General features: G+C 56.8%; 58 protein-coding genes and 1 tRNA gene (1 of these 59 only partly in view). 23 read left to right on the top strand and 36 right to left on the bottom strand.

Annotation, left to right across the window (positions count from 1 at the left end; genetic code table 11):
• From VFA76_08385 to mutM, 5 genes are all read right to left on the bottom strand, one after another.
• A protein-coding gene (locus VFA76_08385; protein ID HZR31856.1) for an outer-membrane lipoprotein carrier protein LolA crosses the window boundary here: on the bottom strand, positions 1 to 254 show its 5' end (the start). The gene continues 457 nt to the left of window position 1, outside the view; only the first 254 of its 711 coding nucleotides appear in the window; its start codon is at positions 252 to 254; the stop codon falls past the left edge of the window.
• A gap of 8 nt (positions 255 to 262) precedes the next feature.
• Positions 263 to 739, bottom strand: a complete 477-nt coding sequence (locus tag VFA76_08380) for a hypothetical protein (protein HZR31855.1) — start codon at positions 737 to 739, stop codon at positions 263 to 265.
• 43 nt (positions 740 to 782) lie between these two features.
• Entirely contained in the window at positions 783 to 1,184 is a 402-nt protein-coding gene (gene msrB, locus VFA76_08375) for a peptide-methionine (R)-S-oxide reductase MsrB (protein ID HZR31854.1), read from the bottom strand.
• Between the two features lie 6 nt (positions 1,185 to 1,190).
• Complete coding sequence (locus tag VFA76_08370) at positions 1,191 to 1,613, bottom strand: OsmC family protein (GenBank protein ID HZR31853.1); 423 nt, start codon at positions 1,611 to 1,613, stop codon at positions 1,191 to 1,193.
• Positions 1,614 to 1,684: 71 nt separating this feature from the next.
• Positions 1,685 to 2,521, bottom strand: coding sequence for a bifunctional DNA-formamidopyrimidine glycosylase/DNA-(apurinic or apyrimidinic site) lyase (gene mutM, locus VFA76_08365; protein HZR31852.1), 837 nt, complete (start codon positions 2,519 to 2,521; stop codon positions 1,685 to 1,687).
• 129 nt (positions 2,522 to 2,650) lie between these two features.
• On the opposite strand from mutM, the gene VFA76_08360 reads away from it, so the two are divergent.
• The 3 genes from VFA76_08360 (at position 2,651) to VFA76_08350 (ending at position 4,736) form a co-directional block, all read left to right on the top strand.
• A complete protein-coding gene (locus VFA76_08360; protein ID HZR31851.1) occupies positions 2,651 to 2,914 on the top strand; it encodes a hypothetical protein in 264 nt (87 codons plus the stop codon).
• A gap of 166 nt (positions 2,915 to 3,080) precedes the next feature.
• On the top strand, positions 3,081 to 4,436 hold the full coding sequence (locus VFA76_08355) for an adenylosuccinate synthase (protein ID HZR31850.1): 1,356 nt from the start codon (positions 3,081 to 3,083) through the stop codon (positions 4,434 to 4,436).
• The gene (locus VFA76_08350) at positions 4,437 to 4,736 is read left to right on the top strand and encodes a putative quinol monooxygenase (protein HZR31849.1); all 300 of its coding nucleotides are present in this window, start codon (positions 4,437 to 4,439) and stop codon (positions 4,734 to 4,736) included.
• A gap of 8 nt (positions 4,737 to 4,744) precedes the next feature.
• Here VFA76_08350 and ndk read toward each other — a convergent pair whose 3' ends face one another.
• Genes ndk through sucC form a run of 3 tightly spaced genes read right to left on the bottom strand, consistent with a single transcriptional unit; the run spans position 4,745 to position 7,299 of the window.
• The gene (ndk, locus tag VFA76_08345) at positions 4,745 to 5,170 is read right to left on the bottom strand and encodes a nucleoside-diphosphate kinase (GenBank protein HZR31848.1); all 426 of its coding nucleotides are present in this window, start codon (positions 5,168 to 5,170) and stop codon (positions 4,745 to 4,747) included.
• Between the two features lie 41 nt (positions 5,171 to 5,211).
• Entirely contained in the window at positions 5,212 to 6,099 is an 888-nt protein-coding gene (gene sucD / locus VFA76_08340) for a succinate--CoA ligase subunit alpha (GenBank protein ID HZR31847.1), read from the bottom strand.
• A gap of 27 nt (positions 6,100 to 6,126) precedes the next feature.
• Positions 6,127 to 7,299 (bottom strand): ADP-forming succinate--CoA ligase subunit beta, encoded by a 1,173-nt coding sequence (gene sucC, locus VFA76_08335; GenBank protein HZR31846.1) that lies wholly within the window; start codon positions 7,297 to 7,299, stop codon positions 6,127 to 6,129.
• 100 nt (positions 7,300 to 7,399) lie between these two features.
• On the opposite strand from sucC, the gene trpD reads away from it, so the two are divergent.
• Positions 7,400 to 8,518, top strand: a complete 1,119-nt coding sequence (trpD, locus tag VFA76_08330) for an anthranilate phosphoribosyltransferase (GenBank protein HZR31845.1) — start codon at positions 7,400 to 7,402, stop codon at positions 8,516 to 8,518.
• Positions 8,519 to 8,590: 72 nt separating this feature from the next.
• Here the strand turns inward: trpD and VFA76_08325 are convergent, their stop codons facing one another.
• The 4 genes from VFA76_08325 to rlmB are packed head-to-tail and all read right to left on the bottom strand — an operon-like array spanning position 8,591 to position 13,176.
• On the bottom strand, positions 8,591 to 9,067 hold the full coding sequence (locus tag VFA76_08325; GenBank protein HZR31844.1) for a DinB family protein: 477 nt from the start codon (positions 9,065 to 9,067) through the stop codon (positions 8,591 to 8,593).
• A gap of 41 nt (positions 9,068 to 9,108) precedes the next feature.
• Positions 9,109 to 10,533, bottom strand: coding sequence for an MBL fold metallo-hydrolase (locus VFA76_08320; protein HZR31843.1), 1,425 nt, complete (start codon positions 10,531 to 10,533; stop codon positions 9,109 to 9,111).
• A gap of 49 nt (positions 10,534 to 10,582) precedes the next feature.
• Complete coding sequence (locus VFA76_08315; protein HZR31842.1) at positions 10,583 to 12,394, bottom strand: hypothetical protein; 1,812 nt, start codon at positions 12,392 to 12,394, stop codon at positions 10,583 to 10,585.
• Entirely contained in the window at positions 12,391 to 13,176 is a 786-nt protein-coding gene (rlmB, locus tag VFA76_08310; GenBank protein ID HZR31841.1) for a 23S rRNA (guanosine(2251)-2'-O)-methyltransferase RlmB, read from the bottom strand. Before rlmB ends, VFA76_08315 begins: the two co-directional genes overlap by 4 nt.
• 118 nt (positions 13,177 to 13,294) lie before the next feature.
• Between rlmB and VFA76_08305 the strand changes: the two genes are divergently transcribed.
• From VFA76_08305 to VFA76_08275, 7 genes are all read left to right on the top strand, one after another.
• Positions 13,295 to 13,999, top strand: coding sequence for a phosphatase PAP2 family protein (locus tag VFA76_08305; protein ID HZR31840.1), 705 nt, complete (start codon positions 13,295 to 13,297; stop codon positions 13,997 to 13,999).
• Between the two features lie 447 nt (positions 14,000 to 14,446).
• The gene (locus VFA76_08300) at positions 14,447 to 14,944 is read left to right on the top strand and encodes a hypothetical protein (protein HZR31839.1); all 498 of its coding nucleotides are present in this window, start codon (positions 14,447 to 14,449) and stop codon (positions 14,942 to 14,944) included.
• Between the two features lie 330 nt (positions 14,945 to 15,274).
• A complete protein-coding gene (locus VFA76_08295; GenBank protein HZR31838.1) occupies positions 15,275 to 16,291 on the top strand; it encodes an HD domain-containing phosphohydrolase in 1,017 nt (338 codons plus the stop codon).
• A gap of 14 nt (positions 16,292 to 16,305) precedes the next feature.
• The gene (locus VFA76_08290) at positions 16,306 to 19,188 is read left to right on the top strand and encodes a response regulator (protein ID HZR31837.1); all 2,883 of its coding nucleotides are present in this window, start codon (positions 16,306 to 16,308) and stop codon (positions 19,186 to 19,188) included.
• On the top strand, positions 19,185 to 19,547 hold the full coding sequence (locus tag VFA76_08285; protein ID HZR31836.1) for a response regulator: 363 nt from the start codon (positions 19,185 to 19,187) through the stop codon (positions 19,545 to 19,547). Before VFA76_08290 ends, VFA76_08285 begins: the two co-directional genes overlap by 4 nt.
• 12 nt (positions 19,548 to 19,559) lie before the next feature.
• Positions 19,560 to 20,237 (top strand): response regulator, encoded by a 678-nt coding sequence (locus VFA76_08280; protein ID HZR31835.1) that lies wholly within the window; start codon positions 19,560 to 19,562, stop codon positions 20,235 to 20,237.
• Positions 20,238 to 20,430: 193 nt separating this feature from the next.
• Positions 20,431 to 20,754 (top strand): hypothetical protein, encoded by a 324-nt coding sequence (locus VFA76_08275; protein ID HZR31834.1) that lies wholly within the window; start codon positions 20,431 to 20,433, stop codon positions 20,752 to 20,754.
• A gap of 19 nt (positions 20,755 to 20,773) precedes the next feature.
• On the opposite strand, the gene VFA76_08270 is transcribed toward VFA76_08275, so the two are convergent.
• Entirely contained in the window at positions 20,774 to 21,037 is a 264-nt protein-coding gene (locus VFA76_08270) for an SWIB/MDM2 domain-containing protein (protein ID HZR31833.1), read from the bottom strand.
• A gap of 224 nt (positions 21,038 to 21,261) precedes the next feature.
• On the opposite strand from VFA76_08270, the gene VFA76_08265 reads away from it, so the two are divergent.
• The 6 genes from VFA76_08265 (at position 21,262) to VFA76_08240 (ending at position 25,060) form a co-directional block, all read left to right on the top strand.
• Positions 21,262 to 22,122 carry a type II CAAX endopeptidase family protein gene (locus VFA76_08265; GenBank protein ID HZR31832.1) on the top strand — a complete coding sequence of 287 codons (861 nt, stop codon included), beginning with the start codon at positions 21,262 to 21,264 and terminating at the stop codon, positions 22,120 to 22,122.
• 48 nt (positions 22,123 to 22,170) lie between these two features.
• Positions 22,171 to 22,764 (top strand): orotate phosphoribosyltransferase, encoded by a 594-nt coding sequence (gene pyrE, locus VFA76_08260; GenBank protein ID HZR31831.1) that lies wholly within the window; start codon positions 22,171 to 22,173, stop codon positions 22,762 to 22,764.
• A gap of 24 nt (positions 22,765 to 22,788) precedes the next feature.
• Positions 22,789 to 23,838 (top strand): S-methyl-5-thioribose-1-phosphate isomerase, encoded by a 1,050-nt coding sequence (gene mtnA, locus VFA76_08255; GenBank protein ID HZR31830.1) that lies wholly within the window; start codon positions 22,789 to 22,791, stop codon positions 23,836 to 23,838.
• A 46-nt stretch (positions 23,839 to 23,884) separates the two neighbouring features.
• Positions 23,885 to 24,097: a hypothetical protein gene (locus tag VFA76_08250; GenBank protein HZR31829.1), complete on the top strand. Its 213-nt coding sequence runs from the start codon at positions 23,885 to 23,887 to the stop codon at positions 24,095 to 24,097.
• Between the two features lie 130 nt (positions 24,098 to 24,227).
• Positions 24,228 to 24,662: a hypothetical protein gene (locus tag VFA76_08245; protein ID HZR31828.1), complete on the top strand. Its 435-nt coding sequence runs from the start codon at positions 24,228 to 24,230 to the stop codon at positions 24,660 to 24,662.
• Between the two features lie 140 nt (positions 24,663 to 24,802).
• Entirely contained in the window at positions 24,803 to 25,060 is a 258-nt protein-coding gene (locus tag VFA76_08240; protein ID HZR31827.1) for a hypothetical protein, read from the top strand.
• A gap of 11 nt (positions 25,061 to 25,071) precedes the next feature.
• Here VFA76_08240 and VFA76_08235 read toward each other — a convergent pair whose 3' ends face one another.
• From VFA76_08235 to trpC, 11 genes are all read right to left on the bottom strand, one after another.
• A complete protein-coding gene (locus tag VFA76_08235; protein HZR31826.1) occupies positions 25,072 to 25,755 on the bottom strand; it encodes a CoA transferase subunit B in 684 nt (227 codons plus the stop codon).
• 136 nt (positions 25,756 to 25,891) lie between these two features.
• Positions 25,892 to 26,173 (bottom strand): hypothetical protein, encoded by a 282-nt coding sequence (locus VFA76_08230; protein ID HZR31825.1) that lies wholly within the window; start codon positions 26,171 to 26,173, stop codon positions 25,892 to 25,894.
• A gap of 120 nt (positions 26,174 to 26,293) precedes the next feature.
• Complete coding sequence (locus VFA76_08225; protein HZR31824.1) at positions 26,294 to 26,989, bottom strand: CoA transferase subunit A; 696 nt, start codon at positions 26,987 to 26,989, stop codon at positions 26,294 to 26,296.
• 143 nt (positions 26,990 to 27,132) lie between these two features.
• Positions 27,133 to 27,567, bottom strand: a complete 435-nt coding sequence (locus VFA76_08220) for a DCC1-like thiol-disulfide oxidoreductase family protein (protein HZR31823.1) — start codon at positions 27,565 to 27,567, stop codon at positions 27,133 to 27,135.
• Positions 27,568 to 27,631: 64 nt separating this feature from the next.
• Positions 27,632 to 28,516 (bottom strand): prephenate dehydrogenase/arogenate dehydrogenase family protein, encoded by an 885-nt coding sequence (locus VFA76_08215; protein ID HZR31822.1) that lies wholly within the window; start codon positions 28,514 to 28,516, stop codon positions 27,632 to 27,634.
• Between the two features lie 87 nt (positions 28,517 to 28,603).
• Positions 28,604 to 29,611, bottom strand: a complete 1,008-nt coding sequence (gene aroF, locus VFA76_08210; protein HZR31821.1) for a 3-deoxy-7-phosphoheptulonate synthase — start codon at positions 29,609 to 29,611, stop codon at positions 28,604 to 28,606.
• A gap of 8 nt (positions 29,612 to 29,619) precedes the next feature.
• Positions 29,620 to 29,940 (bottom strand): chorismate mutase, encoded by a 321-nt coding sequence (locus VFA76_08205; GenBank protein HZR31820.1) that lies wholly within the window; start codon positions 29,938 to 29,940, stop codon positions 29,620 to 29,622.
• A 70-nt stretch (positions 29,941 to 30,010) separates the two neighbouring features.
• Positions 30,011 to 30,808 carry a tryptophan synthase subunit alpha gene (gene trpA / locus VFA76_08200; GenBank protein ID HZR31819.1) on the bottom strand — a complete coding sequence of 266 codons (798 nt, stop codon included), beginning with the start codon at positions 30,806 to 30,808 and terminating at the stop codon, positions 30,011 to 30,013.
• An 84-nt stretch (positions 30,809 to 30,892) separates the two neighbouring features.
• On the bottom strand, positions 30,893 to 32,149 hold the full coding sequence (gene trpB, locus VFA76_08195) for a tryptophan synthase subunit beta (protein HZR31818.1): 1,257 nt from the start codon (positions 32,147 to 32,149) through the stop codon (positions 30,893 to 30,895).
• Between the two features lie 33 nt (positions 32,150 to 32,182).
• On the bottom strand, positions 32,183 to 32,851 hold the full coding sequence (locus tag VFA76_08190) for a phosphoribosylanthranilate isomerase (GenBank protein ID HZR31817.1): 669 nt from the start codon (positions 32,849 to 32,851) through the stop codon (positions 32,183 to 32,185).
• 6 nt (positions 32,852 to 32,857) lie between these two features.
• A complete protein-coding gene (gene trpC, locus VFA76_08185) occupies positions 32,858 to 33,667 on the bottom strand; it encodes an indole-3-glycerol phosphate synthase TrpC (protein ID HZR31816.1) in 810 nt (269 codons plus the stop codon).
• 169 nt (positions 33,668 to 33,836) lie between these two features.
• Between trpC and VFA76_08180 the strand changes: the two genes are divergently transcribed.
• Positions 33,837 to 34,709 carry a hypothetical protein gene (locus VFA76_08180; GenBank protein HZR31815.1) on the top strand — a complete coding sequence of 291 codons (873 nt, stop codon included), beginning with the start codon at positions 33,837 to 33,839 and terminating at the stop codon, positions 34,707 to 34,709.
• Between the two features lie 140 nt (positions 34,710 to 34,849).
• A complete protein-coding gene (locus tag VFA76_08175) occupies positions 34,850 to 36,055 on the top strand; it encodes a cystathionine beta-lyase (GenBank protein HZR31814.1) in 1,206 nt (401 codons plus the stop codon).
• A 40-nt stretch (positions 36,056 to 36,095) separates the two neighbouring features.
• Here VFA76_08175 and VFA76_08170 read toward each other — a convergent pair whose 3' ends face one another.
• Together VFA76_08170 and VFA76_08165 are read right to left on the bottom strand one after the other, a co-directional pair.
• Positions 36,096 to 37,517: an alkaline phosphatase family protein gene (locus VFA76_08170; protein ID HZR31813.1), complete on the bottom strand. Its 1,422-nt coding sequence runs from the start codon at positions 37,515 to 37,517 to the stop codon at positions 36,096 to 36,098.
• Positions 37,518 to 37,604: 87 nt separating this feature from the next.
• Positions 37,605 to 38,039, bottom strand: a complete 435-nt coding sequence (locus VFA76_08165; protein ID HZR31812.1) for a hypothetical protein — start codon at positions 38,037 to 38,039, stop codon at positions 37,605 to 37,607.
• Positions 38,040 to 38,390: 351 nt separating this feature from the next.
• Here VFA76_08165 and ppk1 point away from each other — a divergent pair, with 351 nt between their 5' ends.
• Complete coding sequence (gene ppk1, locus VFA76_08160; GenBank protein HZR31811.1) at positions 38,391 to 40,529, top strand: polyphosphate kinase 1; 2,139 nt, start codon at positions 38,391 to 38,393, stop codon at positions 40,527 to 40,529.
• Positions 40,530 to 40,535: 6 nt separating this feature from the next.
• A complete protein-coding gene (sixA, locus tag VFA76_08155) occupies positions 40,536 to 41,063 on the top strand; it encodes a phosphohistidine phosphatase SixA (protein ID HZR31810.1) in 528 nt (175 codons plus the stop codon).
• On the opposite strand, the gene VFA76_08150 is transcribed toward sixA, so the two are convergent.
• From VFA76_08150 to VFA76_08140, 3 genes are all read right to left on the bottom strand, one after another.
• Positions 41,015 to 42,553, bottom strand: a complete 1,539-nt coding sequence (locus VFA76_08150; GenBank protein ID HZR31809.1) for a Ppx/GppA phosphatase family protein — start codon at positions 42,551 to 42,553, stop codon at positions 41,015 to 41,017. The genes sixA and VFA76_08150 overlap by 49 nt on opposite strands.
• Before the next feature lie 23 nt (positions 42,554 to 42,576).
• Entirely contained in the window at positions 42,577 to 43,443 is an 867-nt protein-coding gene (locus VFA76_08145; protein HZR31808.1) for a CHAD domain-containing protein, read from the bottom strand.
• 176 nt (positions 43,444 to 43,619) lie between these two features.
• On the bottom strand, positions 43,620 to 44,093 hold the full coding sequence (locus VFA76_08140) for a DUF1203 domain-containing protein (GenBank protein ID HZR31807.1): 474 nt from the start codon (positions 44,091 to 44,093) through the stop codon (positions 43,620 to 43,622).
• Positions 44,094 to 44,389: 296 nt separating this feature from the next.
• Here VFA76_08140 and VFA76_08135 point away from each other — a divergent pair, with 296 nt between their 5' ends.
• Entirely contained in the window at positions 44,390 to 46,210 is a 1,821-nt protein-coding gene (locus tag VFA76_08135; GenBank protein ID HZR31806.1) for a sulfatase-like hydrolase/transferase, read from the top strand.
• A gap of 30 nt (positions 46,211 to 46,240) precedes the next feature.
• On the opposite strand, the gene VFA76_08130 is transcribed toward VFA76_08135, so the two are convergent.
• The 6 genes from VFA76_08130 to VFA76_08105 all read right to left on the bottom strand — a co-directional run bounded on the left by VFA76_08130 (position 46,241) and on the right by VFA76_08105 (position 54,863).
• Complete coding sequence (locus VFA76_08130) at positions 46,241 to 47,236, bottom strand: substrate-binding domain-containing protein (protein HZR31805.1); 996 nt, start codon at positions 47,234 to 47,236, stop codon at positions 46,241 to 46,243.
• Between the two features lie 22 nt (positions 47,237 to 47,258).
• Positions 47,259 to 49,670 carry a protein kinase gene (locus tag VFA76_08125; GenBank protein HZR31804.1) on the bottom strand — a complete coding sequence of 804 codons (2,412 nt, stop codon included), beginning with the start codon at positions 49,668 to 49,670 and terminating at the stop codon, positions 47,259 to 47,261.
• A gap of 334 nt (positions 49,671 to 50,004) precedes the next feature.
• A complete protein-coding gene (locus VFA76_08120) occupies positions 50,005 to 53,580 on the bottom strand; it encodes a 2-oxoacid:acceptor oxidoreductase family protein (GenBank protein HZR31803.1) in 3,576 nt (1,191 codons plus the stop codon).
• A gap of 155 nt (positions 53,581 to 53,735) precedes the next feature.
• The gene (locus VFA76_08115; GenBank protein HZR31802.1) at positions 53,736 to 53,918 is read right to left on the bottom strand and encodes a hypothetical protein; all 183 of its coding nucleotides are present in this window, start codon (positions 53,916 to 53,918) and stop codon (positions 53,736 to 53,738) included.
• 58 nt (positions 53,919 to 53,976) lie between these two features.
• Positions 53,977 to 54,501, bottom strand: coding sequence for an ImmA/IrrE family metallo-endopeptidase (locus VFA76_08110; GenBank protein ID HZR31801.1), 525 nt, complete (start codon positions 54,499 to 54,501; stop codon positions 53,977 to 53,979).
• A 14-nt stretch (positions 54,502 to 54,515) separates the two neighbouring features.
• Positions 54,516 to 54,863, bottom strand: coding sequence for a helix-turn-helix transcriptional regulator (locus VFA76_08105; GenBank protein HZR31800.1), 348 nt, complete (start codon positions 54,861 to 54,863; stop codon positions 54,516 to 54,518).
• A gap of 254 nt (positions 54,864 to 55,117) precedes the next feature.
• Between VFA76_08105 and VFA76_08100 the strand changes: the two genes are divergently transcribed.
• Positions 55,118 to 56,011 carry an SEC-C metal-binding domain-containing protein gene (locus tag VFA76_08100; GenBank protein ID HZR31799.1) on the top strand — a complete coding sequence of 298 codons (894 nt, stop codon included), beginning with the start codon at positions 55,118 to 55,120 and terminating at the stop codon, positions 56,009 to 56,011.
• Between the two features lie 152 nt (positions 56,012 to 56,163).
• Here the strand turns inward: VFA76_08100 and VFA76_08095 are convergent.
• Positions 56,164 to 56,250 (bottom strand) — tRNA-Leu (locus VFA76_08095).
• Between the last annotated feature and the right edge of the window lie 54 nt (positions 56,251 to 56,304).

Below are 56,304 nucleotides of genomic sequence, written 5' to 3'. Positions count from 1 at the left end.
GCCATCTCGATGCCCTTGGACTGCTGGCGAAAGTAAATGGTGCCCTTTTGATTGTCATGGTCGTCTACGACCTTTTCATACTGGTCCCACACAAAGTCCGCTTGCGAGGAGCGGAACTTGGCAGCGGTCTGATCCATACGGTTCAAAACCGCCTCCAGCTGCTTGCTGTCGGGCGCGGTTTGCGAGTGTCCGAGGAGGCAGGCGCCCGCCACAAGAACCAGAGACGCAAGCGCAATTGTGATCTTCCGGATCATGTTGGACGTTATCTTATTACCCACACGTTATAGGCTGTGATGCGTCCCGCGGCACTCCGCACTGGTTCGTACCTGGTAATTGTCACTTCTCCGGCAATCGGTTCGATGACGCGCAACAGTTGGCCTCTGATCGTCAGATCATCCTTACCAGAAACGGCACTGGCCTGAATCTGGTATATAAAACCGCTCTGCCCGTCGGGAAGGATGACTACTCCGGTTGGATGCGGAGTACGTTCTGTGGGTTTGTCATTAAAGTTGACGAAGAAAGGAGTTACAAAGATGAACAGAAGTATCAGTGTAACCATGATGTCGTACTGAATGCTGCCGCGGTCATAACTCCACAGAACGAAGCTCCCGAGGGTAGCGCCGATTCCCTTGCGCTGAGCGGCGGGCGCGCTCTCAACCACCGGGCTCATTTCGACAGGGGACAATTCAGGTGTAACCCTTTCCGCATGCGGCGTCAAAGTTCGGGCACCATGATTCACACTGACCTGCAACATTCTAAGCTTTAGCGCGATTCAAAAGGAACTAATCATCGTCTCGAACCAGCTTAAGGGCGGCCGAGTTCATGCAATAACGGAGGCCGGTGGGCGGCGGTCCATCTTTGAAAACGTGTCCCAAATGCGCGCCACAGGCCGAGCAGAGTGCTTCAGTGCGTTCCATGCCGTGGGTGCGGTCAGTTTCCGTGGCGACACTTTCCTGACCTACCGGTTGCCAGAAACTCGGCCAGCCCGTGCCGGATTCGTATTTGGCGTTGGACTTGAAAAGCGGTTGTCCGCAACAAACGCAGGTGTATGTTCCTGGCTCTTTGCTGTTGCAGTAGCGACCACTGAAAGGAGGTTCGGTTCCCTTTTGCCGGGTGACGTAGTATTCCTCGGGGGTCAGTTGCGCGCGCCATTCTTGTTCGGTTTTTTTGACCTTCTCTGCCATGGATTTCTATTCCAGCTTGGCGTTCATCGTGATCTTCGCGTTCAACACCTTGGAGACCGGACAACCGCTTTTTGCGGCATCCGCAGCTTTCTGAAATGCAGCCGCATCGGCTTTGGGCACGCGCGCGCGAACGTCCAGTTGGATGGTGGTAATGGCCCAGCCGGTCTCAAGTTTGTCCATGGTGAGGGTGGCAGTGGTGTCAATGCTCTCTGGCGTCAGGCCTGCCTGGCCGAGTTGCGCGGAAAGCGCCATAGAGAAGCATCCCGCATGAGCGGCGGCAATCAATTCCTCCGGATTTGTGCCGGGCGAGTTTTCAAAACGCGTGCTGAACGAGTAAGGCGTATCTTTCAGTACGCCGCTTGTGGTGGAGACTGTCCCCTTGCCATCTTTCAGGCCGCCCTTCCATACCGCGCTTGCCTTTCTCTGCATTGCGCTCTCCTGGTGTTTTCAGATGCGGGTGTGTAACTCACTATTGTAGCTGTTGCACGCCGGACCATGCACTACCTCTGGCACTGGGGACAATAGTGGCTGCTTCGGCCGGCAATGACGATGCGCTTGACCGGAGTGCGGCAAGTGAGACAGGGTTCGCCTTCACGTCCGTAAACTCGATGCTGCATCTGAAACATTCCCGGTTCACCGCGGGCGTCAACGTAATCGTTGATGGAGGAGCCGCCGGCCAGAATTGCTTCATTCAGCACCTGCTGGACGGATTCATAGAGTCTCCGAAGTTCGTCGCGGGTCAGGGTGGCGGCGCGGCGGCGCGGCCGAATACCGGCGCGAAAAAGGGATTCATCGGCGTAAATGTTACCCACTCCGCTCAGCAATTTCTGGTTCAATAGCGCGCTCTTGATTGGCGTCTTACGTTTGCGAAAGAGGCCCACGAAGAGTTCAAAGCCGACGTCGAGGGGCTCGAGTCCGCTGGCGGCGAAGCCGTTGCTGCTGCGCACTATGCTCAGTCGCCCGAAGCGACGCGGGTCAACAAAGCGCAGCTCCCGGCCGGAGCCCAGCCGCACGATGGCATGAGTATGCTTTTCCACTTCGGCATCCGGCGGGCAAACCACCAGGCTACCGGTCATGCCAAGGTGGACGATCCACTGAGACTTTTGAGCAGACGAGCGCTTCCGCGATGAACCGCTGTTCTCCAGGTCAACCACGATGTGCTTACCCACTCGTCGTATGTCGGCTATGCGGGCGTGCTCGAGGGTGCGAGCAATCTCGCGAGCGGGCGATTTCAACGGTTCAGGTTTGGAGCCCAGCCAGACGGATTCGATTGATTCACCCGTGACTTGCTGGGCGAGCCCGCGGGCAATGGTCTCGACCTCGGGAAGCTCTGGCATTTGATCAGTTTATCCATTCAGCTCCCGTCGTGACAGGCTTGGGCGGCCTGCGAACTCCAGGTGGGCAAGGCTGGCCGAAGCAAGAGGACTTTCTGGGACTATGATAGGAATAATCGCAGGAGCCGTGCCATGAAATATCGAATTGCGATGTGGGCGGGTGTGGGTTTTCTGGTTGCGTGCGTCTGGGCACTGTATGCTGCCGCAACGGCGCCAATGACTATAACTTCCGCTCCGCTGGTGTGGGACCTGGTCCGTTTTACCTGTCCTGTCTCGATAGCTGGCTTACATATCCCGATTAGTCTCTACTGGGCCTTGGTGGCCAATGCAGCTACCTATGCCTTGTTTGGCCTGCTCGTTGAAAGCCTGCTGCCATGGCTGAATCACGCAAAGTAACCTAAAACGGCTTACTACCTGATTGCGGGTGAGCGGGTCAACACGGTATCATTGTTCGTACACACCCTGTAGTTGAATCCCTGAATTTTTGAAATGCGCTCTTAACAGAGGGCCAAGGAGTGTGTGCGGACCCGGCGGGCCAGCCGCCACACCAAAGAGGCCGTGCTTGAATAGAGGCAGAACAGCGGTTATTGTCGGCGCACAGTGGGGAGATGAGGGTAAGGGCAAGATTGTAGACGTCCTCTCGGAGAATTTCTCCCTTGTGGCGCGTTATGCCGGCGGACACAATGCCGGGCACACCGTCATTATCAACGGGGAAAAATTTGTGCTGCAGCTGGTTCCCTGCGGCGTGCTGCGGCCCGGCTGCCGCGGCGTCATTGGCAACGGCGTGGTCCTGGATCCCATGGCCTTCTTGAAGGAAGTCGCGTCTCTGCGGGAGGCGGGGGTCAAGGTGGACGGGAACTTATTTATCAGCAATCGCGCCCACGTGATCCTGCCCTACCACCGCATGATCGAGCTGGCCGCAGAGAATGCTCCCGGCCGGGTGAAGATTGGGACCACCTCGCGCGGCATTGGTCCGGCGTATGAAGACAAAATGGGCCGCCGCGGGCTGCGCGTGGCCGACCTGCTCGATCTTAAACTGTTGCGCACCCACATCGAAAATGCCTGCCGCGAGAAGAACATGATTGCGCACGCACTGTTCAACTCCGAGCCGCTCGATCCCGACAAAATGTACGAAGAATACGCAGCTGCCGCCGAGAAGATTGCGCCTTTCGTTTGCGACACGGCGGCGCTACTCAACAAAGCACTGGCCAGCGGTGAGTCGGTGATGTTTGAAGGTGCGCAGGGCACAATGCTCGACATTGACCATGGCACGTATCCCTTTGTGACATCATCGAGCGCGACTTCTGGCGGAGCTGTGATCGGCACGGGTGTGGCGCCCACTGCGATCGATACCGTCATCGGCGTCAGCAAGGCATACTGCACGCGAGTGGGAGAGGGACCGTTCCCGACCGAGATCAACGATCCAATTGCCGATCAGCTACGCCTTCGTGGCAAAGAGTATGGAGCGGTCACCGGACGTCCGCGGCGCTGCGGCTGGATTGACCTGCCTCTGCTGCGTTATGCGGTGATGATCAACGGCATCTCCTGGCTGGTGGTGACCAAGCTGGATGTTCTCGATGAGCTAGAGGAAATTCCAGTGTGCGTGGGTTATAAGATCAACGGCAAGAAGACTTCAGAAGCTCCCGCTCACGCCAGTGGCTACGACAAGATCCAAGGTGTTTACGAAACCTTGCCGGGCTGGCGCAAGTCCACGGAAGGAATCTCGACATTTGAGAAGCTGCCGGCCAAAGCCCGCGATTATCTGAGATTTCTGGAAAAGGAAACAGGCGCACGGATTGGAATGATCTCCACCGGGCCGGACCGGAACCAGACGATCTTCGTGGATGAGTTCGTGGGGTGTTTGAAGGAAGTATCGGGCGCGAGCGAACGCAAGAAGCGCGTCCAGGCGAGAGCGTAGATGGTTGCCCTAATTGTTACATTTACGGTAAAGGCTGGCCAAGAAGAGAAGGCCCGGGAATTGATGCGCAAGATGGAGGAGCACACGCGGCGTGAGCCGGGCTGCCGCATGTATGTGGGCCATCAGGGTACGGACAATCCACTCCGGTTCGCCTTTTATGAGCAATACGACGATCGCGCAGCGCTCGATGCCCATCGGGCAGCGCCGTATTTTAAGGAATACGTCACCAACGGCCTGGGGCCGCTGATGGAAAATGTGAGCCGCGAGCTGTTTCGGCCGGTGGAAGAGGCTGAGCGCTGATCACTGGCTCACCGCGCCAGTTCGTATCCCGCAAAAAAGTAGCTCAGCTCGAAGCGGGCGGTCTCCTCGGCGTCGGAGCCGTGGACGGCGTTGCGTTCAATGCTGGCGGCCCACTTTTTGCGAACGGTGCCTTCTTTGGCGTTTGCCGGATTGGTGGCGCCCATCATCTCACGCCACTCGGCAACGGCGTCTTCGCGCTCCAGCGCCATCACCACAATGGGGCCCTCTGACATAAAGGTGGTCAGCGACTCAAAAAATGGTTTTCCGGCGTGCACCGCGTAAAAACCTTCAGCCTGCTCTTTATTGATCTGAAGCATCTTCAGGCCGATGATGCGGAAGCCGCGGCTTTCAATGAGGTGAACGATGTCGCCGATGGCCCGTTTGGCCACGGCGTCCGGCTTAATGATGGCTAGGGTACGTTGGATGGTCTTCATTCGCTTTCAGTTCTCAGTTGCCAGTTTCCAGTTGCCACTTCCTAAGCTTTGCCCACAACGGCGCCCAGGGCAGCTACAACGGTGTCGCCGATCGCGGCCGGCGAATTCGCGACACGAATACCAGCCGCCTGAAGCGACTTGATTTTTTCGGCCGCCGTGCCGTGGCCGCCGGAGATGATGGCGCCGGCGTGCCCCATGCGTCTTCCTGGAGGCGCAGTCTGGCCGGCGATGAAAGCCACCACCGGTTTACGCATGTGCTGACGGACATACTCAGCAGCAGTTTCTTCGGCGTTGCCGCCAATTTCGCCGATGAGGACGATGACTTCGGTCTGCGGATCGCGCTCAAACAATTCCAGGGCATCAACAAAATTCGTGCCGATTATGGGATCTCCACCGATGCCGATGGCGGTGGACTGTCCGACGCCACGCTGCGTCAGCTGGTACACCGCTTCGTAGGTCAGCGTGCCTGAACGCGAGACGATGCCCACATTGCCCTCGCGATGAATCCGGCCCGGCATGATGCCGATTTTGCATTTTCCGGGCGAAATGATTCCCGGGCAATTCGGTCCGATGAGCCGCGAGCGTCGGTCTTGCAGGAACTCCCAGGCGCGCACCATGTCGAGTGTGGGAACCCCTTCGGTGATGCAAACGATCAACTCGATTTCGGCGTCGGCCGCTTCCATGATCGCGTCAGCGGCGAACGGCGGCGGGACGAAGATGACCGAAGCATCGGCGCCGGTCGCGTCCACGGCTTGCTGGACCGTGTTGAACACCGGCCAGCCTTCGTGGGTGGTGCCACCTTTGCCGGGCGTGACTCCCCCGACAATCTTGGTGCCATATTCGGCGCAGGCTTTGGCGTGGAAGGTCCCTTCTTTGCCGGTAAGGCCTTGCACGATGACGCGCGTCGATTTGTTGACCAGGATGCTCATTTTTCTTCCGCCGCCGAGACGGCGGTGCTACTTGCCGGCTGCGGCAACAACTTTTTCTGCCGCCTCTTTCATGTTTTCCGCGACAATGAAATTTATTCCCGATTGTTGCAGAATCTCACGTCCCTGCTCAACGTTGGTCCCTTCCAGACGCAAAACAATCGGAAGCTGAATATTAGTGCTGCGCGCCGCCTGCACTAAACCGTTGGCAAGCGTATCTACGCGCAGGATGCCGCCAAAAATGTTGATCAACACGGCGCGGACGTGCGGATCTTTCAACAGGATTTCGAAAGCGTGCGTCACCTGTTCGGCGCTGGCGCCGCCACCAACATCGAGAAAGTTCGCGGGCATCCCGCCGGCGTATTTGATGATGTCCATGGTGGCCATCGCAAGCCCGGCGCCGTTCACCATGCAGCCCACGTTGCCTTCGAGCTTGATGTAGTTCAGCCCGTACTTCGAGGCTTCGACCTCGAGCGGGTCTTCTTCGTTGGTGTCGCGTAAATCTTTGATCTCTTTGTGGCGGAAGAGCGCGTTATCGTCGAAATTCATTTTCGCGTCCAACGCGAAAAGGCGGCCGTCTTGGGTGGTGATAAAAGGATTGATCTCCAGAAGTGAGGCATCCGTATCCTCAAAGGCGCGGTAGAGGGCGGTCATGAATTGCGCGGCTTGCGGCACTTGCTTGGCGTTGAGCCCGAGAGCGAAAGCCAGCTTGCGCGCCTGATACGGCAGCAACCCGAGGCCGGGATCAATTACCTCTTTCAGGATGGCGTCGGGATTTTCCGCCGCGACTTGTTCGATCTCCATACCGCCTGCAGCCGAGGCCATGAACACCGGCCGTGCGGAGACGCGATCAAGAACGATCCCCAGGTAAAGCTCTTTAGCGATGGGCAGTGTCTCCTCGATCAATACGCGACGAACTTCTCTGCCCTCCGGTCCGGTCTGGTGGGTGACGAGCTTCATGCCCAGCATGCGAGAGGCGATATCAGCCGCTTCCGCGGCCGATTTGGCAATTTTTACCCCGCCGCCCTTGCCGCGCCCGCCGGCGTGAATTTGGGCCTTCACTACCACGCCGGAAGCGCCGGATCCGAAAAGCTCATGGGCGGCGGCTTGAGCCTCCTCGCGACTGGTGACCACTTTGCCGCGGGGCACCGCGACACCGTATTTTGCGAGTATCTCCTTGGCCTGATATTCGTGGATTTTCATTTGGTTCTGAGAGGCTTCCCTGCAGTTACGGACGGCGGGCAGGAATCTTTGATTTTAATAAACGTTCGCAGGTTCGGCAAACCGGCACCGGTTGCCTGAGGTGACGAAAGGCTCTGCCATATTCATAGTGACCTGCACCGGGAATGTGGCATTCTGTAGCGTGCCCATGATCACGGAAGCCCTGCACAGCATTGCGGACCACCACGAGTCGCTCACTCGCGAACAGGCCCGCGCCGTAATGACGGAGATCCTCACCGGGAAGTGCAGCGACGCACAGATTGCCGCCCTGTTGGTGGCGCTGCACATGAAGGGCGAGACGGTGGAGGAGATAGTCGGTTTTGCAGAGGCCATCCGGGCGGCGGCCACGCCGTTGCGAACGGCACGAGATTCCGCGCTGGACGTCAGCGGCACGGGGCGCGACGCATTGGTTGACACTTGCGGCACCGGCGGCGATGCCAGCGGGACGTTCAATATTTCGACTGCCACCGCGCTGGTGGTGGCGGGCGCCGGAGTGCGCGTGGCCAAGCACGGCAACCGCAGTATTAGCTCCAAATGCGGCTCGGCGGACGTGATGGAGGCGCTGGGGGTGAACATCTCCTTGCAGCCCGCGCAAATTGCAGCGTGCCTGGAGCAGGTGGGGATCGCATTTTTGTTTGCGCCGGCGATGCACTCGGCCATGAAATTCGTGCAGACGGCGCGTCGGGAGCTGCGCTTACGAACCGTATTCAATCTGTTGGGGCCACTTACCAATCCCGCGCGTGCGTCGGCACAAGTAGTGGGAGTGTATTCGGCGGACCTGGTCGAAAAACTCGCCGAGGCGCTCAGCATGTTGGGGCTGCAGCGCGCGCTGGTGGTGCACGGCGAGGACGGATTGGACGAAATCACCATCACTGGGCCGACGCGGGTGGCCGAGGTGCGAAATGGCACAGTACGGAGTTACGAGGTCACACCGGAGGAGTTTGGATTTACGCGTGCCCCCATTGAAACCCTCGGGGGCGGGGACGCAGCGGGAAATGCCGACATTATTCGAGGTATTCTGGATGGCGAACAGTCACCGCGGCGGGATGTGGTCTTATTGAACGCGGCGGGGGCGCTGGTAGCCGCGGCACGCGCCGACCATATCCGCGATGCGGTGCCGATGGCGGCAAAGTCGGTGGATTCGGGAGCAGCGCGGGAGAAGTTAGCAGCGCTGGTGCAATTCACGAACACCGCTACTTAGACTTGCGTGGGCACAGGCGGACTGGCGAGCTACGCTCGCCCGGGCAGCCGAGGGCGGCTCCCCCTACGTGAGTTAGGCGGCTTGCTGCTTCAGGCGTTCGATCTGCGCCAGGTGATTGGGGCCGTGTCCGGCCATCATCTGCACCAGTTCTGCCACGGTGACTTTTCTTTTGTGTTCCGGATGATAGGCGCCTTTATCCAAGTCTGCGGCGTGGAGGCGGCGTAACAAGCGCAAGGTCGAACGCCGCATGAGCGCGTACTGCGCCACCAGTTCCGGCGGTGAAGTCTCTGTGTAACCGAGATTTTTGGCCCAGTCATTCTGATCTATGGGCGCGATGGTCGGCTCTTTGTCGGCCAGCATCTGGCGCAAGCGGTAGGCGTAGAGGATTTCCATGTCCGCCAAGTGCGCCAGTATTTCCTGAATGGACCACTTATCGGGGGCCGGCTTGTACTGCATGACTTTTGCTGGAAGGCCAGCCACAGAGCGCGCGATCTGCTCGGGGCTTTTCTCGGCGGAATCGAGGAGTTGTTTGAGTTCTTGTTCAGTCATGTGGGCCTCCTGCGCGATCGGCAATTGCGGATCGAAAAACGTTACTTGATCGGCACCTGTTCCATCCATTTGGCCACCTCGACGTTCCAGTGCAGCGATTGAACCATGGTCTGGCGCAGAGCGGCGGCTGAGTCGGGATCGCCATGAACAAGGTAAGTCGCCTGCGGCGGTTGCGGAAAAGTTCGCAGCCACTGCAACAGCTCGGGAGTATCAGCATGGTCGCTGAACTGCTCCAGGGCCACGACTTGGGCGCGAATGGGAACAACTTGCCCGAAGATTTTCACTTCCTTAGCTCCGCTCTTGATGGTCGCGCCCCGCGTCCCTTGGGCTTGAAAACCGATGAACAGCACCAGATTGCGGGGATCGGGCAGGCGCAGCATTAAATGATGTTGCACCCGACCGCCGGTCACCATGCCGCTGGAAGAAACGATGATGGTGGGGTAGCGGGAGTCATTAATTTTTTTGGACTGCTCCGGCGTGGTGTCAAAGTGAAAATCCGGCCAGCTCAAAGGCGATCCGCTGCGGGCGATGAGTTCTTTGGTCGCCGGTGTAAATTCCTCCGCGTGCTTCAGGAAGATGTTGATGGCCTGAATTGCCATGGGACTATCAGTGTGCACCGGCACATGCGGTATTTGACCGGAATCCATCAGCTCTTTCAGGATGAACAAGAACTTCTGGGTGCGCTCAACGGCAAATGCGGGCACCACAACGCTGCCGCCGCGCGCAACCGTCTCGCGGATCAGCTTTGCCAGTTCGGGGCGGGGATCGTTAGTGGGGTGCAGGCGGTTGCCGTAGGTGGATTCCATTACCAGCACATCCGTGGCTTCTCCCTTGGCGGGACCCGAATAAACCACCTCTCCTGGCGCAACCGTCGAATCGCGCACGCGCCCGATATCGCCGGTGAAGAGCAGGCGCCGGCTGCTGCCGTTTGAGTTCAGAGTAATCTCCGCCATGGAAGAACCCAGCATGTGTGCCGCCCGAACGAAGCGGAACGACATTTCTGGACTGACCTGCACGACCTCTTCATACTTCACCGGACGAAAATATTGCAGCGATTGCTGGGCCTCAGCAAACGTATACAAAGGTAGAGCGGGGTGATGTTTCGAGGTCTTGTGCTTGTTGTGAAAGGCGGCGTCTTCTTCCTGCAGGTGGCCGGAATCCGGCAGCAGGATGCCACAGAAATCTATGGTGGCCTGGGTAGCATAAATCGGCCCGCGAAAACCTGCCTTCACCAGCCGAGGAATCCAGCCTGAATGATCCAAGTGGGCGTGGGTGAGGATCACCGCATCTATGTTGCGCGGTGGAATGGGCAGGTCTTGCCAGTTGCGCAAGCGCCACTCTTTAAGACCTTGAAATAATCCGCAATCCACCAGCACCTGCATGCCGGGATTTCCATTGGCGGTGTTGATGAGGTGCTTGGAGCCGGTAACCACTCCAGCCGCACCCAGGAATTGGATGTAGCTCACGCAATGTCCTTTCCTAAAGGAGATTGATTGTAGCGCCGGGAGGGCAGGATCATTGGGGACTTTCAATCCTGAAAGCGTTGTTGTTATCTTCTACTTCTGGAATGCTGCCGTCGTTTACGGCTGCTTGCGAAGGAGCCGCGGGCACTTCTACTCTGATTGCGCCGGTACCGTCGGCAGGTACCAATACCCTTTGCTGCGCCTCTCGTCCATCCGGTAGGCGTACGATTACTGGCGCCTCCGCACCAGCATGGCCAGTGTTCTTCACGGTGACCGTCACCAGATAGCCTGCGCGTAGCATCTGCCGCGGATAGGCCGACTGCACCTGCAGGTCAGGTAGTCCGCGGTCGCGGTACACCCAATCGTCAAAAAACCATTCCAGGCTGTGCTTCGCTTGCGCTTCTTTGGAACGCGTGGTCTGAGCTTCGATGAGGCGCTGCATGTAGGAGGGCTCCTTATCATCTTCGGCACGATACGATTGCAAGGCGCGCTGCAACGCTGTATCACCAACCATATCTCGTAACATCCACCACACGTACATGGCCTTGCTGCGGTAGAAAACTTCCCCAGTAGCAGCGATAAGAGACTGGCTTGCCGGCTCGGCCGCTTCCACTGAGTCTGCGTTGGGAGGAGACTGGGTCACAGGTTTCTCGCTTTGAACTTTCTCCGCCTCGCGCAGCGCGGGCAGGTGCTGCTTCATATAATCGAGGGCAGCCTGGCGACCATCTTGTTGCTCCCGTTCCAGGGCTTGGGCAAAATGGGCCAGGCCTTCGTAAATCCAGGGCCGCATGGACAGAATGCTGGCGTGAGCCAATTGATGTACAAGCGTCAGTTCCAACGGCCTTCGTTGCTGCGAGTCATTCAGCACCGCCTTTAAAGGCGTAAACAACATCGGGCCGCTTTCGTACGGCAAAGCGTTAGTGTCCGCGAGCTCGACGATTTTTACTTTTTCGCGGGTGGGCCCGAACCACTGGGTGACGAAAGGGGCTAGCTGCTCGGTGGTATTCACATAGTCTTCGGCGGCCAGCTTGTGCTCGGGCAGGTAGTAGGCGGTGGCTGCCGGCCGGTCAAGGGTGGAGTAGCTGGCAATGGCGAAGGTAGGTACGAGTAGACCGATTTGAGGAAAGCGATAAGGTGCGCATCCAGCAACAGTTCCCTCGGCGGCGCCTGCGCGGCGGCCGATGCCCTCGAGTTGCCCATTTGCCACCACGGTCAACGGCGCTTCTGCCGTCCAGCAGAAATTCACCTTCATGGTGGATTGCGACTGGCGTTGCTTCCACTCGCCCAGCGCGCTGAAAAGTTCGTCGCCTTCGGACAAGCTGGCAGCCTGGATGGCAACCGGGTACCAGGCAACGTATCCCACGCCGCGCACTGCGGTAAATGCGCTGCTGATCTGGTCCCAGTCGCTATGCGCTGCAACCTCCGCCGGAGTGCCCATGCGGGTGAGGCGGACGCTGTTTGCGGGGACCGTTCCGCCGTACGCCACCTCAAGTTCAACCGCACTTTTGGATGGAATCGCCGCTGGCAGGGTGACGATCGCCTCGGAGACATCGCCGGTGTGGTCAACGTCAGAGGCGTAGAGCTGGCTGAGGAACTGCACCGGCTTGCCAGCCACTTTTATTGAGCGCCAGTAGAGGGTAGAAGAGATTTGCAGCGCGGCAATACGTTGCGCACTGGAAGAGTCGTTCCGCAGCTTGACCTTTCCCGTAACAGCTAAGGACTGCTGTGCGGGAGTGATTTGCGCGGCAAGGTCGTATTCAGTAAAGGTGAATGCGTTGCGATCTACTGCCCAGGCATGTGCCGCGCAACTGAGCAGCGCCAGGGTCAGCAGAAACCGTGCAGATAGAAAATACCGCAAACTCATCTGCGCGCTCGCCGGGGCTCGGCCTGGTCGGCCGGCGCGGCTTTGGGTCGATCGGCGCGGCGGCGCTGGCGGGCGATCTCGTAGAGCACCACTCCCGCGGCCACGGACACATTCAGAGACGGCACCTTGCCCAGCATTGGAATTGAGACCAGAAAATCGCACTTCTTGCGCACCAATTCGTGAATCCCTTTTCCTTCAGCGCCGAGCACGAGTGCGGTATCCATCCTGTAATCCACAGCGTCGTAGCTTTGAGAGCCGCGTTCGTCCAGGCCGACGATCCAGAAATTCCGAGATTTCAGTTGCTCAAGCGTTCGGGCGATATTGGTAACCTTCGCGATGGGCAGGTTCTCAACCGCGCCCGCCGAGGCCTTGACTACAACCGGGGTCACGCCGGCGGCACGCCGCTCAGGGACAACGATGCCATCCGCACCGGCAGCTTCGGCGGTGCGTATGATAGCGCCCAGATTGTGCGGGTCCTCCACGCCGTCGAGCACAACGATAAGCCCGTGCTCCCCACGTTTGGTGGCCAGGATATCGTCCATGTCGGTGTACTTCTTTTCGGAAGTGACTGCTACGACGCCCTGGTGGGCAGAGCCGCCGGCCAGCCGATCGAGGTCCTGCCGGGGCATAAAGCGCACCGCAACGCCGAGCCGACGGCACTCGTCAATCACGCGCTGCACTCGGCCGTCATGGCGCTCGCGAGCCACGCCCACGTACTCGAAACTCCGGCCACGCGCCTTCAAAGCCTCGGCGACCGCATTGATGCCGTAAACCAAGTCCATTGTGATCAGTTTACTGCCTGGAGGGAATTGCCGCAGGCTGCGGGTTGCCCCTGCTCTGTTGAGCCTTCTCTTTGTGCGGGGTGCAAATGGCTTGGATATTTTGGGATACAGTCCTTGTATGTCCGCTGCCAATCCAACTGCTTCGCCTCGCACCTTTGGCGCGCTGGTGCTCGCTAGCCTTGCGGTGGCAACAGCTTGCCTGCTTCTGTTTTCCTGGTTGGCGGAGGAGGTTTTCGAAGGGAGCACCAGTAAGTTCGATTTGCAGGTTCGACTTGCAGTCCATCAGTGGGCGTCGCCAACCCTGACACAAGCAATGCGGGCACTCAGTGTGGTGGGATCATTTGTCTTTCTCTCCAGTTTGCTGGTGGCGCTGGTTGTGGTTTTTCTGCTTATTGGTTGGCGAAGGGCCGCGATATGGCTAGCCATCGCCACGGCAGGAGGCGCGATACTCGAATCCACATTGAAACTACTGTTCCAGAGAGCGCGACCGCTGGCATTCTTTGGGCCAGACCCACGCACGTACAGCTTCCCCAGCGGGCACGCGCTGGCTTCCTTCTGCTTTTATGGAGTGCTGGCAGGCCTGCTCACGACCCGCATTCAGAAGCGGTGGTTGCGGGTGGTCATCTGGGCTGCGGCCGCATTGCTGGTGACGGGCATAGGATTCTCCCGCATTTACCTGGGTGTGCATTGGCCTACAGATGTAATCGCCGGCTACGCCGCGGCGGCGGTCTGGGTGGGAGGATTGATCGTGCTGGATCGCCTGTTTCAACATCGGAAGAGAAGGCGGCGTGGCGCAGTCAGTGCTGTTGAAGGTCAGAAATAAGGTGAGAAGGCTGTTCCCAATGATGATCGGGAATGCGGTAGAATCGCCACCTTCCCCAGAGGTGTGGAGTGACCATCTGGACAGATCTCATCAAGATGGTGGTGATTTCGTCTCTACTCTCGCTGGGACTATCCATCCTTGCTGTCCTGATCGTTGGTTCGTTTGATAGGACAGTTCCGCTGGTTGCGCCGACACCCAAATGGCCCTTGTTGCTCCTGTTTGGGGTGCTTTGGTGGATTTCCCTCAAAGCTGGATATTGGTGGGTCTTTCAACGGTGGACATTTTACCCTCCGCAGTAACGCGGAGAAGCCCGGGGGCCTGTTTATGCCACCTTGCACACGTGACTCTGGCCGCTGCGAGGCTGCTTACGCCGCAGCGCCGTGTGCCGATCTTTGAATTGTGATTGGCAGGAAGTGTAGTCTGAGCCTGATTGCAAGGACGCCTAAGATGCAGATCTCTGCCCACCTCCTCGCGGTTGTAATCCTCACGAGTTTAGTGATTCCAGGCTCCGCGCAACATTTCAAGTTATCCCCTAAAATTCTTTCTGCCAAGTGGGTGTACTTTGACGATCGGTCCGGCGTAGCCCTTGTTGGAAAGAAAGCTTCGGATCAGCTGAGGAAGTGGGGCCGACTCAGAATCACTCAAGATAAAGATAAGGCCGACCTAATACTTTTACTCTCGGCGGACCCTTACAAAGGTGGCTACATTATTACCGCAGGAGGGCAGACTGGAACTATCCGAAAGAACGGGAGCCTGGCTACAGATCCGATTCCTAAGTACCACAAAGCGGCACCGGTGCGTTACGCATATCTCACTGTGATCGACCCTGAAACCGGAGACAATCTTTGGAGTGAGTCCCATCAGTGGGGTGGTCTGCTCACCGGCTTCAACAGTGTAGGGGAATATCTGATTAAGCAATTGGAAAAGGCGATGAAGGCTCCGTGAATGGTGCTGCACCGGGCATAGGATCTCCCGCATTTACCTGGGTGTGCATTGGCCTACAGATGTAATCGCGGGCTACGCCGCGGCGGCGGTCTGGGTGGGAGGATTGATCGTGCTGGATCGCTTGTTTCAACATCGGAAGAGAAGGCGGCGTGGCGCAGTCAGTGCTGTTGAAGGTCAGGAATAAGGGGGGACTCCGGCCTGCAGTGTAGTTCCCCCCCCGGGTAACTCCGAGCGCCGTCACAGGAGTCTTAGAGTACGCTGGACTAAATGGCTCAAAACGGATGACTACGGTAACTAACCGCCAAAACCAAACTCTGTGAAAATCGGGGAATGCCTGTCCTTTCTGCTTCGGAAAGAGATGGTACACACGGCACCATTCTTGTCGCCGATGACGACGAATTAAATCGTATATTGTTTGACGAACTCCTTACGTCAGCGGGCTATAAGGTATCGACGGTTCCGGATGGCGCCACCGCGTTACAGGAGTTCAAGCGCGCGCGGCCGGATCTGATGGTGCTCGATGTAATGATGCCGGGCTTGAACGGATTTCAGGTATGTGAGCAGATCAAACAGAATCCGGACACCTGTTTAACCCCGGTAATTCTTGTGACAGGGCTGTCGGCGAAGGAAGACAGGGTCAACGGCATCAAAGCCGGAGCCGATGACTTCCTTACACGCCCGGTGGACCAGGCTGAACTCCTTGCCCGTGTGCGATCGCTGTTACGACTCAAAGCTCACACCGACGAACTGGAGAGAGCAGAATCGGTGCTATTCGCTCTTGCCCGCAGCATCGAAGGCAAGGACCCGTGCACACACGGCCACTGCGAGCGGTTATCCGACTATGTGACCTGTTTAGGCAGGCACCTCGGCCTACCACGTGAGCAGATAACCGCCCTGCATAGGGCCGGCATCGTCCACGACGTCGGTAAAGTAGCCGTACCAGACGCCATCTTGCTCAAGCCCGGCCGCCTCACCGACGAGGAATGGAAAATAATGCGTGAGCATCCCGTCGTGGGCGAGCAGATATGCGCCCCGTTGAAGTCTTTCCGGCTGGTCCTTCCGATTATTCGCCACCACCACGAAAAGTTCGACGGATCAGGTTATCCCGACGGGTTAAAAGGCGACAAAATACCGCTGACCGCGCGGATATTGCAGATCACGGACGTTTACGATGCGCTTACCACAATTAGACCCTACAAACGGGCACTTCTGGTTTCCGAAGCTCTCGCGGTCATGGCTGAAGAAGTAGCAAAAGGCTGGTGGGACGCGGACATTTTTCGCGAATTTAAGGCCATGGTTACCAACCCTCTTACCACCCGTGCCCGGTCAGCTGGGGCGGGAACATAACCGCAGTTTCTGGCATGAAATTCTCAAAGACATTGGCGACCTGTTTAGAGAAGTGGATCTCCAGGGGCCGGGTGCGGCTTTACATCTTGTTCTTGTTTCTGATGGTGCTCCCGATCGCATTTTTCGCATTTTCTGTCACTCGGGTTTTAAGACAGCAAGCTGAAACTCAGGCAGCCGTTGAGAGCAGGCAGATAGCACGATTGTCGGCTACCCTCGTCGAAGAACATTTCCGGCAGAGCACGGCATTTCTTGAGGCTTTTGCGATACGCCGATTATTCCGTCACGCCTGGGCGGAGCGCAATTTAAGCGACCTCACAGCACACCTGGCTCAAGCTAAAGCTTTGCGCCCTGATTTCCTGTTTGTAAGCGTGTATGACCTCGACGGCACAATGCGTGGTATTTACCCGCCCGATACCGCTGTGATCAATCAAAATTTTGCTTTTCGGGATTGGTACAAGGGCGTAAGCCGACAGTGGAAGCCTTATATTTCAGAGGTCTATCAAACGGCGGTCTCAGGGCATCAAATCGTGGTCGCCATTGCAGTGCCGGTAAAGGATGACCAAGGCGAGCCTATTGGCATCCTGATGGCCCCTTACGCGGTAGACGTTATCAGCAAACGATTGGTTGAGACCAAGCTTGAAGGCGCGTGGACGATCTCGCTCATTGACCAGAATCACCATCTCGCCGCACACCCGAGAATGGATGCGTACTCGGCGCCAGCTGATCTGAGCGGGTATGAACCAGTAAAGCGAGTGCACGCGGGTCACGCTGGCAGTGGGACATTCTTTCGGGAGAATGATAGCTACTTCACCCAGTATGCCCCGGTTCCTGAATATGGCTGGGGGATTTTGGTGGAGCAGCCAACAAAGTCGTTGCAATTAGGCATTGGGGCCGTTGGCCATCGAGTTTGGCTCCTTGGGATGGTCCTTGTTTTCGTCGGACTAGGAGTGGCCGCCTTCATGGGCTCGCTCTACGCACAGTTGGAAACCGGAAACAGGTTCCTCAGCCTGTCACTTGATTTGTTCTGCATTGCTGGCTTGGATGGGTATTTCAAACGCCTCAACCCCGCTTGGCAAGGCGTGCTGGGCTTTACCACTCAGGAACTGATGGCGCGGCCCTATGCAGAATTTGTCCATCCTGACGACCTGCAGGCGACGGCCGCTGAAACGCAGCGGCTCCGGAACCACGAACTTACCTTTACATTTGAAAATCGCTATCGGTGCAAGGATGGCTCGTATAAATGGCTGTCCTGGAACGCTGTTTCCGTGCCGCAGCATGGAAGTATTTTTGCAGTTGCACGAGACATGACTGAACGCAAGGCGGCAGAACACAGAATCGAGCAACAAAATCTCGATTTGGCAGCCCGTAACAGCGAGGTCGAGCACGCCACCAAGCTGAAGAGTAAGTTCCTCGCCAGCATGAGCCATGAGCTGCGTACCCCCTTAAATGCAATCGTAGGCTTCTCGGGGCTGTTATCTGAAGAAACTGCGGGCCAGCTCAACGAGAAACAGAAGCGCTTCGTGGGTCACATTAAGCAGGGGGCGGACCATCTTCTGCAGCTCATCAACGACATCCTGGATCTTTCAAAGATTGAGGCTGGACTGCTGGAAATTCGCTGCGAGAAGTTTGACATTGAGAATGCACTGCCAGAGGTTCTCTCCACGATTCGTCCTCTCGCAATGGCCAAGAATATTGAAGTCTCACATCAGATCAAAACCGAGCGCCTCGTCTACGCTGATCGAATTCGCTTTAAGCAGATTCTGTACAACCTTCTCAGTAATGCGGTCAAATTCACTGCCAAGGGCGGCAGGATCAGCATAGATACGGCCGATCAGGTTGACAGTATCTGTGTTTCGGTTACCGACACGGGAATCGGTATTCGTCCCGAGGACCAGGAAGTTATTTTTCAAGAGTTCCGACAGGTTGGCGGTACTGGAGCTCACGAAGGCACAGGCTTGGGTTTAACCATAACCAAACGGCTGGTGGAACAACAGGGTGGCCAGATTTGGCTGGAGAGTGAGCCGGGAAAGGGCAGCCGATTCAGTTTCACTCTGCCTGTGGCCACGAGCGATGCCGTAACCCCACCTCCGGTGGCTACCGCCACATCAAGGCCGGCCGTCTCAGACGACCGGAAGCCCCTGATTTTGATCGTGGATGACGAAATCTCGGCGCGGGAGCTTCTGGCGAGCTATTTGGAGCCGGAGGGGTATCGCATTGCGATGGCCACCTCCGCTGCCGAAGCTATCACCAAGTCGCAAGAATTGTTGCCCGATGCCATTACGTTGGACATATCTATGCCCAACGCAAATGGATTCGAAGCGTTGCTACAGCTAAAACACACTCCGCGTACTGCCAGCATTCCTATCATCGTTGTTTCCATCTTCGACCAGAGGAAAATGGGCTTTGCCGTGGGGGCCGCCGATTACCTTGTAAAGCCCGTAGACAGATCTCATCTTCTGCGTACATTACAGCAACACATTCGCCCGATGCAGAAGGCGGACACCCCCGTCCTCATCGTAGATGATGACCCCAGAGCTCTCGATCTATTGGAGACTGCACTGCAATGTGCCGGCTACAAGACTCGAACCGCTCAGAGTGGCGCGGCTGCACTGAACGTCCTGTCCTCTACATCCGTGAGCGCAATTCTGCTCGACCTGCTTATGCCGGAGATGGATGGGTTCGAACTTCTGAGGCAAGTTAAGGGGCAGCCCAATTTGAAAGAAATACCTATCTTCGTCCTCACGGCCAAATCATTGACGCGAGAAGAAATTGCACTTCTCAGCCGTGAAACACAGGCATTTTTTCAAAAAGATGGTCCCTGGCAGCGTGAGCTCATCGGGGCAGTCGAAAAAGCCATTCACAAGGCAAAGGTCGCAACGGCGGGAAGCAACTCATGAAAACAATTCTGGTTGCTGAGGACAACTTGGTAAACCGCGAACTGCTGCGCGAGATATTAGAGACAGGTCAGTATCAGGTGGTGGAAGCCGAGAACGGACAGGAAGCTCTGGCCAAAATTGAAGAGACTGAGCCGGACTTGGTGCTTATGGACATTAATATGCCCAAGTTGGATGGTTATGGCGCCATACAGGAGATCAGGGCAAACCCCAAGTTCTGCCGGCTGCCGGTTCTGGCGGTAACCGCCTACGCCATGAAAGATGACAAAGAGCGAATACTTGCGGCGGGGTTCGATAGTTATCTATCGAAGCCGGTAAACGCGGCGGCGCTGCTCCAGCAGGTAAAACAGCATATCTCGTAACAATCTGCAATTATGCCCTTAAAGATACTTGTCGTCGAGGATGATGCTCCCAGCCTGGAACTTATGACTGAAGTTCTTGCTTCGGTCGAAGCCGAGGTTCGGCCTGTGAACGACAGCCTAGCTGCTGCATCGATAATTCTGAAAGAGCGCTTCGACGGAATATTCCTGGACTTGAAGATGCCGAAGCTCGATGGTTTTGGGCTGATGTCCCGCATCCGCGAATCACCCTCGAACAACTCTACACCCATCATCGTTGTCACCGGCAGGGACGAGAAGAAAACAATGCAAGATGCCTTTACCGCGGGAGCGACTTTCTATATTCAGAAGCCGATCGACCGGCAGAAGCTGCTGCGGCTCTTCAGGACTGCTCGCGGAACGATGGTAGATAATCGGCGAAAGTTCGTACGTATCCCTTTGAAGGCAACTGTAACCTGCGACTTTAAGGGCCAAAGCACCAAGGGAACGAGCTGGAATATCAGTCAGGGGGGAATTCTATTCGAAGGCCCGAATCTCCGCGCTCTTGATGAGATCCACCTATCAATTGAACTACCCACAACAGGAATCACTATTCAGACAAGCGCCGTCGTGGTGCGAGTGGATGAGCGTGGACGCGTTGGCGTTCGATTCACTTCGATGAATGACGCTGGACGAAAGGCTATCCGCCAGCTAATGGACCAAGAGCAGCAATAATTCTCTATGTGGCTTTCATTTCTCGACTGTGGTGTGAAGCCTTGCGGGCGGCCCTGTAATTCGACAATCTAGCGCGGTCTGCGACTAGTGTTACACCTGGTCTCTTTGTAAAAAGGTCCGAGTGGACGTAAATTATCCTGCGGTCATGAATGGCGCTGGGTAGTGCGGCGATGGCGCCGAGCGGAGGTGAAGTATGCCAAGGGTAGCCAAGCTTTTCATCTCGAGTTCTGGTTCGGCGGTGCGGGCATTTCTGAGGTTCCGGGCAAACATTCCGCCCAGATGGATCAAAAACGCCCATAAATCCCGCAAGCGCATTGAGCCGGAGGTCATTGCGGCACTGCGCTCGGTAAAGAACATCCAGAAGAATCGGCCGCGAGCACGCGTGGCCCTGAAAGGCGCCAACAAGCATTTCAAAGAGGTACTAGGCCGTTGGGAAACGGCCTATGACAAAGAGAATTTCTACCGGGGAATACGCATTCTTCTGGAGCTGCAGCGGAACGGCACTTCGAATCTGTGACGCTCCGAAGCACCGGGCACTACTTCAGGTGCTTGTTGACCGCCTTGGTCATCTGGAACATGTCCAGCTTCTTCGTTCCGAAAACCGGCTGCAACTTGTCGTCAGCAATGATTTCCCGTTTGTTTTTCGGGTTCTGAAGTTTGTGCTTTTTGATGTGCGCCCAGATCTTCTTGGTGACTTCGCTTCGCGGTAACGGTTTATCGCCGACAATTTCGGCCAGGTGCGCTGAAGGCTGCATTGGCTTCATGAACGCGCTGTTTTTCTTTGCTGCTGCTTTTGCCATTTATCGCTCCGTAAGCGTTTGTTTACTGGACCCTGAATAACGGATCACCCGCTATAGTGAACCAAAATCAAGCCGGGTTCCAGAACTTTTGTTTCTTAACCTGTGTACTTAGTGTAGTCCAGGAATTGGGGGAGCGGAATCGAGAACTGCTGAACGCCGCGGGTATGCATCAGGTTTGGTGCAAGGCAGGGGCCTGAAGGACAAGACACCTGGCAGCAGGGTTGATGTGGCATATCGTTTCCGGCCTTTTGGGATTCGTGTACATTCAGAAGTTGTCGTCCCCACCGACCAACTCGATTCCTGAGTGGCCGTCACCCGCTGCGGCCCCCCAGATCACGGCGCCGCGTCCCGAAGATCCCCCCTTTAGTGGCTGGGATGTTTTGCGCATTGCATTGATGATGGTGGTCACGCTGGCGGTGTTCAGCGTCGGCGTGGTGGTGGTTGCACATCGCCTGGGAATGCTCAGGCGGACATCGCCTGATGAGATTTCGCACAACGTGCTGCTGATCCTGCCGGCACAGTTTCTGGCCTACGTGGTGGTTTTTGGGTTCATGTACCTGCTGATCACCCGGGAGCGTCGAGCACCCTTTTGGACGGCAATCCGCTGGAATTGGCCGCAATCAGGATGGCTGGGGTTCGCTGCCGTGGGCGTGATCCTGGCCATCGCTGGCCAACTGATCTCGGCGCTGCTGCCCATCCCCAAGCAGCTTCCCATTGATCAGTTCTTCCGGACGGCGCGGGACGCGTACGTGATGTCGCTGTTCAGTGTCACCGTAGCGCCCTTCATGGAGGAACTGCTCTTTCGTGGGCTTCTCTATCCGGTGCTGGCCAGGCGATTGGGCGTGCTCTGGGGAGTCATATTAACCGCGTTGCCATTTGCCCTGTTACATGCGTTGCAGCTTGCCAAATCGTGGGGTCCACTGCTGGTGCTCTTCATCGTAGGCCTGGCGCTGACCACCGTGCGCGCGGTCACCAAGTCTGTTGCCGCCAGCATGCTGGTGCACATTGGCTATAACCTGACGCTCTCGGTGATGCTCTACATCGCGAGTGACCACTTCCGTCATCTGGAGCGGCTGGCGCGCTAAGGCAGTGGTCAACTGGCCACTAACCCTGCCGTGTTATGTTAATTCCTTATGCCGTCTGCGCGAGAGCAACTGCTGCGCATCTTGTCGGAGAAGTCGTTCCGGCTGGGACAATTCAAGCTGTCTTCGGGTGGGACCAGTGACTACTACGTAGACTGCCGCACCACTACCCTCGATGCTGCGGGCTCTCGCCTTACCGGACAGGTGTTCTGGGATGAGATCAAAACCCGTGGGTGGAAGCCGCTCGCGGTTGGCGGGCTCACCATGGGAGCGGATCCAATTGTCAGCGCGGTAGCGGTGGTGAGTAGCGAAGTAAGCGGTTTTCTGGTGCGCAAGGCGGAGAAACAACATGGCACAGGGCAGCGTATAGAGGGGTTCCAGGAAAGGGGCGCGCGGGTCGTCATTGTGGATGATGTGTGTACTACAGGAGGGTCAACCGTACAGGCAATTGAGGCGGCGCGCGAATTCGGATTCGAAATCGTCGGAGTGATGTGCCTGGTTGAGCGTGAAGAGGCCGATGGACGAGTCAATGTGGAGCGGGCTGCTAAACCTGCGCCCTTCGTTTCAATTTTTACCGCGAATGATGTGCGGCGTGAGCACGTGCGCCAGGGTGAGAAACTGGCATCGTCCGGCCGGACTGCCTAATCGAATGTCACGAGAATCGAGCTGATGGTCAAGACCTTGGAATGGACCGACGAAGGCGTGCGCTTCATTGACCAGACGAAGCTTCCGTCGGAAGAGAGCTACGTTACCTGCGCGACATACGAAGAAGTAGCAGATGCCATTCGTAAGATGGTGGTGCGCGGGGCGCCGGCGATAGGTGTAGCGGCAGCCATGGGTGTTGCTCTGGGAACGCGGGACGCGGAGGGCGATCACGTTTCTGAACTGCGCCGCAATTTTGATGAAATCTGCGATGCTATAGCGGAGACGCGCCCCACTGCCGTGAATCTTTTCTGGGCCATCCGCCGCATGCGCGACAAGTTCGAGGCTGCGGCTGAACTTCCGGTGGAGCAGATCAAGCAGGCACTCATCCTGGAAGCACAGCGCATGTATCTGGAAGACATTGCCGCCAACGAAGCCATGGGGCAGCACGGCGCAACGCTCATGCCGGCGAGCGGTGGCGTTCTGACGCACTGCAATGCAGGCGCCCTGGCGACGTGCGGTTATGGCACAGCGCTGGGTGTGATACGGGCGGCGGTTGAGTCAGGCAAGAAGCTCCAGGTGTTTGCGGATGAGACGCGTCCGTTTTTGCAGGGCTCGCGGTTGACGGCATGGGAACTGATGAAGGATGGCATTCCGACGACGGTTATTTCGGACAACATGGCGGGAGCCATGATGAAGCAAGGGAAAATTGGCGCAGTGGTCGTGGGCGCGGACCGAATTGCCGCAAACGGCGATGTGGCCAATAAAATCGGCACCTACACTCTGGCCATACTTGCCAAAGAACATGCCATCCCGTTTTATGTTGCGGCGCCGTTTTCGACGGTTGATCTGGAAACCCCCGATGGTAGCAAGATTCCCATTGAGCAGCGGTCCAGCCGGGAAGTGACTCACATTGCGGGCAAAGCAATCGCCCCCGAAGGTGTGCGGGTGGAGAATCCAGCCTTCGATGTGACCCCGGCGAAATACGTTACCGCCATCGTCACCGAGCGTGGCATTGCGCGCGCGCCTTACGAGAAGTCCCTGCGCAGTCAGGCCGATTCAGCCAGCGCAGCATGACGGAACCTTAAGAGAGGATGGCGCGTACTTAAGGGAGAGGATACCTGTGCTGACTTTTCTTCTCTGGTGCTTGCTTTTTGTCCTGTGCTGGCCTTTGGCCCTGCTCGCGCTGTTTTTGTATCCACTGGTGTGGCTGGTCCTGTTACCGTTCCGCATTGTTGGGATCGCCGTTGATGGTGTGTTGGAGCTTCTCTGGGCGATGCTCACATTCCCGGCGCGCCTGTTGCGGTCGTCGGGACGGGCACGAGTCAATATTTAGATTGCGAGGCTTGCAGCTGTAAGCGCTCGGACCGCTTCTATTCCCACAAGACGTAACCTTCAAATCCAACTCTTGACCGTGTTAAGTCTGAACCTTGTTAAGAGCGAGGTCACCGATTCAGGAGAGTGCAATGGAACAGCTACTCAGGTTTGTCGCTAACTTCTTGCAGTCCAGGAACCTCGATAGGCTTCGCGATGATGTGGAAACGAGAGCGAAGCGTGCCACGGTTGCTGCACGGGAGCGCTATCGGCAGGGAAGAAAGGAGCTAGAGCGCCACGCTGATCTCTTTCAGCACAAGCGCTCAAAGAGCTCGCGAGTGCCCAGTCTGCTGGCGGGGATGGGAATAGGCCTAGGCCTGGGCCTTTTGTTCGCGCCTGCGGATGGCAAGACCACCCGGCGACGCGTCAGGGATGCGATGCAGGAATTTCGTGGCGCCCGCAGAGAGGGGAATGAAGCGGACGGTGGCACGGAATCACAGCGGCGGGACCAGTGGGTAGGGGGTATGTCTCGCAAAGCAATTGACTTGCAAGCGGACTCTGAGCAGCAGGCGCCGAGGGCGATCTGACGGCGTCCATGATTGCTTGAATAACCAGGGTTACATAGTTGGTCACGCTTCTGCTGGGGCGCGACTTCTTGTATCCTGTCCAGACCCGTTAGCATCAGTTACTGGACGTCATATAAAGATAGAATTGAGGTACACCAGCAATGAAGTCGGAACAAATTAAAGACCTTCTGGCGATGCTGAAGTTAATACAGCCAGAGCAGAAGCCGGCGGCACGGATCAAAAGATTTGTGGATCTATACCGCACGATCGATGACAAAATTGATTTCAAGAGCCTGCCTGAGGCGGAATACGATGAGCTTTTTTCCGCTTTGAGCACCGCGTGCGGCTTTGAGGATCCGCTGGACGCCTTGGAAGCGGTCGCACAGGCGGGAAGCAACAGCCGGCGAAGCGCAGCATAAATCACGCCATCTCAGCCCTGCATGGTTTTCAGCTCGGGACTGAGGATCAGCGTGGGCTCGGTGACGGCCTGAACATCGTCGGCGGTCAAGCCAGGCGCGATTTCTTCTAGCACAAGTCCAGTCGGGGTCACGCGAATGTACGCCATTTCCGTGACGATGGTATCTACCACTCTCACTCCGGTCAGCGGCAGACTACATTTCTTCAAAATTTTTGGCTGACCCTCGCGAGTGGTGTGCTCCATGGCCACAATCACCCGCCGGGCGCCGGCTACCAGGTCCATTGCACCGCCCATTCCCTTCACCATTTTGCCGGGAATCATCCAGTTGGCCAGATTGCCTTTTTCATCTACTTCCATCGCGCCCAGCACGCTCAGATCAATGTGGCCGCCGCGGATCATGGCAAAAGAATCAGCGCTGGAAAAGTAGGCAGTGCCGGGAATTTCGCTAATCGTTTCTTTGCCGGCATTGATAAGGTCGGCGTCTTCCCGCCCCTCGAGGGGGAACGGTCCAATACCCAACATTCCATTCTCGCTTTGCAAGATTACGTCCATCCCTTGGGGGACGCAGTTGGCTACCAGCGTGGGCATGCCGATACCGAGGTTGACGTAGAAGCCATCACGCAGCTCGCGGGCGATGCGCTTCACGATACGGTCGCGTTTTTCGACATCTTTAGGAACTTTGGAAGTCGTGGCCATGATTTTTTACGATTGAGTGAATCATTGAAGGATTGAGGCATTGAGTGATTGGTTCCGGGTTGTGGCGGCCGACTGGCAATGGCTCAGAGTATCAATGACTCAATCTCTCAAGGTTTCAATACGTCAATCCTAAATCCTACCAGGCGGCTTCTGTACGCCTGAACTGGGTCAACACTCGCTCCAGTTCTTCGTATGAGGTGCGGGCGTCAGCGTGCGACTCGGCGTGGTACTTGTAGGCCGTCGCCAGCAATTCGCCGAAGTGGTCCTCAATGCCGCCCATGGCCTCATCGTAAGCCGGCGCCATGACCGCCAATTCGGCGCCCAGATCGCCCAGCGTAAGACCGCCTTCTTCGTACATGCGGATATAGCGGAGCACGCTGGTGCGAACCTCCTCCACGGTGCTGTCAGGCGCGGGCATAGTTCAGTGTGCGGGAGTGGTGCGTCCCAGGATCATCCAGATCACTACCATTACCAGAACAGCAAGCAGCAACCAATGTCGAGTCCTCACGCGTGCCTCCTTGCATCCCGAAGCCGCGACTCAAGCCTTGCGAACGGTGCGTTTCTCAATGCGCTTTTCGTATGCCTCGCCCTGGAAGATGCGTTTCACGAAAACACTGGGGGTGTGCACGGTATCAGGATCCAGCTCGCCCACCTCCACTAGCTCCTCGACTTCGGCAATGGTGACGCGGGCAGCCATCGCCATCATGGGATTAAAATTGCGCGCTGTTTTGCGATAGACCAGGTTGCCCCACTTGTCGCCCTTCCAGGCTTTGATCAGGGCGAAGTCGGCGCGCAGACAATGCTCCATCAGATACATGCGGCCGCCAAATTCTCGGGTTTCTTTATTTTCCGCCACGACCGTGCCGACTCCAGTGGGAGTGTAGAAGGCGGGTATTCCCGCGCCGGCGGCGCGCATGCGCTCGGAAAATGTACCCTGCGGCACCAGTTCGAGTTCCATTTTGCCGGTGAGCACCATTTCTTCCAGCAGCTTGTTTTCGCCCACGTAGGTCCCGATGTGCTTGCGAATCTGGCCGGCAGCCAATAGCAGTCCCACGCCGAAGCCATCCACCCCGGCATTGTTGCTGATGGTGGTCAGCCGTTTCACACCTTTCTTCAGCAGGGCACGGATCAGATTTTCCGGGATGCCGCAGAGGCCGAAACCGCCAATCATGATGGTGGCGCCATCCTGGATGTCGCGAATGGCCTCCTCGGCATTGGCAACTACTTTGTTCATAAGAGGGCGATTCTACGGTTGAGCGCGATGCCAACGCAAACGGGCACAAGAAGTTCACCACAGAGGAGCACTGAGATTAAACACGCAAAGCAAGGCAAGTAACACTTCATGTTTCGCTGTGTCCTCTGTGGTTAGAACTATTACTAAACTTCGATGAATTTGCGACCATCCTTTTCAGAAGGAAGCGGGCAGACGTCGTAGCGTCCGAAAATACGGTATCGGCTGCGTGCCACCAGGTTGTAGAGCCAATCACGAACCAACCGCGGCAGCAAAGCGAATGCTCCACCAAGAACACGCCAGAATGGCCCCAAGCGGCGCATGATGTTTACCACTGCCTCCGATCGGCCGAAAAACCTCTCTTGGGGAGTGCCGGCATCGAGCACGAGATAGACGGTATCAAGGTTGCCGGGCGACAATCCGTGCCGCTGTAGCAAGTCGCGGGCAAAATTACTCTGCAGCGAGGCGAGCCGGAAACGGTCGTGGCGATCACGAGAGAGGATGAACCGGTTAAAGCGGTTGCACAGCCCGCAGACGCCATCGTAGAGGATGATCGCCGACTGCGAAGGCACTTCGGGCATATCTCAATTCTTTACCACAGAGTGCACAAAGGTACACGAAGGTTCGCAATGCAACGTGCTGTGACTACTCTTTGTGACCCTTCGTGTTCTTTGTGGTGAGCGTTTTTCGCAGTTTGTTGGCGGAAGCAAACTCGCTCTCTAGCTCACGAGTAGAAAGATTTTCGCGCAAGTGGGCGAGCCTTTGCTCTAGCCGCAGGAGTGCCTCCTGAATGTTAGATGGATTCGTAAGCGCAACATCGCGCCACATTGAATAGGGGCTGGCTGCCACGCGAGTCATATCGCGCAGCGTGGGGCCGCCGAGTTCGAGGGCTTCCGGATCGGAGGCGAATTCATTGGCTAGAGATGCCGCAAGCGCAGTGGATACCAATTGCGGCAGGTGACTGATCCAGGCGCAGGCCCAGTCGTGGCGATCGGGTGCCATAGAGAGTATGTGCGCGCCTACGCTGCGTACGAGATCGAGGAAAGCGGCGGCCGGGCTGCCCACCGGAATGTTGTTCTCGAATGGCGTAATCGCCCAAGTTGCCCCGGCAAATAGATCTGCGTCGGCATTCTCGATTCCGCTGTGCTCTTTGCCTGCCATTGGGTGCCCGGGAAGAAAACGGTTCGCGGCATCCTTCCCGAAAACAGCGCGGGCGCGCGCCGCGATTTCGGCCTTGGTGCTACCGACATCGGTGAGAAGAGTTTCCGACGAAATCACCGGCCCTAGCCGCTCTACGAGATCGATTATCGTGCCTACGTTGGGTGCTAAGAGCACAACATCGCTTCCAACCGAAGCCTCTGCTGGATCTGCGACAGCTGCATCAATAGCGCCAATTTTCCGCGCTTGTGTCAGGACCGATTCACGATCGCAGCCCACGATGCGTCCACGAAAGCCGTGCTTCTTAAGGGCCAGGGCGAAAGACCCGCCGATCAGCCCGGTGCCGACGATGGTGATCTGCCGAATGTTCATCGGGTTATATTTTCACTACGGAAGCACGGAATATTGATTTTATTTATCCAATTTCCTGCGTTTCTCTGTTGTCTACGTGGTGAATTATTACGCGATTTTTCTCCCCACTGCGGGAGCGATGATGCGCAGCTCGTCCATTAATTTGCGGAACTGTTCAGGATAAAGCGACTGCGCGCCATCAGAAAGCGCGGTATCGGGACTGGGGTGGACCTCGATCAGCAGCGCGTCGCAACCGGCGGCCACGGCGGCGCGGGCCATGGGCGCGACCTTGTCGCGGCGGCCAGTCCCGTGCGAAGGATCGGCAGTCATGGGCAAATGCGAAAGCTTCTTGATGATCGGAATCGCAGAAATGTCCATGGTGTTGCGCGTATAGGTTTCAAAAGTGCGAATTCCGCGCTCGCACAGGATCACGTCATAATTGCCGCCGGCCATAATGTATTCGGCGGAGAGCAGCAACTCTTCGAGTGTGGCCGCAATGCCGCGTTTGAGGAGCACCGGCTTGCGTACCCGTCCCAACTCGCGCAGCAGGTTGAAGTTCTGCATGTTGCGCGCGCCGACCTGCAGAATGTCCACGTAGGGCAATAGTAACGGGATCTGCGAGATTTCCATGACCTCGCTGATCACCAACAGCTTGAACTTATCGCCCGCTTCGCGCAGCAACTTTAGCGCGTCTTCTCCCAGCCCCTGAAAAGAATACGGCGACGAACGCGGCTTGAAGGCTCCCCCACGCAACACCCGCGCTCCCGATTTTGATACCTGCTCCGCTGCCGCAAGTAGCTGCTCGCGGGATTCCACCGAACAAGGTCCAGCCATGATGACGACAGCATCGCCACCGATTTGAACGCCGAGCGGCAGCTTGACTATGGTTCCCTCAGGGCGGAAGCTGCGTCCGGCCAGCTTATAAGGCGAGCTGATGCGATGCACCTGCTGAACACCGGGCAGCACTTCCAGTTCGCGCACGTCGAAGTCAATGCGCGCTCCCACCGCGCCCAGCACCGTCTGCTGCACTCCGGTACTGCGGTGGATTTCAAAGCCCATCTTCACCAGATGATCAATCATCTGCTGAATCTGTTCCTCGCTGGCCGACTCTTGCATCGCGATGATCAGTCGTTCACCTCGGACTCCAATTCCGTGTCGCCGCCTGTAGACGGGCGTTTTGGAGCAATTTCTTCCTTCTGGATTTTGCGCATGATGTCAATGATGCGTTCATAGATCTGCACCATGTCACGGTGCGAGAGCGGCCCAAGGTTGATCTTCTGCACGTTTTCAAAAATCGTCTTCTCGCGATCGGGCTCATAGATTGGCATATTGGTGTTGCGCTTGAGACGTCCAATCTCGTGCGCCGCTTGCGCCCGCTGATTCAACAGCTCAACCAGCTTGCGATCAATCTCGTCAATTTTCTTGCGCCAATCAGCGATGTCCATGGTTTAACAATAGCTTATTCAAGAATAACTGATTGCCCAACTCGCGCGGACCCAATCGCCACGAGGGCTGCTAAGCAATCGATACGGAATGGCGGCTGGCGGCTGGCTTGCCTTTACGGATCAGGCCGGCAACGAAATCGTGAACCGCCTCTGGCTCGCGGCCCGGATTTCGTTCAATGGTGTGTACGATGGCGCTGCCGACGACGGCCGCGTCCGCGAACTCGCCCACTGAAGCAAACTGCTCAGGAGTGGAAATTCCGAAGCCGACCGCAACCGGCAACTTGGTGTGACGCCGGATACGGCGAACCAGCTCGCGCGCCTCTTCTGAAAGCTGCTGCCGTTCACCGGTAATCCCTGTCCGAGAGACGGCGTACACAAAACCGCTGGACGATTTCGCGATCCGTCGCAGGCGCGCGTCCGGACTGGTGGGCGCAGCCAGAAAGACGGTCGCTAGATTTCGCGTACTCATGCTCCGCAAATAATCGTCCGCTTCTTCTGTCGGAAGATCGGTCATCAAAGCCCCGTCAATGCCGGCATCGGCCGCACTTGCACAGAAGCGCTCAAGCCCGAATTGCAGGATTGGATTGAAGTAGGAAAACACGATCAAACCGACCTGACTCTGGCGACGTAATTCCCTACCCAGCGCCAAAACATCTGCCAGCGTCACTCCTTGCCGCAGAGCACGCTCACTGGCGCGCTGGATTACCGGCCCGTCGGCAACCGGATCACTGAAGGGCACGCCCAACTCGATGGTCTCAGCGCCGGCGTCGATGGCTGCCAGTGCCACCTCACGCGAAACCTCAAGTGTGGGATCGCCACAAGTGAGATAGGCAACGAGTGAGGGCCGACTTTGGAAGGTTAAGGCCATCGGGGAATTTCTAATTTGTATTTGTAAAAGTGAAAAAGCACAAAACTACTAGACGCTACTCAACGTTACGACCTTGCACATTACTCAATTGAAAATCTCTTTCAGGATTCCCATGTCTTTGTCGCCACGGCCGGAGATGTTCACGATCACAACTTCCGACCTTTTCATGCGCGGCGCGCGCTTGATGCACTCAGCGACTGCATGCGCCGACTCCAAGGCCGGGATAATTCCCTCGGTACGCGCCAAGAGCGAGCACGCTTGCAGCGCCTCATCGTCAGAGGCGGACACATATTCCGCGCGGCCGCTGTCCTTAAGGGAGGCGTGCTCCGGACCGATCGCAGGGTAGTCCAGACCAGCGGAAATAGAGTGGGTTGTGGCAATCTGGCCAGCCACATCCTGCAGAACATAGGAATAAGTTCCCTGCAAAACACCGGGGTTGCCGCCTGCCCTGAAGCGAGCGGCATGATCGCCCAACGCAGCGCCACGCCCGCCGGCTTCGACGCCGATCAACTGCACCCCGCGATCAGGAATGAACTGGTGGAAAATGCCGATGGCATTCGATCCGCCGCCTACACAAGCAATGATCGCCGCTGGAAGCTTCTTCTCGAATTTTAAGATTTGCGCCCTGGCCTCGCGTCCGATTACCGAGTGGAAATCGCGCACCATCGTGGGATAGGGATGCGCACCGAGGACACTGCCCAACAAATAATGAGTGGTGCGCACATTGGTGACCCAGTCCCGCATGGCCTCATTGATGGCGTCCTTCAGGGTGCGCGAGCCGGAGTCAACTCCGCGCACCTCCGCCCCCAGCAAGCGCATGCGGAAGACATTCAACTCCTGGCGGCGCATGTCTTCTATGCCCATGTAAACAACACACTCGAATCCAAACAGCGCGCATACTGTGGCAGTCGCTACTCCATGCTGCCCAGCGCCGGTTTCTGCAATCACCCGGCGTTTGCCCATCCGCTGTGTGAGCAGTGCCTGGCCCAGACAATTGTTGATTTTGTGTGCGCCGGTGTGTAGCAGGTCTTCCCGCTTCAGGTAAATCTTGGCGCCGCCGAGTTTGTCGGTAAGGCGTCGCGCGAAGAACAATGGTGTTGGCCGTCCAGCGTAATTGCGCAGCAGGTAATCCAGCTCGCGCTGAAATGTTTTGTCGCGCCGCGCTTGATCGTAGACGCGTTCCAGCTCATCCAGTGCCGCCATCAGCGTTTCTGGAACGTAGCGGCCGCCGTATGGCCCGAAACGACCAGGGACACTCTGGGAAGGCTTACGGGCAAGCGGCTTGACCGCAGCTGGCCTGCTGCGAGAGACAGCTTTACGGGTTGTGGGGCTGGTTGGCATTCTGCTTTCAGACGCTCGCGTTTCCTCGAAGCTTCACAACTCTGCTGCCGCTTCCTTGTGAGCAGCGGTACGCGCCGCTTCAATAAAGGCGTGCACCTTCTTATGATCTTTTTTCCCCGGTTCGAGTTCCACCCCGGAAGTTACGTCAACCCCCCAGGGGCGGAAGAACTGGACAGCTTCGCCTACATTGGCAGGACTTAGGCCACCGGCAATGATGACGCGCTGACGGCGACCGACATCTTCGACGACTGAGGCATTGGCCTTCCAGTCAAAAGTCTTACCCGTACCCCCGCGTTTCTTAGCAGTGCCAGAATCAAGCAGGAAGGCATAAACGACTTTCGGATCCCAGGCCGCGGCCCAACTTGCTCCGTCCACGATGCTCATAGGGCAAGAGACCAGCAGCTTGAACGGCAACTGCCGAGCCATCAACGCTGCCCAGCGGCTCACTTCATCCCCCTGCACCTGTACGGCGGTGAGCCCAGCTTGCCGCGCGATGGCTTGGACCTGTTCCGCCGATTCATCCACGAACACACCGACTTTCTCAATAGCTCTCGGCAACTGGCGGATGATGTCGCGGGCCTGCTCCGGCTCTACGCGCCGTGGACTGGGGGCGAAAATAAATCCCAGCGCATCAGCGCCGGCCTCGACTGCGGCAAGAGCGTCTTCCAGATTCGTGGTACCGCAAATTTTTACCCAGGTCATTGAGCCTCAAGAGCCCACGGTCGCGTGTTTTGCGTCTGCGATCAGGATGCGCAGCATCTCGCCGGGGTGCACCGCCTTCATCAGAGATTCCCCTATCAGAAAGCCCTGATACCCCACGGCACGCAGCTTACGAATGTCCTGCCCGGACCCGATCCCACTCTCCGCAATCCGCAGTACATTTTTGGGGATCAGCGCAGCCAATCGCATAGGCGTTTCTAAATCCACGGTAAAAGTACGCAGGTTCCGGCTGTTCACGCCGATGATTTCGCAGCCCGCGCCCAACGCGCGCGCCAACTCTTGCTCATCGTGCACCTCGCAGAGCACGTCCAGGTCAAACGCGCGTGCAGCTCGGTGAAGGTTGCGCAGCTCCGCGTCGCTCAGGGCGGCAACGATTAGCAGCACTGCGTCCGCGCCGTGGGCCCGCGATTCCAACATCTGGAATTCATCCACCATGAAATCTTTGCGCAGGCAGGGCAGACGAGTGCTGAGCGATGCCTGCTGCAGGTTGGACAAAGAACCCTGAAAAAATTCCTCGTCTGTCAGCACGGAAAGAGCAGCAGCACCGGCGGTGGCCAGTTCTTTGGCCAGCGATGCAACGTCGAACTCGGCGCGGATAGTGCCACGCGAAGGCGAGGCCTTTTTCAGCTCCCCAACAATGGCGACCCCATCCTGGTCTGCTTTCAATAGGGCGTCTTTAAATCCGCGGACCTCATGCTGCGCCGCTTTCCGCTCCAGATCGCGCAAATCGGTGCCGCGCTTGCTGGCGGCAACGCGACGGCGGGTGGCGGAGAGAATACTGTCCAGAGTAGCGGGCATTGTGAATCCGACGATTATACGGTCTGCCCGCTCCCAGAGGCACAGAGGACGGTTAGTGATAGCAACAATTAGGGTTCCATCACTTCCGTTACTTGCCGGCCCCGCAGAGGTGCCACATGATTACGCTGCTATTTCCAACACAGATTACGATATCTCGGGGAGGCATGAAGTGCGCAAACTGTCGCGATTTGCAGTGTGTTTCTTCAGCTTAACGCTTGTGTTTTCAGCAGTTTGCCAAGCTCAGCAGCAGTCAGGAAGCGCCCCCACCAGACCGAGCATTTCATTTGAAGGACCATCGCAAGCTGATCTGGCTAAGCAGTCCGAGGCGGATGCACAAAAATCCGAAGCGCCCACGGCGCGGGCGCGACGTTCCAGCGAACCCAGCATTGGCGAATTCGGCCGGATTGGGGTTGGTGTGAAAATTTCGACGCTGGGCATTGGAGGCGAAGTCGCTACGGCGGTCACCCACTCCTCCAATGTGCGCATGGGTTTCAACGCATTCAGCTACAGCCGGGGATTCGCACAGGATGGCGTGAACTATAACGGATCGCTCACGCTGCGGTCGGTGGAAGCACATTTCGACTGGTTTCCATTTGCCGACAGTTTTCACATCAGCCCGGGCGTGATGGCGTACAACGGGAATCAGGTGAAGGGAAATGCAACGGTCCTAGCGGGCCAGGCTTTTTCGTTGGGCAATGGCGTTTACACTACTGACCCTGCCAATCCAATGATCGGTACCGGGAAGATAGATTTTGCCAGGGTTGCGCCGACGTTCCTGGTGGGATGGGGAAACTTGCTTCCTCGCCACGGGCGTCGCTGGAGCATTCCGGTAGAGATTGGATTCGCGTATCAGGGGCAACCGCGCGCTACTTTGGCCTTGGCCGGAGGTGTATGTGATGTGTCGCTAACCTTCTGCCGGTCAGTTGCGTCGGACCCGACTGTGCAGGCCAATATCCTGGCGGAGCAGACCAAGATCAACAATAACCTATCTCTCTATAAGTTCTATCCTGTGATCTCGGTCGGCTTCGGCTACAAGTTCTAATCGCACTTCTTTCTGGGTGGAACCCGGTTGCGCCTCACTCGCTGATATTGGGTTCCACCTCGACTCCCACTCCTTTCTCGCGCGGATCAATCCAGTTTGTGTAGGGAGGGCACGCCTGTGAATGGATTTGGCGAACAAGAGTGTCCGCCCTACACCGCTATACTGTCGGCATGCCAAAGGACTGGAAGACCAGGCTGATACACTCCGACGCGCGCACGCCGGAGGGATTTCGCTCGCTCACAACGCCGGTATATCGAGGCTCCACGACCGTTTTTCCGAACGCCGAATCGGTTCAGGACCACTGGAACCAGCACGAGGTCGGATACACCTACGGTCTGTACGGAACTCCAACCACTCTGGAACTCGCCGGACGAGTTTGTGAACTGGAACATGGGTATCGCACCATCATTACTCCGGGTGGGCAGAGCGCGCTCACGCTGATCAACCTTGCCATTCTCAAAGCGGGAGATCACGTCCTGATTCCTGAAAGTCTTTATGGGCCGCATCGCGAGCTGGCTAAGGATTTGCTGGTTCGACTGGGAATCGAATGCAGCGGCTATGAGCCGACGATTGGCGGTGGAATTGCCAAGCACATCCGCAAGTACACGAGGCTGGTCTGGTGCGAAAGTCCAGGTTCTGCAACCATCGAGGTTCAGGACGTGCCAGCAATAGCCGCGGTGGCGCACGAAAAGGGAGCGCTGGTCGCGCTGGATAATACATGGGCGGCAGGAGTGTTGTTTGACGCCTTCGCTCACGGTGTTGACATCACCATGCAAGCCCTCACCAAGTATGTGGGCGGACACAGTGATTTGCTTCTGGGCTCAGTGACGGTGAAGGATCGATCTCTGCACGAGCACCTCGGCCAAACCCACAAGCTGCTTGGGTTCGCGGCATCGCCCGATGATTGCAGCCTGGCGCTGCGGGGGATGCAGACGCTTGCGGTCCGCCTTAAACAGATTGAGGCGTCAGCTCTGGAAATCGCACGCTGGCTTGGAGCGCGTCCGGAGATCGAGCGCGTGCTTCACCCCGCGCTGCCGTCGTGTCCCGGACATGAAATCTGGAAAAGAGATTTCAGCGGATCGGCAGGCGTATTTTCCATCGTATTCGCGCCGAAGTTCACCAAGCAGCAGGTATTGAGCTTCGTGGATGCATTGGAACTGTTCGAGATTGGATACAGTTGGGCGGGCGTAACCAGCCTCGCCGTCCCTTACGACTTCACCGGCATCAAACAACGCCCCAACTACGGCCATCGCCTCGTCAGGCTGAACATCGGTCTCGAGGAAACCCGCGATCTGGTCCTCGACCTGGAGCAGGCGTTGGATGAGATGAAAAAGCCCAAATCCTAGCCCGCGGCGGTTTGGTCAATACTCTTCCGCTTCGCTCTCGCTAATCAGTATCTGGCGGTTCGGGCGGCCGCTCGTCATTCAGGAAGAAGCTTGCGTCCAAAGGAGCGCCGACCTTCTGAAAGATTCGGGGAAGTTGGTTGAGCTGGAAAAAGGCGGTGAGATAGGTCGGGGAGCGCGCATCGGCAAATCCGAGCGAACCGAGGTTGAAATTGTGTTCGATGAACCTCAGAATGCTGCCGAAATCGTGCCTGATGTTGTTCACATAACCTGCGGGAGTATAGGCAGAAACGACAATCAGCGGGACGCGAAAACCGTATTGATAATCCCCTTGGATGCCAGGGAGAATTGTTGGCGCTTCATGGTCGTACCATCCTCCCCAGTCGTCCCAGGTTATGAAGATGGCGGTGTTATTCCAATAGAGTTCCCCGTCGCGGCACCTATGGTTCGTCCCGATAGCATTGACAATAGCAGCCACCCAGGAAGGCCCACCGATGCCATTCGGGGTTCCTGCATGATCGGAGTTTTGCCCAATGGGAATCACCCAGCTTACGTTTGGCAGGTTACAAGTGCGGATGTCGGTCAGCACATCCGCGGGAGTGAGATCAACATTCTGCTTCCAACTGGCTCCGGTGCATTGCCCGCCGGGACCGCTCGATTGGCAGATATGCTGAATGGCATTCGGCGCTGTCCAGATAGAGCCAGCCTCCGGCGCGTAGTACTTCCAAGAAAGGGGGCTTGGTTGTCTGGCGAGCAGATCCGCCATTGTTTGGTGCTCGAAACATGGATAAGGTCCGGGCTCCTCCTCATTGCCGTTGTCGGGATCAACCACACTCACGGTTGTTCCTGCTGGGGCAATGCATCCCGCGATATGACTTCCGGTCATATTTTCTGCGGCAAATGTTGCCGCAGCATCGGCGGCTGCACTGGGGGCCGAGGTGCCTCCGAAGAGGAATTGATGGGCGGGAAAGCTGGGTCCCTGGTTGGTCTGAAACATATAGTTCGCCCATCCGTACTGCGTCGCCAGAACAAGGTACGGGTTTAAGATCCCGCTAGAATTATCTACAAACTTAAACTGTGGCTTCGGAGGGCACTTGCGAATACATGGGATGTCTCCGGCGCCGTCCATCCTTCCGTTGTCATACATGCTGAGAAACGCACCATGGGTGTGACTCAAATCATAGTTGGTCCCGAGCGAAACGCGCGTTGGCTGAGTCGTTCCGTTCAAGGAATGTTTGTCCACCCAGTTTGCAGTGAGAATGTCGTATTTGGATGGTTCGGCCGGATTGGTCCTGCAGTTGTTGCGGGGGCCGAAAGGCGGCTTGCACAATCCCTGAAAAAGATTGTCAGGAGTGCGGTTCTCCTGGACGATCACCACCACATGTTTAAAACTTGAGATTTGGGCGGGAGCGGCAATCGCCCCAACCAACATAAGAGCAAACACAACCTTGGCCACAAATTTCATTTAGTCTTTTAGAATTAAGAGATCGTCCTTCGCATTATTGCAAAAAACGCGGGAGAACAACAGGGCAGGAGTCTGCGCTCGCCAACGTCAGCGCGAGGCGGCAACTTCCACGGTTGCACTCGATGGCAGCATGACGTTCTCGCTCTGGACTACTTGGAAATCCGAGGTGCGGTATTTTAAAGGCACGGACGGACCTGCCGGCACAAGCAAGCGCACGCTGGTAACAGTCCAAGTGCCAGCGGGGGCGGTCGGAGGAATTCTCAGGTAAACGGAATAACCGTCTTTCGAAGAAGTGAGCTGGCCGACGTTCTGCACTCCCCGGAATCCAGGTGTGCGGTGCTTGGGCGCAACCGATACCAGCACGGCCGAGTCATTGAAGTTCGGCATAGTGTCAGGGTGGATAGTGAGTCCTACGACGCCGCCCGCCTGGACTTGTGCCGACTGGTTGCTATCTGTGGCTTGTTGCGCAAACGCTGTGCAAGCAAAGATCAATGCTGCCGTAATTGCCAGAACCTTGCTCATGGCTGCTCCTTCGAATACTCAACGCATCCTTTTAAAAATTCGGACACATTATTTAATTCGATGGTATGGAGCATAGACGGGTTGGCACCTGCTTGACAGCTATGGTCGACAGCGGGACAGGTTAGCCGGGGTGAAGCACTGGCGATGTGAGAGACTCTTCCTTATTTTGTGCAGCATAGAACGGTTTTGTTACAGTAGGTTGCGCGATTGTGAAATTTCGGTGAAGGTTCCCTTTGTAGCGATTCCTGCGCCAGGAAGCTCTGCCCGGCGTTGCAGCAACCGAGTCGAGCTGACTGGAATTCACATTTCTGTAATAACTTACTTATTCGTTTGCCTCTAGAATAGCCCGAAATGCCGCGAATCTCGCTCGATAATCCGGCTTATTACCTCAATCGGGAATCTTCATGGCTGGCGTTTAATCGAAGAGTCCTGGAGGAAGCTGAGGACGAGCAAAATCCGCTGCTGGAACGGTTGAAATTTCTCTCCATTAGCGCGAGCAACCTGGACGAATTTTTCGAAGTTCGTGTGGCGGCTATGCTGCAGCATATTGAGGACGGGCACATTGAGGGCGGTCCAGATGGAGCCACCCTGCCCGAAGTGCGCGACCTGGTAGCGCGACAGACGCATGCCCTGGTGGAAGATCAATACCGCTGCTGGAACGAGAAACTTAGCCCCGCACTGGCGGAGAAGGGCGTCCGGGTACTAGCGCTGCATGAGCTTGATTCCCAGCAGCGTGCTTTTGTGGACGATTATTGCGATCGCGCCCTTGATCCGCTGCTGACTCCCATCACGGTGGATCCTGCACACCCCTTCCCTCGGGTCATCAACAAGGCGCTGTGTGTAGCATTTTTACTTCGTCGGCGGCGTCGCGCTTCCACGACCTACATGGGCGTTGTAACTGTGCCGCGCGCACTTCCACGACTGGTCAAATTGCCGTCTGATAATACCGACGATTACATTGCTCTGGCTGATTTGGTCGTCAGCCACGCGGAACAAATGTATCGTGGCTATGAAATCATTTCATCGGCGGCGTTTCGAGTGACCCGCAACAGCAACCTCTATCTGCAAGAAGAGGAGTCTCGGAATCTGTTGGAATCGGTCCGCACTGAACTGCACAATCGGCGAAAAGGGGCGGCGGTCAGGCTGGAGATTGAGGCTGATGCCGATCCTGAGATTGTCGAGCGTCTGCGCAGCAACTTTGATCTGGCGCCATGGCAGGTTTTCCGGAACAACGGACCGGTTAACCTAAATCGTTTATTTGCTATTTACGAACAGTCAGAACGTCCCGAACTGAAATACCGGCCGTTTGTTCCAAAAGAACTGCGGCTAACCGGCAAATCGCGTGATGTGTTTGACGAACTGCGCAGCCGTGACATCCTGTTGCACCATCCCTTTGATTCTTACGATTCTGTAGTCTCATTCATCGAGGCGGCAGCCGAGGATCCGCGCGTGCTCTCCATCAAACAGACCTTGTATCGCACGTCGGAGCATTCGATGGTGATTCCATCTCTTATTGCCGCCGCGGCCAAGAAGGAGGTAACGGTCGTCGTTGAGTTGAAAGCCCGCTTCGATGAAGCTTCGAACATTCGCTGGGCGCGCGATCTGGAGGATGCCGGTGTGCAGGTCTTTCACGGATTAGTTGGACTGAAGACCCACTGCAAACTGGCGTTAATTGTCCGCCAGGATTCCGATGGCGTGAGCCGGCGCTATGCTCATCTTGGAACCGGAAATTACAATTCAGTTACTGCCCGCCACTATACGGACCTGAGTTTTCTCACTTCTAATAAGGACGTCACCAAGGCGGTGCACGATGCTTTCAGTTTTCTTACCGCTTACGCTGAGCACCCGAATTACGAGCCCCTAATTTTGGCCCCGGCGAATCTCGCCGAGCGATGCCTGGAACTGATTCAACGCGAAGCCGACCACGCGCGGCATGGCAGACCGGCATATATCATCGCGAAGATGAATGCATTGCTCGATCAGAACATCATTGCAGCTCTCTACCGCGCTTCCCAGGCGGGCGTGAACATTGATTTGATTGTAAGGGGGATGTGCGCTTTACGTCCGGGATTGAGGGGGATTAGCGACCGCATCCGTGTACGGAGTGTGGTAGGCCGTTTCCTTGAGCACAGCCGAATATTTTATTTTGCCAATGGAGGCCAGGAAGAGGGCTACATTTCGAGTGCGGACTGGATGCCTCGGAACTTGTATGAAAGAGTAGAAGTAATGTTACCCATTCAGGAACCCGTGCTTCGGGACCGTTTGCGTTATGAAATTTTGGCTGCCTATTTGGCGGACAACATGAAAGCGCGCGTCTTGCGTCCAGATGGCACCTATTTGCATGTGAAGCGAAAGGCCGGAAAGGGCCGCTCGGTTCCCGGTTTCAACGCGCAAGAGTTCCTGATTGATTTGGCGGAGGGAAAAGCGTCTATCAGTCAGATTCCCTCACGTCTCGATTCCAAAACACCAAAGCTCCTGCTTCAAGCGTAAATTGCGATGATCCTCTATTTTGTGCGCCACGCCAGCGCCGGCGAACGGGTAAGCGATCCGAAAAAGGATGCAAAGCGGGCGCTCGATGCCGATGGAATCGAGCAGTGCAGGCTGATGGGCCGGCTGCTCGCAGCGCTCGATGTCCAAGTGGACGCAATCATTGCCAGTCCGCTCAAGCGAGCAGCGCAAACTGCGGTGCTGGTGGCCAATGAAATGGGACACGAGGGGAAACTTCAGCTTGATCCTGCGTTGCGTCCGGAGGCCAGCATCGCTCAATTTCGTGAGCTGCTCAATCGCTATACGAAAGCTGACGCAATTATGGTAGTGGGACACAATCCGAACCTTAGCGAATTTCTGGGCAGCCTGATTGGCCGCGGCAGCCGTGCGGGAGTGAACCTGAAGAAGGGTGCGGTGGCCCAGGCGGAGCTCAAGCGCAACAATGCGGTGCTGCGTTGGTGTGTCACCCCTAAAGTTGCTGCCGCAGCTCAAGCTACCGCCGCTGAGAGTCCACGTCCCAAGACTTCCCGAAAGTAGGCGCGTTCCCTTTCCAGCGCCCACAATTCCAATTCAACGTCGGTACCCCGTTTTGGGGTCAGTGCAAGCGCAACGGTGTTTTTCTGTAGGCGAATCTTCAGCGCTTTAACTGCCTGATGGCGTCCAAGGTTCAGAGCGCGCGCCAGCCGTAACACCAGGCATGCTCGCATAACATGCTGCCGGTCCGCCGCCGGCAATGCTTTGATGGGAGGGTCCGAAGCCAAGGGAGGAGAGGTCCCTGTATAACGGGCAATGGCGGCGATGATGCGCCGTTGTTGCGGCGTAACCCCGAGGATTTCGGAGTGGGAAAGGATGTAGTACGCGTGCCGGTGCCTGCCATTGCGATTGATATATCCGCCGACCTCATAAAGGATGGCTGCGGCCGATACCCACTCTTCGTATTCCATGGGCAACTGATGCAGCCGAGCCATGGACCGGAATAGCTGCACCGCGAACTTGCGTACTTGCATCGCGTGATCCATGTCCACTTGGTAGTGGCCCGCCGCGGCGAGGATTGATTCCCAGCGTTCTGACTCGATTTTTTCACGCGGCCGCGCGCGGCGATCGTAGTCGGCGGCCATTTGCTCCAGCAGCCCGTCCCGCAAACCTAAAGGCGAATAGCGAAAATATCTTAGGCGGCAGCGCTCCAGAAGTTGCGCATACACCGCTGCTCCAGCCACGACAATCTCGGCGCGCCGCGGACCGATGCCCTGGAGCTCGGCGCGTTCCTCAACCGTCCGCCTTGCCAGCAGCCTGGCTATCCGGGCAGCGGTTCTGGCTGGCACGAAAGAACCGGCTGTGCCACTGGAGTGCTTATCCAGGTTCTCGGCTACCGCCGCCAACGCCGCTGCCGTGCCTGAAGTCGCAATCACTGTCTTAACGCGGGCGGCTATGATTTTGTTCGACACCCGCCCCAACTCGCGATCAATAAACCCACGTAACTGGCGCAACTCTTTTTTACGAGGCGGATCGTGGTGCAGAAACTCATTGGTCAGGCGCACAGCTCCCAAAGGAACACTGACCGTGTCGCGGATCTGGCCGCGAACCGAGATGGTGAGTTCACAACTGCCGCCGCCCAGATCCACCATCAGTGCTGGCCAGCCGGAGATGCGAAGATTCGAAACCACCCCCAGGTGGATGAGGCGAGCTTCCTCGGCGCCGGAGATGATCTCCACTGTCCATCCCGTAACCGAATGGACCCAGTCTATAAATCGCTGCCGGTTGTGGGCCTCGCGAAGCGCGCTGGTGGCTACCACCCGAACGGCGTCAACGCCGTATTCTTGCGAGGCGCGATGGAAACGGCGCAGAACCTTGACCGTATCCGACATGGAGTCCGGCGAGAGCACGCCGCCCGGAGACTTGAACACCAATTCTCCAAGACGGGTGACTTGCCGGTCTTCATGTATAACTCTCAGGCGCCGCCGCACCAGGCGTGCGATTTTCAACCGGACTGAATTAGCTCCGATATCAACCGCCGCAAAGGTGGGCATAGCTCAGGGGAAATAAGAAAAAATCAGGCGTTTGCAGCCTTTGCCAAATCCGGTTGCTCGGAGGCCGATTCCGCTGCTCTGGCCGGTTTCCGACGGCCCGTCGATGCTTTGTACAAATCCAACAGCGCGGCGATCGCCCCGTTTGAAACCAGCAGTGCGTCTGCGAGCTGGGCTTTCGCGACCGCACGCAGGGCGGTAACTAGCGGAGGATTTGAGGAGCCGGCAAGCAGCCTGCTTGCCCTGACAGTGAGAGTGTCCCAGTCATGCCATTCGCCGATGGCGTCTTGCATCTTCTTGAGTTGATCAATAACGGCTTTGGCCTCAGGTTGTGCACCTGCCATCTCCGCAACATAGCGGATGTTTTTGCACTGGAGGCGATATGCGTGCAAGACTTTTTCCGAGAGTGCGCCTTCTGAGAGCGACAGGCGAGAGAACATGCCAAGCGCTCTGGAAACCGGATCAAAATTGTGGCTGTGCAACTCAGGATTCTGGGCTGCGCGACGCAGGCGTTTACGCAGTTCCCGAGAGGAGCGAGCGTCGAGAGCATTGGTTAGCTTCTTCTCCCATTTCTGTCGCTCGACTCCCAGTGCATCCACCAACTCGCGCTTGTCCTGGGAACCACGGTCAATCTTCAGAGATTTCAAGGCGGCCACCTGAACATCCAAATCGCGGATATGACCGGCACGCTTGCGGAGCTTGCTTAGCCGCTTTAGAAGCTTTTTCTGGCTGCGATCAGGCTTTGGCACTAGTTGCTCAAGCAGCGTCTCCAAACGCCGGATAGAGGTTCGGAAGTGATGGACGTGGTCCGGCTGGGCATGCCTGGCCAACCTGGGAATCAGACGTTCAAGCCTGCGAAATAGAGACTGAGTTCTAGAGGAATCTATCGGCATGGGTCAAATTCGGGCGCAGAAGCACGCTGCAGCTAGGTCCCAGAGCTCCTGCGTAACGAGGCAGCATTCTAGCACTCACGGGGAGTTCCTGAATGCCACATTAATGGTGCACCTTTTGACGGTCTCAGGAACCGAGATAGTGGAACACCATGGTGGCAACTGGCCATGGGGAACTATTAGCGCGACGCACGCTCAATCCGGAAGTCATAGCATCCAGCTTGAGTATCGCGGACGTGGAGGTATTTGACGTCTGAGCGGTCGAGGAAGGAGTCAATCATCGATTCGATATTCCCGTCTTCAACCAATTTTTCGGCGAGCAGAGTGCGATCCTGACCATAGGCGTTGATGGTAAGGCGGTGGGCGCGCATATCTTTAGGGAAACCGGCGTTTTCATCGTAGCGGGAGCAGGGCTCCGCATGGATAAAGATCGGCCCGGGCAACGGCAACTTCTCGACTGAGTAAAACGCGTCGTAGGTAAAGAGGATTCGTTTCTCTTCGCCGACGCGGAAGTCTCGCAAGCAGTGCCGGCAAGGGCCATATCCGCTGGCGATTTCTGTATGCGCAGGGTGGCCGTAACCCGGTGACTTCATAGTGCTACGCACCAGATCTGCTGTCTTTGTAGAGATTGCGATTACTCGAATGGTCGCCATGATCGGTCCTCCCGCTGATCACTTAAGTTGGATCACGATTGTCATATTGGCGCGCATGGTTAAGCGGGGCTATCCGGATCTTGCAGTCAAAGTGATGTGGCATTCCGAGTTGGCTTTAGTCTGCGGGGAATCTCTTCAGCCTGCAGGTACGGTGAGACTAGAGGGATTTCTCGCTTCGCTTGGAATGACAGCTTGGCTCGGAATGATGCGACCGCCGCGGCCACATGAACAATGCCGCGAGAGCGAGCCGCGGAATTGTAATTCAGCCCCTATTTTTGTAATCTTTCCCTCCCCGCATGTCCCTCCCCCAGCAGACAGACGACAACACAGACGCGCAGCCGTATCGGCCCAGAGATTTGCTTCTGATCGCCCTGTGGTGGGGATTGGCGGCCGGCCTGGGCGAAGGTTTTCTAGCGCATTCCTACATCTGGCGCGACCTGCTGCGTGCCGGAGCCGAGTTTGAGCCGTTGCTGTTTTTGGGCGCAGCGCTGATAGTGATTGCACTTAAAGGCGGCGTCTTCCGAAACAGCGCCGATTTGATGCAAGCGACCTTTTTGTTTTCCGGACTGGCGCTCTTCGCCTGTATCACTCGCGCGCAGACGGAAACTACACCTCTGATTGTTCTTTTGGTATCGGTGGCTGCTGCTTCCCTGGTGGGCTTTTTGTCATTCCTTTGGGGGCGAAGCATGCTGAGGTGGCAAAAACGTAGTTTGCCGATACTGGTGCTGGCCGCCCTATGGTGCATCATTGTATTTCCCATCAGGCAGCAGCTTCATGAGCGGCGAGATGCGGCGCGGCTGCCGCCCCAAACTACGGGCCCTAACGTCGTGGTCATCGTGGTGGACACGCTTCGCGCAGATCACCTTTCGACGTACGGATACGCGCGACCGACCAGCCCTTACCTGACGCGGCTCGCCGCCGAAGGCACACTTTTTGAAAACGCGATTGCGCCTTCCTCCTGGACCTTGCCGGTACACGCTTCGTTGCTCACAGGACTGTACCCTTCGGCGCACGGTGTGGAGAGCGACGGCGCGCTTCTCGGATGGGACTACCGCACCCTGGGGGAAGCGTTCATGGCGCGGGGCTACAGGACCGCCGCGTTCTCCGCCAACACATTGCTGTTTTGCCGCCGACGAGGGTTTCGGCGCGGCTTTATTCACTTTGAGGACGATTTTCAATCGTTGGGCAGCAGCTTCGCGCAAACTTTTTACGGCGACTTGATCAAACACCTGGTGTTCAGCCTGCAGCTTAAACGCGATCTTTTCGGCCGCCGCAGTGCGGCCGAAATCAACGACCATGCCCTGCGCTGGATAGATGGCGATCGCCGTCCCTTTTTCATGTTCTTGAATTACCTGGATGTGCACGATCCCTACCGGCCGCCGGAACCGTATCTGCATCGTTATACCAATATGAAGGACCCTCGTAGCCGGGCCTCCGAACATTGGGCCTGGTTTGAGCGGGTCACGCCGCAACAACGGCAGGGGATGCTGGACGCATATGACGGCGCCATCAATCTGGTAGACGATCAGATTCAGCAGCTACTGCAGCAGCTGAAACAGCGCGGCCTGGACCGCAACACGATGGTGGTAATCACCTCAGACCACGGCGAAAGTTTCGGGGAACACGGGTTGATGACCCACGGCAGCTCTCTTTATCGCGAGCTGATACACGTCCCGCTGATTTTTTGGGCGCCGGGTCGGATACCCGCAGGCCGGCGAATTGACACACCGGTGAGTCTAACTTCACTGCCTGCGACACTTCTGGAGGAAGTGGGAGAGGCGCGCCACTCTGACTTCCCCCAGACCTCGCTCCAGCGTTTGTGGAATGGATCGGCGGCAGCGTCCGGCATGCCCGATCCCATTTCTGAATTGGCCCAATTGAACTGGAGCCCGAGTTTTCCCAATTACTACGGGCCGATGGAATCCATCACGACTGCGCATTGGCACTACATTCGCGGAGGCCAGTTCAAAGAGGAGCTGTTTCGGTGCTGCAGCGATGAGGCGAAACAGGTGAATCTGGCTGGCACTCCGCTCGGCAAGAGCGTCATCCCTCAATTAGCCAAGGAACTAGACTCAAACATGCCAAGACCAGACGGGGAGAAGGCCGGCGACCCGTAACTAACCAGGGCTCACGAATCCCCTCGTATGTCACTTGCTGGTCGCCGACTTTTGCGCAGCCAGAAATTCATCAACATTGTTCTTGTCAATCAGTGTGGCTCCAGTATCCACAAAAGCCGGAACAGGGGAGAACGGGTCCTCTGCCCAATTGCGGTTTAGAGGTTGAAGCGCATGATGGTGCAGATCGTCGAGCAGCTTCATCCCCACGAATGCCATGGTGAAAGGCTTCTGAGCGATGGTCGCGACGATGGCCCCTCGCTTGATCGCGTCCAGAGTTTCGGCATCGGTGTCCATTGCCACTACGGTCTTGCCTTTCACGTTATAGCGGTCCAGGACGTTGGCGACTTCCTTGCCGGCTTGCGCCTCCAGGCAGACAAATGCATCCACTTTGTCTTTCTCTTTACCGATGATCTCCTGGGTGGTATCGAAGGCCACGCGAGGATCGCCATGAATGTCCACGATGCGCGCGATTTTTATCTGTGGATAGCTGGCAAATGCGTCGCGATAGCCGCGCAGACGGTCGTCTAGATTGGACTGCCCGGGCATGGTAAAAACCACGACATTTCCCTTTCCGTGCATCTGGCTGGCTGCAACCTTGCCCCCCATCATCCCCGCCTGATAGTTGTTGGTTCCGATGAAGAATAGCCGTTTGCTGGAGGGGGAATCTGAATCCAGAGTAATCACCGGAATACCGGCAGCAATGGCCGCGTCAATCTCGGGCTTCATCAGCTCGGGATTGGCCGCAGACAGCAGAATACCGCTGGCTTTTTGGCTGACCGCGTTCTGAAACTCCTGTTGCTGCGCTTTGGGATCGTAAGTGTTGGGTCCGGCGAATTCGACCTTCACCTGAAGCTGCGACCCTGCCTGGAAGAATCCTGCCTTGGCGGACTGCCAATACGGCACCTGGAGGTTCGCCGAGATCAGGTAATACTTTTCGTCGCTGCTATGTTGTGAGCCGCAGTTGAACAATGGGAGCAGCAATAGGCTGATCAGCGCAAAATGCAACAACCTTCGCGAACATTCCATCGGAGTCCTCCTGGGACACTTGCTATTTGCTGGGCGCGGTCAAGGCCGCCAGAAATCTGGTTTGGCATTGGTTCGCCAGGGATTGCAGTTCATAGAACTCGGGAAAGCGGCGCAATTTTACCAGCAGCGGGTCGGCTTGCAGCGCCGATGATGCGCAATAATTCTGTGCGATGGCGCTGCGCAATAGCGTGATGGCCAGCTCGTGCTGGTCGCAAAACGCCAAAATGGAAGCCTGGTAATACTTGACTTCCGGATCACGCTCGCCCCGCAAGGCGGACTCGTCCTGTTTTACCGCGGAGGCCACATCGGAATGCGAAAGGCAGGCTTGCAGAAGGCTGCGATGCCAAACCGGATTGTTCGACATCTTCTGCGCAGCCAGCTTGGCTTCGCCCAATTTTCCATCACGTAGAAGCACTCCGGGAAGCAAGTCGTTAAAGAATTCCGAACCGGCATCAAGGCGCAGATATTGCAATGCCTTGTCGGTTTTCCCGAGTTCCAGAAATGTGAACGCGCAGGAGCGAAAATTAAAGTTGGTGGAATCGAGTGCCAGAGCCGCGTCGCATTCGTGGGCCGCCGCCTCCAGCAGCCCCGCGTACCTGTAAACATAGGCGACGGTGAAATGCGCCTCAGAGCTGTCTGGCCGCTGCTTCAGTAATGCTTCAGCATCCGCCGCCTTGTCCAGCTGTCCCCACTCGATGCGGTTGGTGGTCAGCGCGGCCGCGGCGCTGACTAGATTGCGGTCCAGCTTCAACGCTTGTTGCAGCGCGGAATTGGAGCGCTGGTACGCAGCATCGCCTCCGTCAGAATAGGCGGCGTCGTAGTAATACCGTTTTCCCAGCGCATCCCACACCGACGCATATTTCGGATCAAGTTTGGCCGCCGCCTCCAGCAGGGTGATTGCCTCTTTGTTAGGAACGGGATCATGCGGGATCGCGATGCTGCGCAGGTATAAGTCATACGCTTCGGCGTTCTTGGGCCGGGTTCCCGCTTCCGATGGCCGGCTCGTGATCCCAAACCTCGGGACCAAGCCTTGGCGGATTTGCGCCAGCAACTGGTCTTGGAGCGAAGTCAGATCGTGGGCGCCGCTGGTGACCATCCCCTGCCATATGACGTGGTTTTTGGGGACATCAATCGCTTCCAGGGTGACTCGCAACTGCTCTCCCTGTTTCACGTAATGGCCCGTCACCAGGGTGGAGACGTGAAGCTGCTGGCCTGCCTGTTGCGGACCAAGGTTTGCGTAGCTCTGAGACATCTCCACCGGGCGAATCTCCACCGAGGGCAAATAGGTCAAAAGATTGGCGGCCTGGTCGGCCAGAGCGAAACGCAGGAAATCAATACTCTTGTCCCCGCTGATGTTTTGGAATGGAAGCACCGCAACGGTGTGGGAACCGGTGGGGGCCTGCCGGCCACGCAACTTCACCAATGCCGCCGTAGTCACGACCAGAGCTGCCACCAGGACCGCGACCCCTCCCAGCACGAAGTAATTGTGAAGCCAGCTTGAGCGTTGGAAGGTCTTGCTGGGCAGGCGGGGAACCAAGCCCGACTTCTTTAATGCCGCGGGCAGCAAGCCGGACTCGCTCTCGCGCTTTAAGCGCAGTAGATCGTTCCGCAATTCTGAAGCACTCTGATAGCGGGCTTCGCGCTTTTTCTCCAGTGCTTTTCCAATGATGTGTTCGAAATCGGTGGGCAGGCCGGAATTCACGGCCAGCGGCGAAACCGGTTTCTGCTTCAGAATCGCGCTCAGCGTGAGCACCACATTGTCGCCCACGAATGGCTTCTGCCCAGTGGCCATTTCATACAGGACCACGCCGAAGGAGAACAGGTCGCTGCGCGCATCTACTTGCTCACTGCTCACCTGCTCGGGCGACATATACACGGCTGTGCCCGGGACTGTCCCCAAGGCGGTCATGGAATCCTCAAGCGCGCCGGAGGAGGCGCCATCTCCCGCGCCGCCATTCTCTGACGCGGTCACCTTGGCCAGTCCGAAATCCAGGATCTTCGCCTGGCCACGTGGAGTGATGACAATGTTGCCGGGCTTGATGTCGCGGTGAACGATGCCCTTGGTGTGGGCAGCATCCAGCGCATCGGCGATCTGCACGCCGAGATCGAGCACCGTCTCAAGCGGCAAGGGTTTGCCGTGAATGCGCTGCTTGAGGCTCTCGCCTTCCAGAAGCTCCATCACGATGAACGGCTTATTGGCATGCTCGTCAACTTCGTGAATGGTGCAGATGTTGGGGTGGTTCAGCGAGGATGCGGCACGCGCCTCGCGCAAGAAACGGTGCAGCATCTTCGGATTGCCGGCCAGATCTTCGGGGATAAACTTCAGGGCAACACGGCGGCCGAGTTTAATATCCTCGGCCTCGTACACCACACCCATACCACCGCTACCGAGCTTGTGCACGATGCGGTAATGCGAAATGGTGTCGCCCAGCATGGGCTATCCAGTGCCCGCCATCTTAGGAGGAGGATGGAAGGCAAGTCAATCAGATCTGCTTCCACTCCATAAAAGCCAGTTCGTATAATCCGCCGGCGCGGGTGATCGGACACGTGATCGCACTGCTCTTCGGAGCTGACCCGAAGAATGAACTCGACGATGATAGGGCGCGCCTGAAGTCCCTTTTCTAGAACGGAAAAACCGCCGTGCACCACCACAAACTAAGCAAAGAAGAAGCGGAACGCGAACTGGCCTGCAAGCGAAAGAAGCAAGAGCTTGCAAGACATCAGTCCAACAGTTTGCCAGGCGAGGTCACATAAAAGTTGCAGTCGGCTTAGCGTAGGCCGGCAAGCTCCTGAAGTCGGTGCCAATTCAGCAAACGATCGAGCTGTGCCTTGGCAAGGAATTCGTCGGGGCTGCCGTCAGCTGCGAAGTGGCGTCCAAAGCGGCCTTCAGTTCTCGCGAAACTTATGAAGTTAACCGGTTCGCTGTTGCGAGGATCAATGTACCAGTCATCCTTCATGGCAGGATTGCCTGCCAGGCTTAAACACTCGCGCATGCGCTCGCCGTTGCGCGGGTCAAACACCAGGAGTGGAAACGCCCGTGATTCGACTGCCAGCTTCGCCTGTGTAATGGAGTGATCATCAGCAACTCCGTGCTCCGGCGGGCACGTGGCATAGCAAACGACCACGGCTGGGCCAGGGTAATCATTGGCTGCCATGATGCTCTTATAGAAGTGCGCAAGATGCGCAGTGGTCGTTTGAGCTACAAAAACATTGGGGTGCATTAGCAGGATTTGGGCAAGCTCTTTGCGCCGTTCCATCTTTCCGGACTGCGCCTTTCCAACCGCGGACATTTTGGCGTCTTGCGAAGTAAACGTTGCAGTTGAGCTTTGGCCACCGGTGTTGGAGTAAACCTGGGTATCGAGCACCAGCACCTTGATGTCGAGGCCGGACATTAACATGCGCGAGAGTGACTGAAAGCCGATATCGTACATCGCGCCATCCCCGCCTAGGACCCAGAGCCGCCGTTCCGGATGTCCCTCCTGGTTCCAACGCAGACGGATGCCCATTGCATCGGCCGGGGCGTTCTCGAACAGCGAATTCGTCCACGCCACGGCATAAGGATTGAACGGGTAAGTCGAGCCATAGACAGTATTGCAACCAGTGGCGGCGACAATGCCGATGTTCTCCTGTCCATAGACAAAGCCCGTCGCTGCCAGCATCATGCGAATCGCAGTGGTTTCGCCACAACCCATGCACGAGCCGGCGCCGCCTGCAAAAAGCTGCGAGTCGCTGGTGAGCATCATGTCACCAAGCGATTTCTCGTTTACAAAGTGGCGAGGAGTGTTGGGAAGTTCTCGGTGCAGTTGCATGGCACGGTCGTAAAGATGCAGATCAATGGTTTCTTTCGGCACCATTCGGAGCGCCTCGTGACGCGCGCAGGCCACCACACACTCGCCACAGCCCTTGCACTTATCAGCATCAACGAAGATGCCGAACAGTCCACCTGCCTGGCCACGTCGCACAAATAATTCGTGATACTTGGAGGTAGCAACCAGCTGCGATCGCAGAAACCCCGCGTCGCCGTTGGCCTTAATCCGTCCGAGGGCAGCATCGAGCGCTTCTGGTTCGGCGACTTTGGCCAGAATGGCAGTATCGGGGCACACGTTCACACATTCCATGCAGCCCACGCAGGCGCTGGGCAGAAACTGAGGAATCTCGGGAGCCAGGTTGCGAAAGCTGCGCTGCGTGGCGCTGGCAGGAGGCATGAAGCTGCGCGCGACCGCTTCATCAGCCGGCAGTTCGGCTTCACGCCCAACTTTGTAGCAGCCAATTATGCGCTCGCAAAAGTTTACCGGGACTACTCCGTCCCACGCCTGAGACGTCTGAAGAACATGCAGCTCATTTTCAGATCGGTCTTCGAGAGGCTCGCCCTGAATCGGCCCCTCCGGTAGCTCAAGTTCTTTAATCTCATCAAAACCCCGCCGTGCTGCGCGGACATTGTCTTCAACTACCCGACCGCCGCGCTTGCCAAAATACTTGGTCAGGCTTTTCTCCAACGCCGTGAAGAGCACGTCTTTAGTTAGAACGGCCGGGGTTAGAACGGCCTGCTCTGCAAAAGGCGTGAGGCGCAGGAAAGCTCCCAGCAATACGATGCCTTGCATGCGCACCTGCAAATCGGGACGGCTGGAGGTTTCGCGGGCTATGCGTTGGGCATCAATGATAAAGACCCGCAGCTTGCGTGCTCGGATTGCAGCCTTGGCTTTGGAGGGCAAACTCTTCCAGGTTTCTTCCGGCACCAGGGCGGATTGCAGATAGACAATCCCGCCATCACGAAGCCCTTGCAAGGGATCGTCGGTGCGAAATGCGCTGGCGTCCTGCACGGCCACAAACTCTACGTGCTTTAATTCGGCGTGCAGGCGCAAGGGCTGTGAGGAGAGCGTTAGGTAGTAATTGGTGGGCAAGCCTTTCTTCTCCGAGCCATACTTAGGAAACGCCTGCACATCAAGTCCGAATAGATCCGACGCCACATTTGCTAGTACCTTGTTCGTAGTAACGGACCCAAATCCGCCTACCGAATGGCCCCTCAACGAATATGCGCCACTGGGACGCACATCCGGGTCCAGTGCCGAGTCAATCGCTTCGGAATGGTTGACGCCGAGCACAAAATTGCGCTTGCCGCCGCCACACAACATATTTTCGAATGCCGCCACGATATGCCCAGGGCGCACGTCGCGCCCGCCCAAGCCAGCTACGCCGCTGTACACTTCGGGCATGATTTCAAACGGTTGACGCCAGCTCTCGAGGAAGTAATCCGCCAAGCAGGCCTTCACGTCGGTGGTCAGCGGGTTTGACTGTCCCAGGGGACAATCGCAACGCTCGATGACGCTTATGCGGCGGCACGATTTCACCAACTCCGCCAACTGCCGCGAGGGAAACGGACGGAAGCTGAGAATGGAAATGCAACCCGCGCGAATACCGTTCTCTCGCAGGTAATCAACCGTCGCTTCTGCGGTCTCCATCATTGAACCCATGCCAATCACGGCGTAATCGGCATCGCTCATGCGGTACGGCAGCACCGCCGAATAATGCCGGCCCGTCAACCTGCCGAATTCTTCAAAAGCCTGATCCAGGACCGGCGCGATGATTTGATAAAAGTAACGCTGCGCTACCTTGCCTTTCATGTAGCTGTCCTGGTTCTGAACGCATCCGGTAAGGATCGGTTTGTGAGGATCAAATAGATTGCGGAGGTGCTTCTGGGGCGCGCCCACAAACTCCCGCATCAGCTCGGGTTCCGGCAGTTGTACGGTCTGCACCGTGTGGGTGGTCAAAAAGCCATCTTGTATGTTGAAAAAAGGCGTCTCCGTCTGCTCCGCCACCCGCCGGGCAATCAGCGCCAGATCACAGGCTTCCTGTGCATTCCGGCCGAACAGCATGCCCCAACCAACATCGGCCACGCCCATTACGTCATCGTGTCCACAATGAACGTTCAAGGATTGCGAAGTAAGAGCGCGTGCACCGATATGGAAGACCACGGGCAGGCGCTTGCCGCTGATGACGTACAGGACCTCTTTCATCAGGATCAGCCCCTGGCCGGAGGTGAAATTGGTTACGCGTCCACCGGCCAGAGCATAACCCTCGCATGCGGAAGCAGAGCTGTGTTCCGATTCCGGTTCAAGGAATTGGAGAGTCTCTCCCCAAAGGTTCTGCTTGCCATTGGAAACCTCAGCGGCAAAGCCATCGCCCATCGGGGTGGAGGGGGTAATTGGATAAGCGCATGCTGCCTGCGAGATATGCGATTCCACCCAGACGACTGCCCCTGAACCGTCAGTGGTGGACCGAAGGCCTGGAAACTGCGGCGGCACAACCTCCAAAACTCCCTTTTCCCCAACGATTGCGGAACTCATGTTCTCTCCCATTTGCTCGTCAACTGGCGCTGGCAGTGCCCTTCAGCGCAAGTCAACTCGCCTGCTGCATGTGTAATAGGGTGACGCAAGGGGCGCGAACCCAGCGTGACTGCTGTCACACGGCGATGTGCTGCGGGTCACGCCCGGGAATTGGCTTAAAAAAGAGAGCGTAAGTGCTTTACATTCAGCAACAAAGCTAGATCGGGAGCAGGAATCTTTTGGGCATGATTGGCCAGGGAAACACCATCGCGCCGCTCCAGCAACGGTAAGAGAAGATACACTCTGGGCAAATCGTGCTCGTTGATGGAGTCCGCAGGAGAGCCCAGGAATTCGGTCATGGGTGAGCGGGTTCTGAATCCACCCTCGGGCTGACTCAAGGGCTAGTAGAATTGCCCATCACTCACCTGACGGATCCACTTCAGGTGGAAGCAGCCCCAAGTTGATCAAGCGGAAGCGCATCGCCAGACGCGAGACTTTGTACAACGCCGCGAGGCGCTGTAATGCGTCGTCATCGAGCATGCCGAATTTATCCACGTCTGGACGCAGCATGTGCTCCGGCATAAGAAGTTCGGCAGCGAACCGATTCGCTTCAATTTCGTTCCAGTCCACTCCTTGTGAAGACACGTGGTTCCGCCAGCTGACTCGGAAATCGGTGTCAACATGCTCGATACGTTCACTGCTGTCTTTATAATGAAGAATGAAATGCGCGAGTTCGTGCGCAATCGTAAACCGCTGGCGGTTCGGATGCTGGTCGGGATTCACGGCAATGTAGAACCCTCCGTTCTCCCGCACGATCGCTCCAAAAATGTCGCCAGTGGCTGAAAGACGAACCGGTGTTATCCCGTAGTGCTGAATTATTGCTTCCAGCGGAATCGGACGATCGGATATCCGGCACTCATCTAGAACTTCTTTAGCTGTCATAGGGGATGCCCCTCTTATCCGCTGTGACCGGTTGCCAGTCTGCGGACTTCATCCGCATACGCAAGCTTTTTATCCTGCGTCTCGGTTGTACGGATTTGCTGTAGCTCAGGTGTTGACGGCACGAGGTCGGACACCTTCACGCCCAATCTCTCAGCAAATTGCAGCACCTGATGCAACAGCACGCGTTGCTTACCACTTTCGATGTTGGCGATGGAGGACCGGGTTAGACCCGAGAACGTTGCTAGCTCCTGCTGGGGAACATTCCTTTTTTCACGTATTTCACGAAGCTTGCGGCCGAAGACAGGATAGACGGCTTCAGGAGAACGTGCTGAGGGCACGGTTCGATTATACCGTACTGTCAAGAGGTTGCCACCACTGAATCTAGCCCGTTAATAGTTTCCATTGGCAACATAAGATTTCCATTGATTTACTGTGGCATTCTGGATTAAGGTTCTTCTCAATCCCTCAATCAGAGGGCGAAGGAAACCAAAATTATGTCGGAAAACACCAAACCATCTCACCCGGAACATCCACCTCACCCACCGCACCCACCTCATCCCGGACGCGACGTTCACCCGCCACGCCCCCATGGGACACCCCCGATGAGGTGTAATTGATGGATTTCGGCTTGGTCGAGGCAGCTCAAGCACAACTTCAACGTTGGTACCCGCAATTCGATTCCGTTGTGCCTCCACAGGGCACGGCTGCCGTGCGTGCCTGGCGCGGGCGCATCCAGCCGTTTCCGGACGGAACCGAGTTCGCGGACGTAATGGCTCACCTCCAAGCCGGGGAAACAGTCCGGGTAGAGCGGGATGGCAGGCTTGCCCATCCACAACGGTGCAAGAAAACACACAATTTTTCCATAGGCTTTGCGGGTGCGTTTACTCGCTCCTTCGACATCATACTTCTAACCTTTGAGGGATCACGTCATCCAAGGGTTTATGCGGTCTCTCCAGAGATCTCCCGACGTGCATTCCCTTTCCACCCCCACCTTCGGGATGACCAGCGTGCAATCATAGACGGTAAACCGCTCATTCCCCTTTGTGTGTACCTCGCCAGCGACGGCGTGCTACAGCGTGACGCAATGGAGCTGGTTCACACACTGGACTACACAGCGATGTTCTTAGCAAAGCATTTAGTCTGGGCTACGACGTGTTTGTTAACGCGTTTCAGTATTGATGACGCGCCTCAGACCTTATCATCAGACCCAGTTCTCTCAACGTTGATGCACCGAGGGCAGGTTTTCGATGGCACCGATGCCGTATTCGCCTGGCACTATAGAACAGACGCCAGTCCGAAAACGATGCAGCAGCAGATAGAATCATGGTTTGAAACTGGTTACTGGTATGCGTTGTGGCCAGCTTCGTGGGTTGGTCCTGCCGCTCCACATGATGTGGACGAGCTGCTTCAGCAGATCGACTACGATGCCGAATGCCCTTGCGGTAGTGGCCAGCGTTACAGCGATTGTCATCGTGAGGAACATGAACTCGCGGTGGCGATCCCGAGGTGAGCTATTGCCGGCAGATTCTTGTGCTTGAAATGGACTACAAACGAATCACAGAGTTGCCACAGGGTTTGACATCAAGTTCAGTAACACGTTGCGTCACTGCCTGAACCCGCCCACCCCGAAATAAAACTTATATTTAGCGACTCTGAGATAGATGGTGCCGAAGAAGGGACTCGAACCCCCACACCCTTGCGGGTACATGGACCTGAACCATGCGCGTCTGCCAATTCCGCCACTTCGGCCCGGAGCGTGTCGCGGGACACTTAGAACCAACAGGAAAGAAATGCTCCATTATT

This window comes from Terriglobales bacterium (genome assembly GCA_035651655.1).
In the GTDB taxonomy this organism is placed as follows: Bacteria; Acidobacteriota; Terriglobia; order Terriglobales; family Acidobacteriaceae; genus DASRFG01.
This window is presented reverse-complemented; position numbering and strand designations above follow the sequence as displayed.

Excerpts from the sequence above, each read along its gene's own strand:
- msrB (HZR31854.1), bottom strand. The coding sequence starts at position 1,184 with ATGGCAGAGAAGGTCAAAAAAACCGAACAAGAATGGCGCGCGCAACTG.
- VFA76_08370 (HZR31853.1), bottom strand. The coding sequence starts at position 1,613 with ATGCAGAGAAAGGCAAGCGCGGTATGGAAGGGCGGCCTGAAAGATGGC.
- mutM (HZR31852.1), bottom strand. The coding sequence starts at position 2,521 with ATGCCAGAGCTTCCCGAGGTCGAGACCATTGCCCGCGGGCTCGCCCAG.
- VFA76_08360 (HZR31851.1), top strand. The coding sequence starts at position 2,651 with ATGAAATATCGAATTGCGATGTGGGCGGGTGTGGGTTTTCTGGTTGCG.
- VFA76_08350 (HZR31849.1), top strand. The coding sequence starts at position 4,437 with ATGGTTGCCCTAATTGTTACATTTACGGTAAAGGCTGGCCAAGAAGAG.
- ndk (HZR31848.1), bottom strand. The coding sequence starts at position 5,170 with ATGAAGACCATCCAACGTACCCTAGCCATCATTAAGCCGGACGCCGTG.
- sucD (HZR31847.1), bottom strand. The coding sequence starts at position 6,099 with ATGAGCATCCTGGTCAACAAATCGACGCGCGTCATCGTGCAAGGCCTT.
- sucC (HZR31846.1), bottom strand. The coding sequence starts at position 7,299 with ATGAAAATCCACGAATATCAGGCCAAGGAGATACTCGCAAAATACGGT.
- VFA76_08325 (HZR31844.1), bottom strand. The coding sequence starts at position 9,067 with ATGACTGAACAAGAACTCAAACAACTCCTCGATTCCGCCGAGAAAAGC.
- VFA76_08315 (HZR31842.1), bottom strand. The coding sequence starts at position 12,394 with ATGAGTTTGCGGTATTTTCTATCTGCACGGTTTCTGCTGACCCTGGCG.
- rlmB (HZR31841.1), bottom strand. The coding sequence starts at position 13,176 with ATGGACTTGGTTTACGGCATCAATGCGGTCGCCGAGGCTTTGAAGGCG.
- VFA76_08305 (HZR31840.1), top strand. The coding sequence starts at position 13,295 with ATGTCCGCTGCCAATCCAACTGCTTCGCCTCGCACCTTTGGCGCGCTG.
- VFA76_08300 (HZR31839.1), top strand. The coding sequence starts at position 14,447 with ATGCAGATCTCTGCCCACCTCCTCGCGGTTGTAATCCTCACGAGTTTA.
- VFA76_08295 (HZR31838.1), top strand. The coding sequence starts at position 15,275 with ATGCCTGTCCTTTCTGCTTCGGAAAGAGATGGTACACACGGCACCATT.
- VFA76_08290 (HZR31837.1), top strand. The coding sequence starts at position 16,306 with ATGAAATTCTCAAAGACATTGGCGACCTGTTTAGAGAAGTGGATCTCC.
- VFA76_08285 (HZR31836.1), top strand. The coding sequence starts at position 19,185 with ATGAAAACAATTCTGGTTGCTGAGGACAACTTGGTAAACCGCGAACTG.
- VFA76_08280 (HZR31835.1), top strand. The coding sequence starts at position 19,560 with ATGCCCTTAAAGATACTTGTCGTCGAGGATGATGCTCCCAGCCTGGAA.
- VFA76_08275 (HZR31834.1), top strand. The coding sequence starts at position 20,431 with ATGCCAAGGGTAGCCAAGCTTTTCATCTCGAGTTCTGGTTCGGCGGTG.
- VFA76_08270 (HZR31833.1), bottom strand. The coding sequence starts at position 21,037 with ATGGCAAAAGCAGCAGCAAAGAAAAACAGCGCGTTCATGAAGCCAATG.
- VFA76_08265 (HZR31832.1), top strand. The coding sequence starts at position 21,262 with ATGTGGCATATCGTTTCCGGCCTTTTGGGATTCGTGTACATTCAGAAG.
- pyrE (HZR31831.1), top strand. The coding sequence starts at position 22,171 with ATGCCGTCTGCGCGAGAGCAACTGCTGCGCATCTTGTCGGAGAAGTCG.
- mtnA (HZR31830.1), top strand. The coding sequence starts at position 22,789 with ATGGTCAAGACCTTGGAATGGACCGACGAAGGCGTGCGCTTCATTGAC.
- VFA76_08245 (HZR31828.1), top strand. The coding sequence starts at position 24,228 with ATGGAACAGCTACTCAGGTTTGTCGCTAACTTCTTGCAGTCCAGGAAC.
- VFA76_08240 (HZR31827.1), top strand. The coding sequence starts at position 24,803 with ATGAAGTCGGAACAAATTAAAGACCTTCTGGCGATGCTGAAGTTAATA.
- VFA76_08235 (HZR31826.1), bottom strand. The coding sequence starts at position 25,755 with ATGGCCACGACTTCCAAAGTTCCTAAAGATGTCGAAAAACGCGACCGT.
- VFA76_08230 (HZR31825.1), bottom strand. The coding sequence starts at position 26,173 with ATGCCCGCGCCTGACAGCACCGTGGAGGAGGTTCGCACCAGCGTGCTC.
- VFA76_08225 (HZR31824.1), bottom strand. The coding sequence starts at position 26,989 with ATGAACAAAGTAGTTGCCAATGCCGAGGAGGCCATTCGCGACATCCAG.
- VFA76_08220 (HZR31823.1), bottom strand. The coding sequence starts at position 27,567 with ATGCCCGAAGTGCCTTCGCAGTCGGCGATCATCCTCTACGATGGCGTC.
- VFA76_08215 (HZR31822.1), bottom strand. The coding sequence starts at position 28,516 with ATGAACATTCGGCAGATCACCATCGTCGGCACCGGGCTGATCGGCGGG.
- aroF (HZR31821.1), bottom strand. The coding sequence starts at position 29,611 with ATGCAAGAGTCGGCCAGCGAGGAACAGATTCAGCAGATGATTGATCAT.
- VFA76_08205 (HZR31820.1), bottom strand. The coding sequence starts at position 29,940 with ATGGACATCGCTGATTGGCGCAAGAAAATTGACGAGATTGATCGCAAG.
- trpA (HZR31819.1), bottom strand. The coding sequence starts at position 30,808 with ATGGCCTTAACCTTCCAAAGTCGGCCCTCACTCGTTGCCTATCTCACT.
- trpB (HZR31818.1), bottom strand. The coding sequence starts at position 32,149 with ATGCCAACCAGCCCCACAACCCGTAAAGCTGTCTCTCGCAGCAGGCCA.
- VFA76_08190 (HZR31817.1), bottom strand. The coding sequence starts at position 32,851 with ATGACCTGGGTAAAAATTTGCGGTACCACGAATCTGGAAGACGCTCTT.
- trpC (HZR31816.1), bottom strand. The coding sequence starts at position 33,667 with ATGCCCGCTACTCTGGACAGTATTCTCTCCGCCACCCGCCGTCGCGTT.
- VFA76_08170 (HZR31813.1), bottom strand. The coding sequence starts at position 37,517 with ATGAAATTTGTGGCCAAGGTTGTGTTTGCTCTTATGTTGGTTGGGGCG.
- VFA76_08165 (HZR31812.1), bottom strand. The coding sequence starts at position 38,039 with ATGAGCAAGGTTCTGGCAATTACGGCAGCATTGATCTTTGCTTGCACA.
- ppk1 (HZR31811.1), top strand. The coding sequence starts at position 38,391 with ATGCCGCGAATCTCGCTCGATAATCCGGCTTATTACCTCAATCGGGAA.
- sixA (HZR31810.1), top strand. The coding sequence starts at position 40,536 with ATGATCCTCTATTTTGTGCGCCACGCCAGCGCCGGCGAACGGGTAAGC.
- VFA76_08150 (HZR31809.1), bottom strand. The coding sequence starts at position 42,553 with ATGCCCACCTTTGCGGCGGTTGATATCGGAGCTAATTCAGTCCGGTTG.
- VFA76_08145 (HZR31808.1), bottom strand. The coding sequence starts at position 43,443 with ATGCCGATAGATTCCTCTAGAACTCAGTCTCTATTTCGCAGGCTTGAA.
- VFA76_08140 (HZR31807.1), bottom strand. The coding sequence starts at position 44,093 with ATGGCGACCATTCGAGTAATCGCAATCTCTACAAAGACAGCAGATCTG.
- VFA76_08135 (HZR31806.1), top strand. The coding sequence starts at position 44,390 with ATGTCCCTCCCCCAGCAGACAGACGACAACACAGACGCGCAGCCGTAT.
- VFA76_08130 (HZR31805.1), bottom strand. The coding sequence starts at position 47,236 with ATGGAATGTTCGCGAAGGTTGTTGCATTTTGCGCTGATCAGCCTATTG.
- VFA76_08125 (HZR31804.1), bottom strand. The coding sequence starts at position 49,670 with ATGCTGGGCGACACCATTTCGCATTACCGCATCGTGCACAAGCTCGGT.
- VFA76_08120 (HZR31803.1), bottom strand. The coding sequence starts at position 53,580 with ATGAGTTCCGCAATCGTTGGGGAAAAGGGAGTTTTGGAGGTTGTGCCG.
- VFA76_08115 (HZR31802.1), bottom strand. The coding sequence starts at position 53,918 with ATGACCGAATTCCTGGGCTCTCCTGCGGACTCCATCAACGAGCACGAT.
- VFA76_08110 (HZR31801.1), bottom strand. The coding sequence starts at position 54,501 with ATGACAGCTAAAGAAGTTCTAGATGAGTGCCGGATATCCGATCGTCCG.
- VFA76_08100 (HZR31799.1), top strand. The coding sequence starts at position 55,118 with ATGGATTTCGGCTTGGTCGAGGCAGCTCAAGCACAACTTCAACGTTGG.